Genomic DNA, 56,961 nt, shown 5'->3' with positions numbered 1-56,961 from the left:
CTTCTCATCCCTGGCGGCCGGGCGCATCAGATCGGGCAGGTCCGTACAGATGCCGAGTACCGGAAGCTTCATGATGTCGGACAAAATGGCCGGCCGTTCCTCGTGCCACAGCACGATTTCACGGCTTTCGCCGAAGGCTCGCCGCATCAGCTCTCCTGTGACCAGATCCTGCGGGCGCTCGCCGGCCCTTTCCCAGCAAAGGTGCAGGATATCGGCGCCGGCTTCATCGCCAGCTGCGTGCGGATCGTGGCCAACACGGACCAGTACCGAGAGCGGGTAATCGCAGCCCGCATCGCGAAGCTCACGCACTTGCGCGGTATCGAAAGAGCCGAGGCAGGCAAAGCGCTGGTTTTTCTCAATAAGATGCTTCCAGCACCGAAGCCCCGTGCCCGGCGCCTTGAGCTCGATATAGAGGCCTGTATTGGTCCGCCGTCCAAGGGCTGCGACCGCCTCGAAGGTCGGAACGTTGACGCCTTCGAGAGCAGCAAGCTCGGCCGCCGTCATCTCGGAAATTCGGCGGTCGATACCGAAGACGCGCTCGAGATGATCGTCGTGGGAAACGACAACCACACCATCTTTGGTGAGTTGCGTGTCGAGCTCCCACATTTCCGCGCCGAGTTCGGCAGCGCGCTGGAAGGCTTCGAGGGTATTCTCCCGCTCATGGCCACTTGCACCGCGATGGCCGATGCAGAAAGGCAGATATCCCTTGTTCGAGGGCCAATCATAACGTTCGAAAAAAGACGAGAAGTCACGCATCGCTCAGAGCCTCCGGCCTTCTTCATCGAAGACGAATACGCCTCGGCTGTCGATCGCCCACTTCACCTCGTCGCCGACGGTGATGTCATTGCGGACCGGCTGAATGGACCGCAGCAGCGAGCCGCCGGCAAGCTGCACGTCGTAAAGGTTCTCGCGGCCCTGCGTTTCGGCAAAGGTGACCTTGCCGGGAACGGCGATGTCGCCGGCCGGATTGAAATGTTCGGGGCGCACGCCGAGCGTCAGCTTGGTGCCCTCGGCGGCCTGGACCGATACCGGCACGCGGATCTCGCTTTCCGGCATGGCGAAAGCGCCATCCTTCATCACGCCACGCAGGAAGGTGATCGGCGGATTGCCAAGGAAGCCGGCGACGAAGGCAGTGCGCGGGTCGCTATACATCTCGGCCGGCGTCGCGATCTGCACGATCTCGCCTTCCTTCATGATGGCAATGCGGTCGCACATACTCATCGCTTCCACCTGATCATGGGTGACTAGGATGGCGGTGATGCCCGTCTCGCGCTGGATGCGGCGAATTTCCGAACGCATTTCGAGGCGAAGCTTGGCATCGAGATTGGCAAGCGGCTCGTCGAGCAGCAGGACGTCCGGCTTGCGGATCAGCGCACGGGCAAGGGCTACGCGCTGCTGCTGGCCGCCGGAAAGCTGGGCTGGCCGGCGCTCCATCAGATTGCCGATCTGCACGAGGCCGGAAATGCGCTCGACCTCCTTGCGGATATCGGCCGCATTGACGCCCTTCACCTTCAGCGGAAAGCCGATGTTCTCTGCAACCGTCATATGCGGATAGAGCGCATAGGACTGAAAGACGACGCCGACATTGCGCATCTGGCTCGGCAGGTCGGTGACGTCCCGGTCGCCAAAGAGAATACGGCCGCCGGTCGGGCGATGGATGCCGCAGATGGCAAACAGCGTTGTGGACTTGCCGCAGCCCGAGGGCCCGAGAAGCGCCAGCATCTCGCCGCTGCCGACTTCGAGATTCATGTTCTCGATGACCTTGGTGGAGCCGAAGCTCTTCGAAAAATTGTCGAGGAGGATACGCATCAGCCTTTGCTCCCGCCGCCATAGATGTTCATGAGATATTTGTGGAAGAGTGCGTAGGCGATCAGAACCGGGATGACGTAGAAGAGGCCTACCGCCTTGAACATGTTGAAATCATAATTGTTATCGTCGGCGAGGAAGCCGGCGAGATAGACCGAGAGCACTTGCACCTGATTGCCGGGCGCCAGCACCTGCGGCAGGATGAATTCGCCCCAGCCGGACAGGAACGAGAAGAGGCCGAGCGCCATGATGCCCGGACCGACCTGCGGCAGAACGAGGCTACGCCAGACCCGGAACCGCGAAGCGCCATCGACGACGCCAGCCATCTCTATTTCCCAGGGCACCGTGTCGTAGAAGCCCTTCATCAACCAGATGCCGAGCGGCAGATCAATCGCCGCCTTGACCAGGATGACGCCGATCAGGGAATTGTAGAGGCCGATCATCTGCAGCACGATGAAGATGGCGATGATCAGCGTTACCGACGGGAAGGCGTGGAGCACCATGACACCGGCAAGGAAGAAGCCGCGCGCAGGTACATTGAGCCGCGAGAGCACATAGCCTGCCATCGACGAGACGATGACGACCACGCTCGTCGTGGAGCTGGCGAAAAGCAGCGTATTGAGCGTCACGATCCAGATGTTCGGCTTGCCTTCGGTCGTCTGCCACAGGAAGCGCCAGTGCTGGAGGGTGAAGCTGGAGGGTATGAGCGAGCCGGCCTCTTTCACCGTTACCGTGTCGATGAAGAAATAGGCGTACATCAAAAGCAGCGGCAGGCTGACGACGGCGAGCATGGCGATGACCGGCCAACTGCTGAAATTCGCGGAGGGTTGCGCTTTTTCGGCCATGGATCAGTCCTCGATCAGCGGCTTGGAGACAAGTGTGCCGTAGTTGAAGATGCGCAGGTAGATCAGAGACAATGTCACCCCGATAACCACAAGCACGAGGGCCATGGCGGCGCCGAGACCGTATTCCAGGTTGCCGGCGTAGTTGTTGAGCGCCGTATGGTAGGCGGCGAGCGCCCAGATTTCGGTCGCCCTGCCGGGTCCGCCGTTCGTCGAAAGCAGGATTTCGTTGAAGGAGGCGAGCAGCGAGAGCGTCTGGTAGCAGGTGACGAAGAGGATCGGCCAGCGCATCTGCGGCAAGATGATGTAGCGGATCTGCTGCCAGCGCGACGCGCCGTCAACCTCGCTCGCATAGAACTGGCTCTTCGGAATAGCCTTCATTGCCGACGAGAAAACCAGCATGCCCATGGAGGCGCCGATGAAGCCATTGATCATGACAACGAAGACCCAGGCATTATAGGCATTGTCGAGTAGGTAATTCTTCGGCGGATAACCGAAATTGCCCATCAGCGTGGAAATGAAGCCGGTATCCCAGGCAAGCCATTTCCAGAGCATGACATAGATGACGACGGGCGTGATGCGCGGCAGTAGCCAGACACCCCGGAAAAAGGAAGCCGGTGCCGCCGGCATGTAATGCGTCCAGATGGCAAGCAGCAGCGCATAGCCGACATTAAAAATGACCAGCACCAGCGCGACGTAGAGCACTGTATTCAGCAGCACGCGGGCCATATCCGGCGAGGAGGCCATGCGCGAGAAATTGTCAGATGTCCACACCCAACCGGTATAGGCGGCCTTGGCGACCTGTTCCTTCTGGTCGGGCGTCAGCTTGAAGCCGAGCGTATCGAGGGCGGAGAAAAGCTCGTCCTTGCTGTCGAATCGGGCATTGACGACCGAGCGGTTGAACTGGTCGGAAATTTGTTTGACCTCGCGCGTCGAGGGGCGCTCGTTCAGGTCCTTGATCATGCGCTCGATTTCGCGGCGTGATGGGAAGACCTCGTTCATATGCTTATCGCGCAGTTCCGAGACGATGGCTGACGAGAGGCTCAGGTCTTCGACGGCCTTGAGGCCAGCTTCGTCGATCGTGTAGCGCGGCTCGCCCAGCTGATCGGCGATATCGGGCATGGTCGATTTGAGCGTGATCAGCGAATTCGGCGCGACCTGGTAGACGCCGCCGGAAATGCCGGTCGCCGTCGTCATGTTCGTCATCGAGAAGACGGCGGTCAGAACGACCGGTAGCAGGAAGAACAGAAGGATCATGATCGCCGCAGGTGCGATCATCACCAGCCCAAGCGTTCTGGACGATTTCATGGAAGTCCCCTCATGGACGACGCTCCGGAAGGCGGCGTTGCGGCCGCCTTCCGGCAGAGTGCGCCGATCTTAGCGGATGACGATCTTGTCGCCGAGCGTGCTCTTCAGCTCGCTCTCGGCATCATTGACGGCGGCGTCGACAGTCTTGGCGCCGGTCCAGGATGCTTCAAGGTTCTTCCACATGATGTTCCAGTAGGTGCCGAAATCGGAATTGTTCGGCATCGCGTTGGCGTGGGGCAGCAGTCGCTCCGTCGCCTCGCGGGCCCAGCGATTGGCGGCGTAGAAATCAACGGCTGATTCGGACTTGGAGACACCGAGATGCGCCGACTTGATAGCGTGCAGCGCATTGGTGCGCGGCTCCGAAGCGATCGTGATCAGCTGGGCTGCGATCTGCGTGTCCTCGTCGCTATGACCCGATGTCAGCAGGTAAACGAGAGGGTGCGTCAGCGTGTTGGCCTTGCCGCCTTCGCCAGCCGGAATCAGCGTGAAGGCGATGTTGCCGAAGAAGTCTTTCAGGCCTTCCTGGTTGACCATGCGGGCATAGTGCCAGGTGCCGGCGTCCCAGATGCCGGCCTTGCCGCTGGAGACTTCCTTCCACCACTGGTCGCCCGGCATGCCGATGTGGTTCTTCTTGGTGACGCCGGAAGCAACGGCATCAGCAAAGAACTGGTACGTGCGCTTCATCGCAGCCTTGTCGAAAACGAGCTTGCCGTTTTCTTCCATGACGCCGCCGAATGAGGTGTAAAACTGCCAGTAATCAGGACCGTTGCTGGTGCGCGGATAGAAGCCGTAGCCGGGCTGTACGAGGCCCTTGTCCTGCATCTTCTTGGCGTCTTCGAGCAAGTTCTTCATCGTGTACTTGCCGTCCTGGACGTTCTGCGGCAGCGCGTCGAGGTCAGCATCGCTGTAGCCGATCGCCTTCATGTGCGGCTTCCAGAACAGCATCGGGCGGGATTCTGCATCCTGTGGGATGCCGTAGACCGAGCCATTGTAGGAGGCGATCTGCATCAGGTTTTCGTAGATGTCGTTGAGCGGCCAGGAGTCGAGGTCGACATAATCCTCCACAGGAACGATGAGGCCGGCCTGCGACCAGGGAGCGATGTCTTCATGGCCGCTGACGACGATATTCGGAGCCTTCTTGGCTTCGGCGGCAAGCGTCAGCGCCTGCTTGAAATCATCCCAACCGGAGTAAGGGGTCTTTTCAACAATGATCTTCAGATCTTCGCCCTTCAAAGCAGCTTCGCGCTGAAGCTGCTGAGCGGCGATCTCAATGGCATCGAGGCGATAAACGTCGTTCGGGCCGGTACCACCAGCCCAGACGCTGATGTGAACATCCTTGGCAAGCGCAAATGCAGAGGTCGAGGCCAGGATTGCGGCCGCAATGGTAAGGGATTTCAGTGTCGGCAAAATGGTCATCTTCTTCGTCTCCCTAGAAGAGCAGTGTGAGGCCTCTTGACGGGTCATCACTGGTGTTGATGGCCGTTCCGATAGCCCCACGAAAACGTGGCGTATCCCGCTCTAGGGGGCGAACGTAACGGCCGAATGACAAAATTGAGCACGTGTGCAAAATTATTATGACGATGTTCTCGACGTGGTCAATCGCTGATGGAAACGCCAGTTCAGCTGCCGGTGGAAATTGATATCAAAGGACGCAACGACGCCGGTCATCGACCGCGACACGGACCCTGCGTCCATATTCAAGCTCTTGCCTACCTTTTCTCAATCGGCTAGTAATCTCGCCGGAGCTGTTCAACAACGGAGGCGTGCAATGACAGATATTTCTTCGTCCCACGCCTCTTTGGCATAGCCTTCGAAGCTCCCAACCCTTGCCCCTATTCGGGGTCTTTCAAGCTTCACCATCCAAAGATGGCACCCGTTTCGCACGCAGCGCCTGGCAGCGATAACGACTGCGCCTGATCTTGCTGCGCACATTCAGCTTGAAGGAAGGGCGGTCCAGAATTCTGGCCGCATTTGATCATGAACAATCAACACGCCGGCGAGAGCCTGGCGACATCCGTGAGCGAGCTCTGCTCGCGCTTCAGCTTTAGAGAAATTCTCGTCGCAACCATCATTGCCCGGTGGAGACGTCGTCGCGTCGTGAACAGCGTCGAAGCTTTCCCACCATGGCTGCGCCGTGATCTTGCTCTGTTCGATGAGTAAGTCCCACACTTTGCAAACCTTACCAGCGATCAGCTGGCGGGTGATCCTCTTTCAGATCATCCCGCCAGCTTGCGGCCGGCAATCCGGGTGGCCTTTCGAAGCACCCGAAATCGTCTCTGTAAACCAAGCGATTGAATTTTCTGAAATTGAGATATTAAGTTGAACGCATGAATCCCCATGCCGCTTCGCGGTCCCTTGTCGGCTGTTCATCCAGAAGTATCCATCCCATGAGCCTCGAATCCGTTCGCACCTTCTTCGCCGCCAACGCCCCCGACATTGCCATCATCGAAACCGCCGGCAGCTCTTCGACAGTCACCCTCGCCGCAGAAGCGCATGGCGTCGAGCCGGCGCAGATCGCCAAGACGATCTGCCTGCGCGTCGGTGATCGCATCATGCTGATCGTGGCGAGCGGCATGGCGCGTCTTGATAACAGGAAGTTCAAGGACACCTTCGGCGGCAAGGGGCGCATGCTCGACGCGGAGGAAGTGCTGGCGGTGACGAGCCACCCAGTCGGTGGCGTCTGCCCCTTCGGCCTGCCGGCACCCTTGCCGATCTATTGCGACATGTCGCTGAAGCAGTTCGATGAGGTCGTTCCGGCCGCCGGCTCGACCAATTCCGCGGTGCGCATCCCCACCGAAAGACTGGCGGAAATCACCCGGGCCGAATGGGTCGACGTCTGCCAGTAGCGGCGCATAACTTCACAGCGCAGAAAGAATACCTATATTAGGTACCGACATGCCATTCAGCGCATGATAGGAGATGAACGAATGCCCACTGCCGTTTCGCGTTTTGCCAGGATCGCGGCGATTGCCGTTCTTGCGAGCGCTACCGTCTTTGCTTCGATCGGTGATGCCGATGCGCGCCGCGCCGGTGGATTCGGCGGATTCGGAAGCCGCGGCACGCGTACCTTCAGCGCGCCTCCGGTCACGCAGACTGCTCCTGCCCCGGTTGCGCCCATTGAGCGCTCGATGACGCCGCGCCCGCAGACAACTACGCCCTATAACACACAACAACCCGGCTACGCCCAGCAGCGCCCCGGCTTCTTTGGCGGCTTCGGCCGTTCGATGATCGGCGGCCTGATTGCTGGCGGTCTGCTCGGTATGCTGCTCGGCCACGGTTTCGGCGGCGGCTTCGGTTTCCTCGGCATGCTCCTGCAGATCGCGCTGATCTTCGGAGCGATCACCCTTGCCATGCGCTTCTTCGCCAATCGCCGCCAGCCGTCCTACAGCGCAGGCGGCCAGAGCTATGGCGGACCGCAGTCCTATGGCATGTCGCCGGCCAATGGCGGTTCGTCCTTCCATATTCCGGCAATCGGTTCGGGCTCCAGCGGCCAACAGCAGCACAACGCACGGCCGAGCGATGAGATCGGCCTTGCCCAGGCCGACCTCGATCAGTTCGAGGAATTGCTGACCAAGATTCAGACCGCTTATGGCGCGGAGGATTACGGTGCGCTGCGCCGCCTGACGACGCCGGAAGCCATGTCCTACCTTGCTGAAGAACTCGGCGAGAACGCGACCAACGGCGTCCGCAACCAGGTTACCGACGTCAAGCTGCTACAGGGCGATATCGCCGAAGCCTGGCGCGACGACGGGCTGGAATATGCGACGCTTGCGATGCGCTACTCCTCGATCGACGCCATGGTCGAGCGTAACAGCGGTCGCCTCGTCTCGGGCGACGACCGCCGCCCGAGCGAAAGCACTGAGGTCTGGACCTTCGTGCGCAATTCCGGCGCCGACTGGAAGCTTGCCGCCATCCAGGGCACCGGCCAGCGCGCTGCTTAATTAACCGAAACGGGTTTGGAGCGCATGCGGGACACCGTTTCGCGCTCCGCCCGCTTGCAGCGCATCGGCGGCAGGCCGCGGTCCATCAGATCCATATCCTCAAGCACCATGTCGCCCATCCTCTTGAAGGCGATATCGAGTGCACCGGCCCGATGGGCCGAGCGGATGAAGCCCTTGAGGTTCCGCACCGGATGGTCTGACGGCAACGGCTCCTGCGGATAGACATCGCTTGCCGCAACGATGTGGCCTGACGCGACGGCGGCCATCAGCGCGTCGAAATCCACGACATCGGCGCGACTGAGCAGGATGAAGGCGGCACCCTTGCGCATGCTGGCAAACGCATCCGCACCAAGGAAGCCCCTGTTCTCGCTGGTGACCGATGCTACGACGAAAACGAAATCACTCTGTGTCAGCACTTCGTTCAGGCTCGCGGGCTGGACGCCATTTTCCTCCAGGATCGAGCGTGGCATCCAGGGATCGAAAACCCTGATCCTGGCGCGAAAGCCCGACAGAACCCGCCGCAGCGCATTGCCGAGATCGCCGAAACCGACAATGCCGATCTCGGAACCGGATATTAGCCGGGCGCTTGTATTGCCCTCACCGCCCCAGAGTTCATTGCCTTCCCGGAAAGCCACATCGGCATCGACGATGCCGCGGGCGAGGCTGAGCGCAAAGCCAAGACCGATCTCCGCCACCGGCTCGGCAAAGACCTGTCCTGTCGTCACCACATGAATGCCGCGCTGGAAGAGGATCTCGTAGGGCATGTTGTTGAGGAGATTACTCTCGACATTGAGGATCGAGCGGAGCTGCGGCATACGACCAAGCGTTTCCGCAGAAAGCGGTGGCTGGCCGATGATGTAGCGCGCCTTGCCGATGACATCATCGTCGAGGCCAGCGATGTTTTCGGGATCGGCCTCGACGATCTCATATTTGGCGTTGAGTTCGGCGCGCGCCTTATCGCTGAAGATCAGGTCGAGCGTACGCGGCTCCGGCGCGCTGATCGCCAGCGGCCTTTCGGTATTCGTCATGGGGTCCTCCTCGAGACGCGGCGGCACACCTCCGCAAGATGATTGATAATCCGGTTGAGCGCCCCTTGTGAAGCCGCCCTTCAAAAAGGCAATTGCCTATGATATAAGCAATTGAAATTCCTATTTATTTTCATGCTTTTCGTTGACGATAAAATCTCGCTGGACTAGCTTGGCGACGCGACTTGAAACCGTGCCTGAGGGGTCGGCGGCCGCAGGATCTAAAAGCTCGGAGGGAATTCCACAATGAAATCAATCTTCAAGAGCGGCGTCCTTACGCTCGCCACCGCAGCGCTCCCGGCAGTCGCCTATGCCCATACCGGCGTCGGTGAGACGGCCGGCCTTGTCCATGGTTTCAGCCATCCTATCTCCGGCTTCGATCACATCCTTGCCATGGTCATGGTCGGCGTTCTCGCCTTCCAGCTTGGCGGCCGCGCTCTCTGGGCCGTGCCCGCGACCTTCGTGCTCGTCATGGCCTTCGGTGGCGCGCTCGGCATTGCCGGTATCAATGTGCCTTTCGTCGAGACCGGCATTGCGCTTTCCGTCATCGTGCTCGGCGCTGTCGTCGCGCTGAACATCCGTGCCTCGACAGCAGTCGCGATGGCGATTGTCGGCCTGTTTGCAATCTTCCACGGCCACGCGCATGGCGTCGAGATGCCTGAAAATGCCGGCGGCGCTGCCTATGCCGTAGGTTTCATGATCGCAACCGCTCTGCTGCATGCAGTCGGGCTCGGCATCGGCTTCCTCATCGCCCGCTTCGGCGAGCGTCAGGGCGCCTTTGTCGTGCGTTCCGCAGGCGGCCTTGCGGCAGTTGCCGGCGTCGGCATCCTGACCGGCCTGATCTGAGGCTCACGCCTCTCCGATAAATTTATATGGCATTTGGCGCCCGGCAGACACTTGTCTGTCGGGCGTTTTATATTTGCGCGATTTGACTCAAGTCAATTTCAGGCGCGCGACGCCGGTCTATGAAGAAACAGACCACCGAAGCATGTATCCAAATTGACGCAGGTCAAGCTGGGCAATTGCGGCATAAACGCGAAAGTCTGTATAGTGATTTCAGAAATTTCTGAAATAACAGATATAACGGAAACGACAATGAACCTTCCGCCTCTCGTTCAGTCCTTTGTCCTGCACTTCGGTGAAATGGGTTCCCGCTGGGGCATCAATCGCACGGTCGGCCAGATCTATGCCCTGCTCTACGTCTCGCCTTCGCCGCTTTGCGCCGAGGAGATCGTCGATGCGCTCGGCATATCGCGCTCGAACGTCTCCATGAGCCTTCGCGAATTGCAGGCCTGGAACCTAGTGATTCTGCGCCACAAGCCGGATGACCGGCGCGACTTCTTCACCACACCCGACGATGTCTGGCTGATTCTCAGAACGCTTGCCGAAGAGCGCAAGAAGCGCGAGGTCGATCCCACATTATCTGTGCTGCGCGAGATCCTCATGCAGCGCCCGGCGAGCGAGGCCGAACGCCATGCGCAGGAGCGTATGAGCGAGATGCACACGCTGATCGAACAGCTGACGCATTGGTATGAAGACGTAAAACAACTTGAAACAGAAAGGCTTGCGACGTTACTCTCACTAGGTGCGAAAGTGACCAAATTGCTGGAGGCCAAGGACAGAGTCGTTTCGCTTGGCCGCCGTCGTCCCAATCCTGCGAACAAGAGTTAGCGCCATGGGTAGTGCTTTCTTCGACGCGAGAAACCAGCAAGTGTCCGGGATACCGGATCGTAAGGCCGCGGCACGCAAGCCGTCCAAGACCAAAAGCCGCCTACGCGGCGCAGCGATGCTGCAAGCGTTTGCGGCTGCCCTCTGGATTCCCCAGGCAGGCCTGCTCGCCTGGTCCGTCGGCCGGCTCGCCGATGGTGGAAGCCCTGCCGATATCCTCTGGCCGGCACTCTTCATCCTGTTGCTCGGCGTCGTCAAAAGCTGTCTCGATGCGGCCGGCGGCCGCCTTGCTTTTCGTGCGGCACGCGCTGAACTCAGCGAAAAACGCGCCACTGCCATCCGCCTGCTTGCCCGTCTTTCGCCTGTTGATGCCGGGCGCCCTGCGTCGGGTGAGGCCGCCAGCGTTCTCGGCGAACAAGCTGAGCTGATCGTGCCCTATCTCTCCCGTTTCCAGCCGGCGCGAATGAAGGCAAGCCTTGTGCCGCTCATCATCCTTAGCTGCATCTTTCCGATCTCCTGGATCGCCGCGCTCGTGCTGCTGTTTGCGGCGCCGCTCATTCCGATCTTCATGGCGCTGATTGGTTGGCGCGCGCAGACTGCGAGCGAAAAGCAACTCGTCGCAACGGGCGGCCTCAACGCTTTCCTGCTCGACCGGCTGCGCGGTCTTGCGACGATCCGCTCTCTGAACGCGGTCGATGCCACGGCGCGCAGGCTTCGCGCGGAAGCAGAATCGCTTCGCACGCGCACCATGACAGTGCTGAAGATCGCTTTCCTGTCTTCGGCTGTGCTCGAACTCTTTTCGGCACTCGGCGTCGCGATGACCGCCGTCTATGTCGGCTTCAGCCTGCTCGGCGAAATCCGCTTTGGCGCCTGGTCGGGCGGCCTTGACCTTTCGCAAGGCCTGTTCGTCCTGCTGCTGGCACCGGCCTTTTTCGAGCCGCTGCGTGAACTCTCCGCCGTCTGGCATGACCGTGCCTCGGGCGAGGCCGCGCTGAAGGCGCTGGATGGGCTCGCTGCCGAAGGCATGACGCTTCCCGATCGCGAAGAGGCGGGAGCCTTTGCCGCGAACGAGGCCCTCAATATCAACCTAGAAAATATCAGCTTTCGCTATCAGCCGGATCATGCGCCGGTCCTTGATGGCTTCAGTCTCGATATTGCCGCCGGCGAACACGTAGCGCTGCTTGGCGCCAGCGGTACCGGCAAATCAACATTGTTGTCGCTGATCGCCGGTCTGGCGCCCTGCTATGAGGGCCAGGTTCTGGTTGGCGGCACAGCGACAGATCGCGGCAAAATGGCCTGGATCGGCCAGAAGCCGCATATTTTCGCAGGCACCGTTGCCGGCAATATTGCGCTGGGACGGCCCGGCATCGCCAAGGCAGAAGTCTCCAAGGCGCTCGATCTCGCAAGGCTTGGCGGTATCGCGAATGCCTATGGACATCGCCCGCTCGGTGAAAGCGGCATCGGTCTTTCTGGCGGCGAGGCGCTGCGCCTTGCGATCGCGCGGGCTGCCTGCGACCCCGATATCCACATCATCCTCGCTGACGAGCCGACCGCGCATCTCGATGCCGAGACGGCTGCCGAGATCACCGAGAGCCTGCTTGCTCTTGCGGAGGGCCGCACGCTGATCGTGGCAACGCACGACCCGCTGCTGGCCGCACGCATGCACCACGCCATCCGCCTTGATACGGAGCGTCTTCAGGAGGCTGCCGAATGACCAACTTCCTTAGAGATATCAGGCCGGTCCTGCGCCTGTTCATGCAGACGCGTCGCAAGGAACTCCTGCTCGGCGCCGCACTGTCGGCGGCGACCGTTACGGCTGGTATCGCCCTGCTCGGCCTATCCGGCTGGTTCATTACCGCAACCGCGCTTGCAGGTCTCTCGGTAACCGTTGCCGCGACCTTTGACGTCTTTGCGCCATCGGCCAGCATCCGTTTCCTTGCCATCCTGCGCACGGCTGCACGCTATGGCGAAAGACTGACGACCCACAACGCGACGCTCGCCGTGCTCGCCGCCCTTCGCGAGCGCCTGTTTCGCGGCTGGGCCTCCGCCGGTGCGGCGCGCGCCCTTCTCAACCGTCCGGCCCGGCTGCTCTTCCGGCTGACCGCCGATATCGATGCGTTGGATTCGCTCTATCTTCGCATCCTGGTGCCGGCAGCCGTGGCAGTCGGCACGGCACTTGTTGCCAGCGTGACACTCGGCCTGATGCATCCGCTGTTCGGCCTGCTCTTCGGATCTTGCCTCGTTCTGGTGGGGCTTGGCCTGCCACTCGCCGCCGGCCGGCTGGCACTGAAGCACGCTCGCCGCCGCGCCTACGGCATCGAAACCATCCGGTCGCGGACCATCGATCTCGTCGCTGGGCAGACCGATCTTCTCATGGCAAACCGCCTTGCCGCACAGCAGCAGGCAATCGCCGCCGCGGACGCCTATACCGCAAAGGCCGACGACCGCCTGAACAGGATCGAGACCGGCGTGAGTTTCGGTTTCGGGCTCGTCTCAACCGCCCTGCTGGTCGGGGCATTGCTGACATCAGCGACGCTAATGCAGACGGGCAGGATCACCGCACCCGTTGCGGCACTCGGCGTGCTCGTCGCCTTTGCTGCAACAGAACCCTTTGCCGCATTGCGCCGCGGCGCGATGGAATTCGGCAGGACCATGCTAGCGGCGAAGCGGATCGCGCCACGCCTTTCGGCCATTCAAGCGGATTTCACGCCCAAGGCTCCGGCCCATGAGCTCGCCTTCGCGCTGCAGAATGTGACCGTCGCCAATGATGGGGCGGCACTGCCGGCCTTGCGGGAGGTGACGTTCGAACTTCGCCGCGGTGAGCACATGGCCGTGGTCGGCAGCAGCGGCGCCGGCAAATCGACCCTGCTGTCGCTACTATCAGGCGAACTGCCGCCAAGTGCCGGCATGGCCGCAGCGCTCGACGCAACGCTGCTCATCCAGCGCACCGAGCTTTTCCAGGACACGCTGCGCGGCAACCTGCTGCTCGCGGCGCCCGATGCTGAAGATGACCGACTGCGAGACGCGCTCAGAGCCGCAGGCCTGCTTGCCGATGTCGATGCGCTGCCATCAGGCCTCGATACCCCGCTCGGCGAAGGCGGCATGGGGCTTTCCGGCGGCCAGTCGCGCCGGCTGGCGCTCGCCCGCCTCTTCTTGCGCGACACGCCGCTCTGGCTGCTCGACGAGCCGACCGAGGGGCTCGACGGCCGCACCGCCCGCGATGTGCTGCATCGCCTCGCGCTGAGAGCGGAAGGCCGCGCGCTTGTCATTGCCACACATATTCGCCGCGAAGCGGCGCTTGCAGACTTGATCGCCGTCATCGAGGACGGCCGCATCTCAGAAGTTTCGCGCCGTGGAGAGGCGGCGTTCGAAAAGGCGCTCAACCGGCTTCGGCCGGATTGAGCGAACAGGCATGCTCCGCACGGCCAGCCGGCCATGCGGAAACTTCTTGATACCCCGTGGGACCGTGGGAGTAAGACAATGGAACTAGACATCGTAGCGCTATCGCGCTTCCAATTTGCGCTGACTGCGCTTTATCACTTTCTGTTCGTGCCCTTGACGCTCGGCCTTTCCGTGCTGCTTGCCATCATGGAGACGACCTATGTCATGACTGGCCGCCAGATCTGGCGGCAGATGACGAAATTCTGGGGCACGCTCTTCGGCATCAATTTCGTGCTGGGCGTCGCAACCGGTATCGTCATGGAATTCCAGTTCGGCATGAACTGGAGCTATTACAGCTATTATGTCGGCGACATCTTCGGTGCGCCACTTGCAATCGAGGGCCTGATGGCCTTCTTCCTCGAAGCGACCTTTGTGGGCCTTTTCTTCTTCGGCTGGGACAAGCTGTCCAAGGTCGGCCATCTGGTCGCTACCTGGGCAGTGGCGCTCGGCTCGAATTTCTCCGCGCTCTGGATCCTCATCGCCAATGGCTGGATGCAGAACCCGGTCGGTTCCGCGCTCAATCCCCAGACGATGCGCATGGAGATCGTCAGCTTCTTCGACGTGGTCTTCAACCCTGTCGCCCAGGCGAAATTCGTCCACACGGTTTCAGCCGGCTACGTCTGCGCCTCGATCTTCGTGCTCGGCGTTTCGGCCTGGTACATGCTGAAGGGCCGGCATATCGAGCTTGCCAAGCGCTCGATGACGGTCGCCGCCTCCTTCGGCCTCGCTTCGGCGCTGTCGGTGGTCGTTCTCGGTGACGAAAGCGGCTATCTCGCCACCGAAAACCAGAAGATGAAACTCGCTGCGATCGAAGCCATGTGGAAGACGGAGCCGGCTCCGGCCGCCTTCACCGCCTTCGGCTTCCCGGACCAGGAAGCACGCGAGACACATTTCGCCGTCCATATCCCCTGGGTCATGGGCCTGATCGGCACGCGCTCGCTGACGACGGAAATTCCCGGTATCGACAAGCTGGAACAGCAGGCCGAGATCCGTATCCGTGACGGCATCAAGGCCTACGATGCGCTGATGCAGATCCGTTCCGCCCCGGCCCAGGATCAGGTCGCCCAGGAAGTCCGGAGCTCCTTCGAAGATCTGGGCCACGACCTTGGCTATGGCTTGCTCCTGAAGCGCTATGTCGACGATCCGCGTCAGGCGACCGACGAACAGATTGCCCAGGCGGCACGCGATACCATCCCGCATGTGCCGACGCTCTTCTGGTCGTTCCGCATCATGGTCGGCCTCGGCATGTTCTTCATCGTTCTGACGGCAACCTTCTTCTGGCTGTCGGCCCGCCGACATCTGGACAAATATCCGCTGTTGCTGCGCATCGCGGTCTTTGCCATCCCTCTGCCCTGGATCGCTATCGAAGCCGGATGGGTGGTTGCCGAAATCGGCCGTCAGCCCTGGGTGATCGAAGGCGTGCTGCCGACGGCGGTTGCCGTCTCCAATCACGGCGCCTGGGCAGTGCTGCTCACCATCATCGGGTTTGCCGCACTCTACACGACCCTGATCATCATCGAGATGAGCCTGATGCTCAGGGCGATCCGCCAGGGCCCGGAACCGGACCACGAACCGGAAGCCAAGCTCATTTCCGAAACCCTCGTTCCCGCGGAGTGACCTGTCATGATCCTTCATGAACTCATCGATTATGGAACCCTGCGCCTCATCTGGTGGGTGCTGCTCGGCGTGCTGCTAATCGCCTTCGCCGTCACCGACGGCTTCGACCTCGGCGTCGGGACGCTCCTGCCCTTCGTCGCCAAGACCGATGCGGAACGCCGTGTCGCCATCAACACGATCGGCGCCACCTGGGAAGGCAATCAGGTCTGGCTCATCCTCGCAGGCGGCGCGATCTTCGCCGCCTGGCCGCCGCTCTACGCGGTCTCCTTCTCGGGCTTCTACCTGGCGATGTTTGCGATCCTCTTCGCGCTCATCCTGCGTCCGGTCGGCTTCAAGTATCGCTCCAAGCGCGACAGCGCGCGCTGGCGAAACGGCTGGGACTGGGCGCTCTTCATCGGCGGTTTCGTGCCGTCGCTGATCTTCGGCGTTGCCGTCGGCAACGTGTTGCAAGGCATTCCCTTCCGCTTCGCGGACGATATGCGGATCTTCTACGAGGGCTCGTTCTTCGCGCTTCTGAACCCCTATGCCCTTCTCTGCGGCCTGCTTTCCGTCGCCATGCTGGTAATGCATGGCAGCGCATGGCTGGTGCTGAAGGCAACAGGGCCGGTTGCCGATCGCGCCCGGCGCTTCGGCAGCATCGCAGCGCTTGTGGTCATCGTGCTCTTTGCGCTCGGCGGCCTATGGCTCTGGGCCGGTGTCAGCGGTTATCGCATCACCAGCGATATCAGTCCGGTCGGCCCGTCGAACCCGCTTCTGAAGACGGTGGCGCTGGAAAGCGGTGCATGGCTTGCCAATTACGTCACCCATCCCTGGATGATCGCCGCTCCGGTACTCGGCTTCCTGGGTGCGGCGGCCGCCTTCCTTGCCATGCGAGCACGGCTGGAAGTCATGACCCTGCTCTTCAGCGACCTCTCGATAACAGGCATCATCTCGACGGTCGGTCTGTCGATGTTCCCCTTCATCCTGCCCTCTTCGCTCGATCCGAGGTCGAGCCTGACGGTCTGGGATGCGTCGTCGAGCCACCAGACGCTCTTCATCATGCTGGTGGTTACGGTCATCTTCCTGCCGATAATCTTTGCCTACACCGCCTGGGTCTACAAGGTGCTGTGGGGCAAGGTCGACGAGAAGAGCATCACCGACAAAAACAGCCACGCTTACTGAGGAGACGAAACGATGTGGTATTTCGCATGGATACTCGGCCTGCCGCTGGCAGCCGCCTTCGCCGTCCTCAACGCCATATGGTACGAGCTGGTGGATGACGAAGCCAAGAAAAAGGCATCGGGCGAACGCCGATAAAGAATTGAAGGGCGCGGCCCAAACCGCGCCCTTTTTCTTTCAGCTCATCGCCGCACAGCTGTCAGCCAAGCCGGTTCTGCGACCGCTCCGCAAGCTCGACAATGATGCCATCGGGATCGCGGACAAAGGCGATCCTGTTCAGCATCTCCGAATGGACGGCAAAGCGCGGCCGTTCCTTGATTTCGACGCCTGCCGCTTCCAGCTGCGCGAAGGTTTCTTCGACATTCTCGAAATGGAAGGTGATGTGCTTGACGCCTGCCGTTCCTTCGGGAAGATCGACCGCGCGAGCGGCCCCGCCAGGCGGGGCGAAAACTTCCAGCATGCCGCCGCCAGCGTCGAGGAAGGCAACCTGCATGCCATCAGGCATCTGCTTGCGCAGCTGCAACTTTAGCCCGAGCAGACCGCAATAGAACTCGATGGCACGATCCATATTGCTGACGGTCATACCGATATGTTCGAATGATTTCAGCATCTTCACTACCTCAGACGCCAGCCGCAACGCGCCGATCTTCTTCCGGCAGCCAGGAACGATAGAGCGGATGATCGGCCGTGATCGGCATCGGCGTCGGCTGGCCGGTACGCTGCGAATAATAGGCGGCTGTTACGAGCTCCAGCGAATTGCGCGCGTCCTGCAGGGTGACTGGCGGATCGTTGCTCTCCATAAGGGCCTGATGGAACAGCTCGAACTGCCGTGTATAACCGTCTTCCTTGGCTTCGTAGCCGGCAAGCGCTGCGTCGATGCGGGCCTGATGTTCCTCGGTCCCAGCGATGAAGGTCCAGGGATCGCGACCCATCGTGTAGGGTTCCAGAATGCTTTCGGCGACGAGATCGCTGAAGCAGAAGCGCAGTCTGGAGATCTCCTTGCGTGAGCCGAGCGTCATGGAGAGCGTGGCGAGGGAGCCGTTCTGCATCTTCACCGATAGCGCGGCGGTATCTTCCACCTCGATCGGATTGACCAGCGTCGCGCCATAGGAAAACACCTCGGCGCATGGGCCGTGTACATAGTTCAGCATGTCATGGGCATGGATCGCATGGCCGAGCAGGCCGCCGCCGAGTTCCGTCGCCCACTTGCCGCGCCACGGCACGGCATAATAGTCCGGCCCGCGCCACCAATGCGTTTCGATGGTGGTGAGGAACGGCTTGCCGGCCAGGCCGCGCTCGATCAACAGCTTCAGCTTCTGCAGGCCGCTGCCGTAACGATACTGGAAGATCGGCATCAGCTTGCGGCCGTTCGAACGCGCCAGGATGCGCGCCATCTCGTCCACTTCGGCGATGGAACCGAAGAGCGGCTTTTCGCATATCACGTGCTTGCCGCTTTCGATTGCCTTTTTGCAAAGCTCGAAATGTGAGCTCGGCGGCGTGGCGATATCGATGATATCGAGATCGTCGCGTGTGAAGAGCGAATCCGTATCCTGGGTATATTCAGGAATTTTGTGCTCCTCACAGAGCGGCTGGCCGCGATCCGCGTCGAGAGAGCAGAGAACGGGAACCTCGAAAAGATCGCGGTTCCAGCCGAAGCCTGTCAGATGCCGTTCTGCAATGCCCGCGCCGATGACGCCCACGCGCAGTTTCCGTGTCATGATGTTTTCCTCAGCGGGTGCCGATGCGGGCGGCCTTGGTCTGTGCTTCGATTGAAAGGCGGCAGACCTCATAAACGTGGTTCTGCGTCATCGCCGTTTCGGTGCGGTCGCTTACATCGGCGGCAAAGGCATCAAAATAGTCGAGCTTCTCGCCGCTGCAATCGATATGCGTCATCTCCTTGCCGTTGACGAGGAAGAGATGATCCTTGCCGGGCCGGCCGGCGATATCGATATATTTGCGCAGCTCGATATAACCTTCGGTGCCGAGAATGGTCAGGCGTCCGTCGCCCCAGGTGGGCAGCGCCTCCGGCGTGAACCAGTCGACGCGGACATAACCGCTTGCCTTGTCGGAACGCAGCAGCACTTCGCCGAAATCCTGGAAATCAGGTTTTTCCGGCATGCCGAAATTACCAACGGAGCTTGCGACCACCTCACCCGTCGTCGAGCCGGTGTAGAACAGGAACTGATCAACCTGATGCGAAGCGATATCGACGATGATGCCGCCGAAGGCTTCCGGATCGAAGAACCAGTCCGGCCGTGTCGGCAGCTGCAAGCGGTGCGGCCCCATGCCGAGCGTCTGGATGACCTTGCCGATCGCCCCTTCCTTCACCAGCTTGCCGGCCTTGACGGCGGAGCGCACGCAATGGCGCTCGGAAAAGCAGATGGAGAAGATCTTGCCGGTCTCGGCAACAGTACGTTTGACCTCTTCCAGCTGGGCAAAGGTCGTGACACCCGGCTTGTCGGTCATCACATCCTTGCCAGCCTTCATGGCGCGGATGGCAAGGCCAGCGCGGTCGCGCGGAATGGCGGCAATGCAGATGACGTCGATCGAGGGATCGGCGAAGATCTTCTCGCGATCGATCTGAGGCGCATCCGGATAGGTCTTCTCGAACATTTCGCGGATTGCAGGCACAGTCGTTTGCGGGCAATAGCCGACGAATTCGGCACCCGCGGCCAGCAGTCCCTTCACATGATCGAACGTGTGCCCATGGTCGATCCCGACGACGGCAAATCTCAGCATCGCAGTATTTCCTCCCGCGAAATTTCCGGAATCGGCAGCCGCCGACCCTTCTCCATAGTGCAAAACAGACAGCGAAAGAGAGGCCCTGTCAAGGCAAGATCAGCGGCAAAACTCTTTTGCCGCATTGGTAAATATATGAAATAAAACGGTTATTTTGTATCTAAATAGTTATAAGTTATGATGAAATGCCGCTTGGGTGCTCCATTGCGTCGCGGGCGCAAGCCGCCGATGCGAACCGCTTTTCGCCCGCTGAGACTTGCTCTTGCCCGATGAATATGCTCGATTTTCGCAAGCCGTCGGGTAGGAGGACGGCAGCTATCCCTTTCTGCAGGAGCGCTCCCCGCTCCGCCCTGTGACGGAAGATCACCATGTCCCATTCTCCCCTCGATGCGACCGCTTCGGGCGGCCTGTTTGTCGGCCGCGCCTGGAATCCTAATGTTGTCGGACCGAGCGTCGTGACGCTTCGCGACGGCGCACTTGTCGATATCACCTCCCCCGAAGCGCCGACGCTGAGCGCGCTGCTGGAACGAGCCGATGCCGCAGAGTTCGTCCGGGCCGCCGCCGGTAAAACGCTCGGCACGCTGGAAGCGATCGCCGCCAACAGCACCGGCAAGCCGGATGCGAGCAAGGCTTATCTTCTGGCGCCGGCCGACCTGCAGGCGATCAAGGCCTGCGGCGTAACATTCGCACAGTCGATGATCGAACGCGTCATCGAGGAGAAGGCGGCCGGTAACCCGGATCGCGCCGCCTCGATCCGCGAGCGCGTCAGCACGCTGATCGGCGGCAGCCTGACCAACATCAAGGCCGGCTCGCCCGAAGCTGCCAAGGTGAAGCAGGCGCTGATCGAGGAAGGCATCTGGTCGCAATATCTCGAAGTCGGCATCGGCCCGGATGCCGAAGTCTTCACCAAGTCTCCGGTGCTCTCTTCCGTCGGCTGGGGTTCCGACGTCGGTCTTCATCCGATCTCGACCTGGAACAATCCGGAGCCGGAAATCGTGCTGGCGGTCAATAGCCGCGGCGAGATAAAGGGTGCGACACTCGGCAATGACGTGAACCTGCGTGACGTCGAAGGCCGCTCCGCGCTGCTGCTCGGCAAGGCGAAAGATAACAACGCCTCTTGCTCGATCGGACCTTTCATTCGACTGTTTGACGCGAGCTACAGTCTCGACGACGTGCGCAAGGCCGAGCTCGACCTAAAGGTCACCGGCCAAGACGGTTTCGTGCTGCACGGCAAGAGCTCCATGTCACAGATCAGCCGCGACCCGACCGATCTCGTCAAGCAGACGGTTGGCGCTCACCATCAGTACCCCGACGGATTCCTGCTGTTCCTCGGCACCCTCTTTGCGCCGACGCAGGACCGCGATGCGAAGAACCAGGGCTTCACCCACAAGATCGGCGACGTCGTGGAAATCTCGTCCGCCGGTCTCGGCGCGCTGGTCAATACCGTCAGGCTTTCGACGGAATGCCCGCCCTGGACCTTCGGCATCTCCACGCTGATGAGCAACCTCGCAAAGCGCGGATTGCTCTGAGCTACTGGTTTCGCCTGATCCCCTGCAGGAGGTCGAGAACGGAATTCGCGGCCTCAAGCACATTGGTACCCGGACCGAACACGGCGGCAACGCCGTGTTCGTGCAGGAATTCATAATCCTGCCGGGGAATGACGCCGCCGCAGACAACGATGATATCGCCGCCGCCCTGCTCCTTCAGCCGGTCGATAAGCTGCGGCAGCAGCGTCCGGTGACCGGCCGCCAGCGACGAGACACCGATGACATTGACCTTCTCGCCGAGCGCCATGCCGGCCGCCTCCTCCGGCGTCTGGAACAGCGGGCCGGCCAGAACATCGAAACCGACATCGCCGAAGGCCGAGGCAATGACCTTGGCGCCGCGGTCATGTCCGTCCTGGCCGAGCTTGGCGACCATGATCTTAGGCTTTCTACCCATCGCCTCGGTCACTTCCGCCATACGCACCTTGAGCACGTCAAGCTCGGGCTCGTCCCGGTAGGCTGCACCATAGATGCCGCGGATAACCTTGGGCGTGGCAAAATGATCGCCAAAAACGTCGCGCATCGCATCCGAGATATCGCCAACGGTGGCACGCGCCCGCGCTGCTTCGACGGCGGCTGCAAGCAGATTGCCATTGCCGCTGCGGGCAATCTCCAGAAGTGCTGTTAGCGCCTCCTTGACCTTCACGCTATCACGACGGCGCTTGGTCTCCTCGATGCGGCGGATTTGCGCGGCACGCACCGCGCTGTTGTCGATTTCGAGAATGTCGATCGGCTGTTCGGCCTCCAGCCGGTATTTGTTGACGCCGACAATGACCTCATCGCCCTTGTCGACGGCGGCCTGACGGCGGGCGGCGGCTTCCTCGATCAGCCGTTTCGGCAAGCCTTCATTGACGGCCTTCGTCATGCCGCCGAGCGCCTCGACCTCTTCGATCAGCGCCCAGGCCTTGTCAGCCAGTTCCTTCGTCAGGCTCTCGACATAATAGGAGCCGGCGAGCGGGTCGACGACGTTGGTAACGCCGGTCTCGTGCTGCAGAATGAGCTGCGTGTTGCGGGCAATGCGAGCGGAAAACTCCGTCGGCAGCGCGATCGCCTCATCGAAGGAATTGGTGTGCAGCGACTGCGTACCGCCGAGCACGGCCGACATGGCTTCGAAGGCGGTGCGGATGATGTTGTTATAAGGATCCTGCTCCTGCAGCGAGACCCCCGATGTCTGGCAGTGGGTGCGCAGCATCAGCGAAGACGCTTTCTTCGGCTGGAACTCCTCCATGATGCGGGTCCAGAGCAGGCGGGCGGCGCGAAGCTTGGCCGCCTCCATGAAAAAGTTCATGCCGATCGCGAAGAAGAAGGAGAGCCGGCCGGCGAAATCATCAACATTCAGCCCCTTGGCGATCGCCGCACGCACATATTCGCGCCCGTCGGCGAGGGTGAAGGCAAGCTCCTGCACCAACGTCGCGCCGGCCTCCTGCATGTGATAGCCGGAGATCGAGATGGAATTGAATTTCGGCATCTCCTTCGCCGTATATTCGATGATATCGGCGACGATGCGCATCGAGGGTTCCGGTGGGTAGATATAGGTGTTGCGGACCATGAACTCCTTGAGAATGTCGTTCTGAATGGTCCCGGAAAGCTCCGCCTTCGAAACACCCTGCTCCTCGCCGGCGACGATGAAATTCGCCAGAATCGGGATGACCGCGCCATTCATCGTCATGGAAACGGACATATCCTGCAGCGGAATGCCGTCGAACAGAATCTTCATGTCCTCGACGCTGTCGATCGCAACACCCGCCTTGCCGACATCGCCGACGACGCGGGGATGATCGCTGTCATAGCCGCGATGGGTGGCGAGATCGAAGGCAACGGAGAGGCCCTTCTGACCGGCGGCGAGATTGCGGCGATAGAAGGCGTTGGATTCCTCGGCGGTCGAAAAGCCGGCATATTGCCGGATCGTCCAGGGCCGGCCGGCATACATGGTGGCGCGCGGGCCGCGGGTGAAAGGCGCAAAGCCCGGCAGGCTGTCCGCATCCGTACCGTTAAGATCAGCGGCCGTATAGAGCGGTTTGACGTCGATGCCTTCGGGCGTGTGCCAGGTCAGCGTATCCGGTGCTGCGCGCAGCTCCTTTTCCGCCAGCGCCTCCCAGTCCGACAGCGTCTTCTTCGTCATATCATCCTCCGCATCGTCTGCGCGCCACGCTACCACTTTGCGGTGACGCGGCGCGATACAGCCTTAGGATAATTTCATCGGCAAGGCGATGATAGACGTTCAGCGATGCGCGGCCCAGGGCACAAACAACCGTTCGATCAACCGCGCCAGGATCTCCAGCAGGAAGGCAATCGCGGCAATGACGATGATCCCGCCGATGACGATATCGGTCACGAGGAACTGCGCCGCAGACTGGATCATAAAGCCGAGGCCTTGGCTTGCCGCAACGAGCTCGGCCGCGACCAGCGTCGACCAGCCGGCGCCGAGCGCAATGCGCGTCCCCGTCAGGATCGACGGAATGGCGCCTGGAAGAATGACATGCAGCAGCACCTGCAGCCGGCTCGCCCCGAAGGAGCGGGCAGCGTTGACGAAATCGCCCGGCGCGGATTTGACGCCTGACGCCGTCGACAGGATGACCGGTGGCAGCATCGCGAGCGAGATGACGGTGACCTTCGACGCCTCGCCGATGCCGACCCAGATGATGATCAGCGGTAGATAGGCCAGCGGCGGCAGGGGCCGCAGGAATTCGACGATCGGATCAAGGATGCCCTTGCCGATACGGCTCGTGGCGATCGCTAGGCCTGCCGGCACACCGATGATGAGCGAGACGGCGAGCGCTGCAAAGATGCGCAGCAGGCTTGCGAGCGTATGTTCGGCAAGCGTGGAATCGACGAAGCCGTTGACCGCGACATTGGCAAGCGATTTCGCTACGACGAGCGGCGACGGGAGGAAGACCGGCGAGACGGCACCATAGGCCGAAGCAAGGCTCCAGCCGGCAATAATGACCGCTATTGTTACAAGCGAGATCGGCAGCGTGCCGCGGCGTTTCGGCCGCGCCTCTACCGGTCGATCCGACACTGCTGTCGTAAGTGCTTCCGCCTCGACGCTCATGCGGCAATCTCCTCTTCATCCGCGTGGATGAGTGCGGTCAGTTCGTCATGCAGATGTTTGAACGCAGTAAGCGCCTTGATCTCCTTGACGCTTCTGCCTTCGAGCAACGCCTTGCCAAACTCGGTCTTGATGTCGGCGACGATACGGCCGGGATTGGGCGCCAGCACGATGATGCGTGTTGCAAGCAACAGAGCCTCGTCAATGCTGTGGGTGATCAGCAGGGCACCCGTTTTGCTTTCTGCCCAGACATCCAGCAGGAATTTCTGCATGCGGCTGCGTGTCAGCGCGTCGAGCGCACCGAGTGGTTCATCAAGCAACAGGAAGCGAGGGCCGGAGGCGAGCGCGCGAGCGATGCCGACGCGTTGGCGCATGCCGCCTGAGAGTTCCCAGATATTCTTGTGACCCGCGCCATCGAGCCCGACTTTCACCAGCAGTTCCTCCGCGCGGCGCTGTCTCTCGCCTTTCGGGATGCCCTGAAGCTTCAGCGGAAAGGCCACATTGCCGGCTGCGGTCAGCCAGGGATAGAGCGCGTCGTCCTGAAACACCACGGCCCGGTCTACGCCTGGCCCGTCGATCTCTTTGCCGTCGACCAGCACGCGCCCCTCGCTCGGCTCAGTGAAACCTGCAGCAATATTGAGAAGACTGGTCTTGCCGGAACCGGAACGGCCAATGACAACCACGAATTCGTCCGAAGTGATATGCAGGTTGACGCCATCGAGCACACGTCTCTTCCGACGACTGCCTGCCTCGGCATAATCGAGCGACAGGGACTGTAGTGAAAGTATGCTCATATGGGCATCACCTGTTTGAGAAAAAACCGGCGCAGCCGAAGCCACGCCGGGACCCTTGGGAGGATCAAAGACCTGCCTTGGCTGCTTCCTTGACCCAGCGGTCGGAAACATAGGGGCTGTAGTCCCTCAGAACGCCGGGGATCTTGCCCTGCTCCAGAAGGAAGGCCGAGGTTTCAGCGACGGCCTTCGTCGTACCGCCACCGAGGAGATCGGCGCTCGCCTGTTCCTTCAGGCTCGGGAAAATGTAGCCCTTGAGAAGAGCCGGCACTTCATCGGTCTTGGCACCGGTAAGCTTGGCAATCTTTTCGGCCTCCGGTGATTTCGCATTCCAGCTATCCGGATTGGCGAGGTAGGAGGCATAAGCCGCACCCGTGACCTTCACGAAGCCCGTGACCACTTCAGGATGGGCCTCGGCAAATTTCTTGCTGACGATCCAGGCGTCAAAGGTCGGGCCGCCCCACTTGGCAACATCGGCCGAAGTGGCGAGCACGCTGCCGCTCTTCTTCAGCTGCGCCAGCACCGGGTCCCAGACATAGGCGCCGTCGATATCACCGCGCTCCCAGGCAGCAGCGATTTCCGGCGGACGCAGGTTGAGGATCTGCACCGACTTCGGATCGACCTTCCAATGCTTCAGCGCCGTCAGCAGGCTGTAATGCGCGGTCGAAACGAAGGGCGTGGCGATCTTCTTACCCTTCAAATCTTCTGGCTTGGTGATGTTCTTGACGGCGAGCGCTTCGGCGTCGCTTATGAGACCGACGACATAGATCGTCTCGATCGGCAGTTCGCGACTGGCAGCAGCGGCAAGCGGCGATGAGCCGACATAACCGATATCGATGGAACCGGAAGCGATGGCGGTGATGACATCGGCGCCGCTATCGAATTTCTGCCAGTTGATCTTGGCCTTGGTCTCCTTTTCATAGGTACCGTCGGCCTGCGGCACGCGTGACGGCTCGACGATCCGCTGGTAGCCGATATTCAGCGTGACGTCGGCAGCGTGGGCCGCATAGGTGGTCAAGGTGAGGACAGCGGCAGCGGCCGTACCCAGAAGGTTGCGTCGGTTGATTTTCATATCCCTCTCCCGCAATGTTCAAAATCATTCCACCCCGGAATGTGGTTAGATCATTGTAAAATTCATAGATTTTATAGAGATAGAAAATTCCCGAAATCGGGCATGCGAGATAATTTGCTTCTAAATAACGAGAGAGATCCGGTGGTTTCCCGATCTGCCCGATAATTCCACCAAGTGACCGACTAACATCTCAGGACAGTATTGATGAAGAAAATGCAGATCTACGCCTTCGACATGAACTGCGTCGGACACATAAATCACGGCATGTGGACGCATCCGCGGGATCGTTCGGTCAACTATACCGATCTTGATTATTGGGCAGATTTTGCGCGCACGGCCGAACGCGGCAAGCTGGACGGCATATTTCTCGCCGATATTGTTGGCGTCTACGATATCTATAAGGACAGCCCGGGCCCGGTCATCGAGACGGGCGCGCAAATCCCGGTCAACGATCCGCTAATGCCGATTTCGGCAATGGCCTACGTCACGAAGCACCTCGGCTTCGGCGTCACCGTCAATACGACCTATGAGCCGCCCTTCCTGCTGGCGCGGCGCATGTCGACCCTCGATCACCTGACCAAGGGACGCATCGGCTGGAACATCGTGACAGGCTATCTCGATAGCGCTGCCCGCAGCATGGGTTTCGACAAGCTGCCGGAGCATGATGCGCGCTACGACGCCGCCGAGGAATATCTCGAAATCCTCTATAAGCTCTGGGAAGGCAGCTGGGATGACGGTGCGGTGCTGCGCGATAGGGAACGCAGCGTCTTTGCGGATGCCGCTAAAGTGCGGGCCGTCAGCCATCAGGGCCAGTATTATAAGATGGAGGGCATCCATCTCTCGGAGCCCTCGCCGCAGCGCACGCCCCTGCTCTTCCAGGCCGGCGCATCCGCACGCGGACAGGATTTCGCCGCCCGCCATGCCGAATGCGTCTTCATCGCCGGACCGACGCCGCAATCGGCGCGGCCGACCGTCGATGCGCTTCGCGCCAAGACGCTTGCCAATGGCCGCGGCGCGGATGCGATCAAGATCCTGAGCCTGATTACCGTCGTTGTCGGCAAGACCGAAGCCCAAGCGCAGGAGAAGCTCGAGGACTATCGCCGGCACGCAAGCATCGAAGCGTCGCTTGCGCATTATTCGGCCTCCGTCGGCGTCGATTTTTCGAAATACGGGCTCGATGACGTGATCGACCAGAACTCGACCAACGCCAATCAGTCGGCACTAGCGGCAATCACCAAGCAGGCGGCAAAGCCGGTGACGAAGCGGCAGATCATAGACCAGATGGTGCTCGGCAGCCGCATGAAGCCGATTGTCGGATCGCCGGAACAGATTGCCGATACCCTGCAGCGCTGGATCGAGGAAGGCGGCATCGACGGCTTCAATCTCGCACGCACTGTGGCACCTGAGAGCCTTCATGATTTCGTCGATCTCGTCGTGCCTGTGCTGCAGGAGCGCGGCCTGTTCAAGGCCGACTATGTGGAAGGGCCGCTGCGCCAGAAGCTGTTCGGCGGCAATGGCCGGCTGCCGGCCAGCCACCCCGCCGCACAGTTCAGGCGATAATTTCTAGCGATGATCCATGCGGGCGACCAGCCGGTCGCCCAGCCACTGGATGCCGCAGACGAGAACGATGAGCACGACCACGACCGCAATCATCACATTGGTCTCGAAGCGCTGGTAGCCATAACGAATGGCGAGGTCACCGAGACCGCCGGCACCGATGGCGCCGGCCATCGCCGAAGCACCGATCAGCGTCACCAGCGTGACGGTAAAGCCGGCGACGATTCCGGGCAGGGCTTCGGGCACCAGAACCTCGCGGATGATCGTCCAGCGATTGCCGCCCATGGCACGCACCGCATCGATCAGGCCACGATCGACCTCGCGCAACGAGACTTCTGCGATACGGGCATAGTATGGCGTCGCGGCAATGGCGAGTGGAACGATGGCCGCCCAGGTGCCGATCGCGGTGCCGACGATAAGGCGGGTCAGCGGGATCAGTGCCACCAGCAGGATGATGAAGGGCACGGAACGGAAGCCGTTGATGACGGCGCCGAGAATGCGGTTGATCCAGAGATTTTCGGCAATGCCGCCGCGGTTCGTCAGGACCAGCGCCAGGCCGAGCGGCAGGCCGGCAACCAGCGAAATCAGGCCGGATGCAGCTGTCATCAGCACCGTCTCCCAGAGGGAGCGCAGCAGCAGATTAATCATGATCGGTGACATAACCAAGCACCTCCACCCGAGCCGACCGGGCCTTCAGAAATTGTTCGACCGTTCCGGCAAGCGCGGGATCGCGCGCAGGAACGGCAATGAAGAACCGCGCCACGGGCTGGTTCTGGATGTGATCGATACCACCGTGCACGAGGCGGAAGGAATGCGGCAGCGCTGCAGAGAGATCGGCAAAAAGCGCGCCTTGCGCTTCCGGTCCAGCAAGATCGACACTGAGGATAGCTTCCGTGCCGCCGGTTTGCGACAGGCGTGCAGCAATGTGTTCCGGAAGCTGCGGGCGAATGCCGCTGAGCAGGCTTTTTGTGATCGCCGCCTGCGGATCGCCGAAGATCGACCAGACCTGGCCTTCCTCCACGATGCGCCCTGCATCGATGACGGCGACGCGATCGGCAATGCCGCGCACCACTTCCATCTCATGGGTAATCAGAAGAATGGTAAGACCAAGCTTACGGTTGATGTCCTTCAACAGCGCAAGGATCGAACGCGTCGTTTCCGGATCGAGGGCCGAGGTCGCTTCGTCGGACAGCAACAGGGCCGGCCGGGCGGCCAGTGCGCGGGCAATGCCGACACGCTGCTTCTGGCCACCTGAGAGCGACGACGGATAAGCCCTAGCCTTATCGGAAAGACCGACGAGGTCCAGAAGCTCCTGCGCCCGCTTCAGCCGTTCGGCCTTGGCGACACCCTCGATCTTCAGCGGCAGGGCGACATTCTCCTCGACCGTCTTGGCCGACAGCAGATTGAAATGCTGAAAGATCATGCCAATGCGGCGGCGCAAGGGCTGCAGCTCCTGCTCGGCAAGGCCTGCAATATTGCGGCCCTCGATAACGATCTCGCCACTATCGGCCCTTTCGAGACCGTTGAGGCAGCGGATCAGCGTCGATTTGCCGGCGCCGCTGCGGCCGATGATGCCGAGGATTTCGCCCTTCTTCACGCTGAGTGAAACGCCGTCGAGCGCTGCCGTCACACCGAACTTGCGCCTGACATCCTTCAGGCGCACGACCTCTTCGGCATCGACTGGCCGCGTCTCGATCCCTAAGGCGGAGACAATTGAATTCATGCTCGTTCCTTCACAAACGCTGAAGGCGGCCCTGGCAAAAGGCCAGGGCCGCCTCAGTTGCTGACGCCCTTTTAAGGGCGGCGAAATCAATAGGCGCTGAGGCCCGTACCCTTATAGACCTTATCGAATTCGGCCTTCACCGTCTCGTTCTGATAGGAGGAGACGAGCGTCTTTACCCAATCGGCATCCTTGTTCTCTTCCTTGACGGCAATGAAGTTGCGATAGGGATTGTCGGCGATCGGCTCCTGCGCGATGCGCTCCTTCGGGGACAGACCGCTCTTCAGCGCCCAGTCGGTATTGACGATACCGGCATCAAGGTCATCAATGGAACGGCCGACGATACCGGCGTCGAGTTCGCGGATCTCGATGTTCTTCGGGTTTTCCGAGACGTCGACGATCGTCGCCAGAATGCCGGTGCCGTCCTTGAGCTTGATCAGACCCTCATTCTGCAAAACGCGAAGCGCACGGCCTTCATTGGACGGATCGTTCGGGACACCGATTACGGCGCCCGCTGGCAGTTCGGCAACCGACTTGTGCTTCTTGCTATAGAGACCGATCGGCCAGACGCCCGTGTAGCCGACGGATACGATATGGTAGCCGTGCTGCTTGACCTGATTGTCCAGATAGGGCTGGTGCTGGAAGGCGTTCGCGTCGATTTCGCCGCGTTCCAGAGCCTCGTTCGGCTGGGTATAGTCGTTGAAGGTGATCGTCTCGATCTTGAGGCCCTTCTTGGCGGCTTCGCTGGTGACGACGCGCCAGACATCCTCGTCCTCGCCGCTCATGATACCGACCTTGATCGACTTGTCTTCGGCAAAGGAAGGAGCCGGCGCAGCAAAGGCGATGAGTGCGGCCGCAGAGGCGGCAACAGTAAGAGCCGCGCGGCGCGAAAGCGAAATGGCGCCGAAATTCTTGTTCTTGGTCATTTTTTTATCCCGTCTGACTGAATGAGGCCGAGCCCCGAGCAGGCGGATAATTGCAAATACGGGCATGGCGAGCGAAGCACGAACGTCTGATGTCTTCTCACCACCGGAAAAACTCTTGCCGCGTCTTCGAGAGCGGCAGGATAAAATTCCATCAAATTTATGGATTAAATGCCAGCTGCTGGCACGCTCCAAACAAAACGGCGCCCGAAGGCGCCGCTGAAATCCGTATTTGGATATTGTTTATTCCGCTGCGATCAGCCTTGAGCTTCTGCCCGGAAAGAAGGCGGCGAGTTCGCCGATGACCTCCCCGATGCGCTTGGAAAGCTGTTCGGAGGAAACGCGATAGTCGGTGAAATCGCGGTCCGAGGCGTAGACAGCAGTCGGCAGCGTGTGGGCCATGAAGAAGCCGAAGAGCGGGCGCAGTTGATGCTCGACCATCAGCGCATGGCGGTCGCCGCCGCCGGTCGCAGTGATGACGATCGGCTTGGCACGCAGCTCATGCGGGTCGATGAGATCGATCAGATGTTTGAAGAGACCCGGATAGCTGCCCTTGAAGGTCGGCGCACCGATGACGAGGACGTCGGCATTGGCGATGTCGGCGATGATTTCCCTGGCGCGATTGTCGAGATCGTCGCGGCGCAACGCCTGGCCGAGCGAGGGGCCGACATCCGTCAGGTCGTAAATCGTATTGTCGAAGCCATATTTTTCGGCGGCGAGGCCGGCGATATTCTCGACCAGCGCAAAAGTCTTCGAGGGACGATTGAAGCTGCCGGCAAGACCGACCAGTTTGGGTGCAGACATATCATTTCCTTCCACTATCGCGCCGTCGATGGCTGCATCATACGACGGATATTATCCATCAAAATAGTAGATTAAAGAAATGACGATCCGTCTTCGCCGAGGGCCGAGGAAAAAATGTTCGTTCGAACGCAACGCCGCGCCGTGCGCTTGCCCTGACGCAAAAGAGGCACCGAAACGCTTTCGGTGCCTCTTTCTGAGTGCGAAACCTAAACCGCTCGATACTTCGGGATGCGCGGCAGGAAGATAGTGAACAGGCCGAGCAGCGGCAGGTAGGAGCAGATGCGATATACGAAGGCGATACCGTGCGAGTCGGCAAAACCGCCGAGCAAGGCAGCACCGAGACCGCCCGCACCGAAGGCGAAGCCGAAGAAAACGCCGGCGATTAGGCCAACACGACCGGGCACCAGTTCCTGCGCGAAGACGACGATGGCCGAAAAGGCAGAGGCGAAGATCAGGCCGATAACGACGCTGAGCACGCCCGTCCAGAAGAGGTTCGCATAGGGCAGCAGCAGCGCGAAGGGGATCACCCCGAGGATCGAGAACCAGATGACGAAGCGGGCGCCGAAACGATCACCGATCGGACCGCCGAGAAAGGTGCCGGTGGCAACGGAACCCAAGAACAGGAAGAGCATGAGCTGCGCCTGCTGCACATCGAGCTGGAAACGGTCGATGACGTAGAAGGTGAAGTAGCTCGAGACGCTTGCCATGTAGACATTCTTCGTCGCCGTCAGCAACACGAGGATGAGTAGCGCCCAGACGACCTTGCTCTGAGGCAGCGGCAGCGTGCGGCTCGGGGCCGCCTTGCTGGCGTGCTGGCGGCGGTGACTCATGTACCAGTTCCCGACCCAGCTCAGGACCACCATGCCGACCATGGCGATGCCGGAAAGCCAGGACACGCTGTGCTGACCGTTCGGCAGAACGATGAAGGCGGCCAGCAGCGGACCGATTGCCTGGCCGGCATTGCCGCCCACCTGGAAGAAGGACTGCGCAAAGCCGTGGCGACCGCCGGAAGCAAGACGCGCGACGCGCGAAGATTCCGGATGGAAGACGGCCGAGCCGAAGCCGATCAGGCTCGCGGCAACGAGCAGCAGTTCGAAGCTGCCGGCATTGCCGAGGAGGATCAGGCCGCAGAAGGTGCTCGCCATGCCGACAGGCAGCGAATAGGGCATCGGCCAACGGTCGGTGACGATGCCGACAAGCGGCTGGAGCAGCGAGGCCGTGACCTGGAAGGTCATGGTCAGGAGACCGATCTGCACGAAATCGAGGTTATAATTGGCCTTGAAGAGCGGATAGAGCGAGGCAAGCAGCGACTGCATGATGTCGTTGAGCATGTGGCAGAAGCTGACTGCCACCAGGATAGACATTGCGGTCTTTTCAAAGCGGGGGGCGCTCTCGGCAACGGATGCCATGGGTCTTCCTCCTGCGCGGCCGGAATCATGCCGGTCCGTCGTCGGTTTTCGTGCGTGCTGTTCTTAAGGCGATCGGGGCTTGGGAAGTGAATTTCAGCGGCGGTCGCTGAGAAAGCATTTATCGTATGAAGTGGAACGATTACAGCCCAGTTTTACGCGGATCGGTACGCAGTTTTTAAGATTTCTGCTCTCGATCCTGCAATTCGGCCACCTCACGCGCCAATCCCGCGCTGGCGACTGTTCCGTGGGTTAGAGCCGATATGGCTTATCGGCGGGCTCTCCAACGCAATAGGCCGCGCAATCAAGACCGGCGCTTGAATGTATGTTTCTCCGTGGGGAATGCGCGGGAGCGCACCTCCTCTGCATAGGCGGCAGCGGCCACCCCGACCCTCTTTCCAAGTTCGTCGTATCGTTTAACGAAGCGCGGCGTGAAGTCATTGAACAGTCCGAGTATGTCGTCCGAAACCAGGATTTGACCGTCACAGGCAGCCGAAGCGCCGATCCCGATCGTCGGAACAGGAATTGCCGTCGTCACCTCGCGGGCAAATGTCTCGACGGTGCCCTCGATGACCACCGCAAAGGCTCCCGAGCTGCCGACCGCGTCGGCATCACGCCGGATCTTGGCAACCTCCTCCTCGGAATGTCCAACAGATCGGTAGCCGCCTGCGGTATGAACCTGCTGAGGCATGAGCCCGATATGCCCGAGGACCGGAATACCGCGCGCTGTGAGGAAGGAAATTGTCTCGGCCATCTCCTCGCCACCTTCGAGCTTGACCGCGTCGCACCCTGTTTCCTGCAGAATGCGCACGGCATTGCGATAGGCCAGCTCCTTCGACTCCTGGTAGCTGCCGAAGGGCATGTCGACGACCACGCAGGATTTAGCGACGCCACGCATCACCGCCTTGCCATGGGCGATCATCATGTCGAGCGTCACCGACACGGTGCTCTCCATGCCGTAAAGAACCATGCCGAGCGAATCCCCAACAAGCAGGAGATCGCAGTGTTCGTCCAGGAGCCGCGCCATCGGTGTAGTGTAGGCCGTCAAACACACAATCGGCGTTCCGCCCTTCATCGCCCGTATTCGCGTTGGCGTCAGGCGTTTTGCGGAGCTGACAGCGCTCATTGTGCTTCTCCCGTTCCAGACGAACCTTTTCTCGCGATCACCCGATTATCGAGGAGCTTGGTCGTGCCAATCCGCACGAACAGTGCGACAACCACCGGGTCCTCGATTTTCACCACATGCTTCAAGGTCGAGGCGTCCCTCACAGCGACAACTTCCGGCTTTGCCAGGGGCTCACGGCCGATGAAGCCGACTAGCTTCGCTTCAAGGACCTGCGGGTCGGAGAGGCCTTGAGCCACAAGGCGCTCCGCCTCATCCAATGCGCGCGGGATGATGACCGCTGCGCGTCGTTCCTCCTCGCTGAGATAGACGTTACGAGAAGATAGAGCGAGACCATCCGCATCCCGGACCGTCGGCACCGAAACGATACGCACCGCCAGAGCCAAATCGTCTGCCATTCGTTTGATGATGACGACCTGCTGGTAATCCTTCTCGCCGAAATAGGCGTTGCTTGGCTGGACGATATTGAAAAGCTTGCTGACAACGGTGGCGACACCCGCAAAATGCCCCGGTCGAACGGCGCCTTCGAGCTCGCAGCCAAGCTCCGGCACATCAACCACAGTTTTCATCGGGTGCGGGTACATATCTTCGACAGCGGGCGCAAAGAGAATATCGACGCCACCCTTTTCCAGCATCGTTCTGTCGCGTTCCAGATCGCGCGGGTATCGGGTCAGGTCCTCCGTCGGCCCAAACTGGAGCGGATTGACGAAGATCGAAGCAACAACGATTTCGTTTTCAGCGCGGGCTCGCGCAACAAGTTCCATGTGCCCCGCGTGAAGATAACCCATCGTTGGCACGAAACCGATGTCTCCGCCATTTGTTCTCACCGCTGCAAGCGCTGCGCGCACCGCCTCAATGCTCGATAGGACCTGCATGTGCCCTCCCTGGCCGCCTTCCTGACGTTGGGGGCGGATAGAAGATGTAAGCAGGGTCGCAGGTCAATGGATTCTTTTCGATAAGACCGATTAGATGAAGAAGCTTCCATCAGGGCGTGTTCAAATATTGCGGACCGCAACCGAGGCGGCGGATTTCTCACTGGGCAACAAGGGGCGGCGGCTGAGTTGATGGTGTTTCCACGCGCGTGACTTCCGCGCATCTGGTTACCGATAGCGGCACAAAAGATCTCCACGCCCCACATCCGCCCGAACTCGTATCATGCCCGTGCATCTAAAGTTCGTACCATATCCGCGGATTGTCGCCCGACTGGATCATCAGCCAGCGAAGATCCGTATCCTTCCAGCCCTTGATCGCATTCGTGCGGTTGTCGAGCACCAGATCGCCTTGATCGGTTCTGACGACCAGAACCGCGTGGCCCTTGCCGGAGGGCGTCTTGGTCACGGCGATCCGCAATGCCTTCGTCGACCAGCCCATGGCAATGAGGTGGTCGCGCTTCGTCAACGCAAAATCCTCGCAATCGCCCGCCGTGACGTTCACCTGCCAGACATCACCTTGATCGGGCCGGTCGTCGAGCGAGCGGATCGAGCGGTTGACCGAGGTGTTGACAGTGCGAAGCTGCTCGTCCGCTAAGGGGCCCAAGGAGACTTCCGAAGCATCGCCGCGAGCAGTGCACTCATCGGGATTTCGAGCGCAGAACATCACATGCGCGAAAGGTGCTGTAGTCCGGCGCTTTTCAGAAATATAGCTGAATACAGGCGCCGTCTTCAGGCCACGGGCTGCACCGGCAGGCCCGTCCGCGTGAGCAGTCTGAACCGAGAAAAGAGATGCAAGCGTCATCACGATAACCAGTTCATGCTTGCGCATCTTATACCTCCGTGTGGTGGTTGATCGAACGATGATGAGGTTCGCCCAGCGGTGATGAAGCTCTTTCAGGCGCGTCATTCGGACGGCTGGGCGCTTAGTCGCGATCCTTTATTTCCGGGATGTTTCCGGAGACGATCACCTTTCAAATGCAAACGCTGTACGTGTGTCTCACTTTGCGAACCAGACACATCCAAGTTGTGGGCATGTCCGATCCTTCAGTCACAGCGCAACTGGCGGTATGCGCATCGCAACCAGACGCATTCATCCAATGACTTGACAATTTAAAATAGTGCGGCGGACGGCCATGTCAATTGCCGTGATAAGTGCTGATTTGGAAAGACAAGCACTGGGCAACAGGAGATATCGCACCATGTGCGAGCGACGGCGCACCGAGATCCAATACCCGTCGCGGACCGGATTCTGGTCGTCCTTCAATTCGTCGCGGCATCGACGACAGAGTGTTACCACCAAGGACGCCAAGCCTCGGTTCCGTCAGGCAGGGCGGTGTCGCTCTGACGAAGAAGCCGCCGGTATTGTCGTTGCTGTCGGTATGCCCCTTTCGCCGTGGCAGCTCCAGTGGAGAGCAAGGCCGCCGGCATCGGCATTTGCGACGCACCGGAGTTTGCTTTGCAGCCCGCCACCGGCTTTTGGCAGAACGCGCTGCGTCAGCCCTTTACGGCTTGTCGCCATGAAGATGGCGCTCGAGGAAGGGGAGATTGTCCTGCCCCCAGTAGAGCTCATCCTCATAGGCAAAAGTCGGGAAACCGAAGACGCCTCTTTCGCGTGCGTGAACGCGATCGGCTGCCCATTTCTGCTGGACATCGTCATCGGCCTGCCGTCGCAGCAAGGCCGCGCCATCGAGACCGACAGCGTTGACGATCGCTTCGCGGATATCAGGCCTGCCGATATCTTTCGCCTCACTCCAGAAGGCATGCTGTAGGGCGCGCGTCACCCCGATCCAATCCTGGCCATCGAGATAGGCGGCAATGACGAAGAAGGAGGCAGGCGTCGGATCGCTGAGCTCGGGGCGATTTTCAAGGATGAGGGGCTTGCCGCGCACCCTTGCCCAGCGCTTGAGATCGCGGATCCAGTAGGCACGGCGAATTTCCGGGCGATTGCGCGAAAAAATCCCGCCGTTCTCTTCAACGACCGTCGTCAGATATGGCTTGATGGCAATGTCGTTGTTTACGGCAAGCGCGGCAAAGGCATCAAGACCGATATAGGACCAGGGCGAACTGATGGAGAAAAAGTATTCAACTGATTTCGTCACGGAGAGATTTCCTACAATTTCGGCGTTTGTCGCGCCGCTTACGACGCCGCCCGGAGGGCGGTCTTCGTGTTCCAGCCCAGCTCGGGAGCAATGTGGGTGACGAAGTCGTGTAGAATCTGGCGATATTCGTCATGCTCGAACTCGTAGGGCAATTCCAGCCTCAGCTCGCGCACATGCGGCAAAATGGGATCGGCAAGAAGGCGCTCGAGGATCTGCTCTGACGGACCAACGAGATCACGGGCAAACAGCGTGCGTCGTTCACCCTGGGGAGACAGCGTGCGCTCATATCGTCCGGCGGCATAGTCTGAGTATCGCTGGCGGGTGGCTGCATCCGCACTGTCAAAGGGCACGATGACCCGGCCGAGCGCCACGCGCCGTTCCGCTCCGCCGGAAGCCCGATAGGCTTCGAGCTGACGGGACTGGGCGACGAAAAAATCATCGGTCTCTTCGCCGGACGTGACATTGCCGATCAGCAGGTTGAAGCCGTTCCGGCCGGCCCATGAGGCCGACCGCAATGAGCCACCGCCATACCAGATGCGATCGATCAGGCCTTTAGCGTAGGGCTGCAGTCTCGGGCGCTGGGGTCCAAAGGGCGTTTTGATGAAGGTGTTCTCGTCACCGAGATAGGTCCCCTTCAGATTGTCGGCAAAGCGCAGCACGCGCGCATGCGAGAAATCATGGTTCTGCCAGTTGCCGTCGAAGGCAAGCGGACCGATGAGATCGGCATGCAGCGGACGGCCGGCGCTCAGGCCCACATTCAGCCTTCCCTTCGATAGAACATCCACGGTAGAGAGATCTTCGGCGAGCCGATAGGGACTTTCGTAACCGATCGGAATGACCGCGGTGCCGAGTTCGATACGGCTGGTGCGCTGGGTGGCGGCCGCCAGGAAGGCGGTCGCCGAGGAAATCCCGGGCTCCAGATGCCGCTGGCGGGCCCAAGCACTGTTGAAGCCCAGCTCTTCGCCGAAGCTAAGAAGCTGCAATGTCTTTTCGAGGCCGGAGAGCGGGTCGTCATCCGGGTAGTTGCCGGGTGTCAGGAAGCCGATATGGCTGATCGAAAGCGCGTTGCCGCTCATCTTGTCCTCACTCAGAATTTCGGCAGGCCGGGCGGGTTCGTCTCGGAAGCGGGCAGCGCCTCTTCTGAAAGCTGCCAGTGCGCAAGGATTTTTGCGTAGGTTCCATCCCTGATCAGACCATTGGTGGCGAGCGTCAGCGTATCGGCAATGCCGCTTCCTTTGCGGGTGGTGATCGCAACGTCGGAGCGATCGGGCCAACCGGCGCTCAGCGTTCCGACCCGTTTGAGGTTCTTGTCGCGGGCGGCGATATAGACGAGTTGGGCATGCGGCTGGACGATGACATCGGCACGGCCTGAGCGTAGCGCCAGCAGACTTGCTGCCTCGTCATCATAATATTGCAGCTCGAGCGGCTTGAGGCCGGCAGCGACATCCTCATCGCTCCATTTCAGCAGGATGCGTTCCTGATTGGTGCCGGCGCCGACGATGAAGCGCAGTCCTGCCGCATCCTTCGGCTCCTTGATCGAGGCGATCGTGCTGTCGGCCCTGACGAAAAAGCCGTGCAGACCTTTCCGGTAGGTGGAGAAATCGAACTTCTCCTTGCGCTGCTCGGTGACACCGACATTGGAAATAACAGCATCATATTTGCCCGACGTCAGGCCAAGTGGCCAGTCGATCCAGGCAACCGGGACGAGCTCAAGCTGCAGCCCGAGGCTTTCGGCAATGGCGTTCGCGTACTCGGGATCGGCTCCGACGACGGTCTTGGCATCCGTCGCATAAGTGGCAAGCGGCGGTCCGCCCGGGCTTACGGCAACCGTGAATTTGCCTGATGTGACGAACTTGAAACCCTTCGGAATGGACGCGATCGCCGCCTCGTTGCGCTGAGCGTGCACGCGGTTGGGCTGCTCGGGGCTCAGGTCGAATTCATCAGCCGCAGCCACGCCTGTATAGCAGCTTGTCAGCGAGGCAATGGCGGCAATCGATGCGATGCGCAGTCTGGAAAATATCGTCACGAGAGAACTCTCCAAAATATATGAAAACGAGGACGGACCGGCGCGACCTCCAACGCCCGTCCGTCAGACCATCCTTTACGAACCGCTCTTCGGCAGCCCCGGCGGGTTGGTCTTGGCGTCGTCGATGGCTTCGGCGTTCAGGCTCCAGTGCTTCAGCACTTCGCCGTATTTGCCGTTCTTGATAAGGTCGTTGAGGGCGACGGTGACGGCATCGGCAAGGCCGGCGCCCTTATTCGTGGTGACGGCGATTTCAGCCGTCAGCGGCCAGCCGCCGGAGACGATACCGACGAGCTTGGTGTGCCCCTTGATTGAGGAGCTGTAGGCCTGCGTCGCATTCGGATTGAACTCGACATCGGCACGGCCGGACTGCAGCGCCAGATCAGCTGCGGCACGGTCGTCATAATATTGAACTTCAATCGGCTTCAGGCCGGCGGCGACATTCTGGCGATCCCATTCCAGGATGATCTTTTCCTGATTGGTGCCGGCACCGGTGATGACTTTGAGGCCGGCGACATCCTTCGGCTCCTTGATCTCGCTGATCTTGCTGTCGGACTTCACGTAGAAGCCAAGCACGTCCTTGCGATAGGTGGAGAAATCGAACTTCTCCTTGCGCTCCTCGGTTACCGTGACGTTGGAGATGACGGCATCATATTTGCCGGAGGAGACGCCGAGCGGCCAGTCCGCCCAGGCGACGGAAACAAGGTTCAGCTCGAGGCCGAAGGAATCGGCAAGCAGTTGCGCCAGATCCGGATCGGCGCCGACCACGGTCGCAGCATCCGATGCATAGGTTGCGATCGGCGGATCCCAGGCGTTGACGGCCACGGTGAACTTGCCCGGTTCGACGAACTTGAAGTTGGGTGCGATGGCCTTGATCGCGGTCTCATCTTTTTCGGCCCGCACGCGGTTCGACGTGTCGGGGCTGAGATTGAATTTCTCGGCTGCCTGCGCCGTGCCGAGGCCGATTGCCGCCAGGGCGACGACTCCGGCAAGCAGGTAGTTGGCTCTATTTCTGAATGCCATTTCCCTTCTCCATTTCATCTTAGGGTTGTTTTTCTTTTCATGCCCTCCGGACGCCCGTCGCGGCCGGGATCTGCTGATGCCTTGCTATTTTCAGAGAACTTTGGCGAGGAATTCACGTGTGCGGGGATGTTCCGCGCCGTTGAAGATGCGGGCCGGCGAGTCGGCTTCGAGAATATGGCCGCCATCCATGAAGACGACAGTGTCGGCAACTTCACGGGCAAAGCCGATTTCGTGCGTGACGATGACAAGCGTCGTGCCCGTGCGCGCCAGTTCCTTGATCACATCAAGGACTTCACCGACCAGTTCCGGGTCGAGCGCCGATGTCGGCTCATCGAACAAAAGCACCTTCGGGCGCAGTGCTAGGGCACGGGCAATGGCGACGCGCTGCTGCTGGCCGCCGGAGAGCTGGCGCGGATAGGCATTGATCTTGTCGCTGAGGCCGACGCGGGCAAGCAGCTCCTGCGCAAGTTGCACGGCCTCTTCACGGCTCACGCCACGCACCTGGATCGGCGCTTCGATCAGGTTTTCAAGCACTGTCAGGTGCGGAAAGAGATTGAAGCTTTGGAAGACCATACCGATATCGGCACGCCGCTTGAGGATTTCCTTTTCCTTGAGCTCGTAGAGCACATCACCTTTCTGCTCATATCCGACGAGATCGCCGTCGACCGAGATGAAGCCGGCATCGACGCGCTCCAAGTGGTTGATGGCGCGCAGCAGGGTGGACTTTCCGGAGCCCGAGGGACCGAGAATGGCGGTGACGCTGCCGGCAGGCAGATTGAGGTCGATACCATCGAGCACTTTCAGAGAGCCGAAGCTCTTGGAAATGCCGTGGATGCGCACCGTCCCGCCGGTGCGAAGAACCGCTGCGTCACGGAAGCCGGAGGTACGGGTAAAGTCGCCAGAGATCGCTGCCGTAGGCAAAGGGCGGGCAAAACGCTTGAGGAAAGACTGGAAGGGCAAGGGCTTCGGGTTGCGCAATGCGCCCTTGGCAAAATAGCGCTCGATATAATGCTGGGCGATCGACAGCACCGTCATGATGACGAGGTACCAGACGGTCGCTACCATCAGCAGCGGAATGACTTCGAGGTTACGGCGATAGATAACCTGGACCGTGTAGAACAGTTCCGGCAAGGCAAGCACGTAGACCATGGAGGTCGCCTTGGCGAGACCGATGATCTCATTGAACCCGGTCGGCAGGATCGAACGCATCGCCTGCGGCAGCACGATACGGAATGCCTGACGACGGCGCGAGAGACCGAGCGCCGAAGCGGCTTCAAGTTGCCCCTGATCGACGGACAGAATGCCGCCGCGGACGATCTCGGCGAAGAAGGCCGACTGATTGAGCGTGAGACCGAGGAACGCGGCAGCAAAGGGCGTCAGCAATTGTGTCGTCGGATATTCGAAGAGGACAGTGCCAGTGAACGGCACCCCGAGCTTCACCGTCTCATAGAGATAGCCGAGATTGTTCAGCACCAGCAGCAGAACGATCACGGGGATCGATCGCAGCAGCCAGATGTAGCCCCAGGATAGGCCCGAAAGCAGCGGCGATCTCGAGACACGGGCAAGCGCCAGTGCCGTGCCGAGGATCGAACCGGAGATCGTTGCCAACAGTGTCAGGAGCAGCGTGCGCCCGAGGCCGGCGAGAACAGGCGCCGCAAAGAACCATTCGGCAAAAACATCCCAGCCCCAGCGCGGATTGGTGAAGGTCGAATAGAGGACGGCGGCAATGACGAGAGCAGCGAATATGGTGCCGGCAACCCGGCCGGGATGCCGCGCCGGGACGATCCTCAGTCGGGAATAATCCTGAAGCGTTCGGTCCCCTGCCCTGCTGCCGGTATCGATGCCGGCATAGTCACTCGTCAGTGCCATCGTATATCCCCCTTTTTATGGAGCGTTATTTGCCTGGATTCAGCGACGTGCTGCTGCCTGTAATGGCGGGCGATCGGCGTTGGCCGACAGCTGCGGTGCGAGGTGGCGGATATCCTTCTCGAAGGGCAGCGTCTTATAGATTTCCGGGTCGACCTTGGGGTCGAAGAGCGCCGTATAGCCGTAGTTGAGATAGAGGCCGACCGCCTCCGGCTGGCGAAAGCCGGTCGTCAGGTAGACCCGCGAATAGCCTTGGCGGGCGGCCTGCGCTTCCAGTTCCACGAGAACCTTGCGGGCAAGGCCCTGCCGACGTAGGTCAGAGCGTGTCCAGATGCGTTTGAACTCGGCGGTCTGCTCATCATAATATTTGAAAGCGCCGCCGCCGATCGTCTCGCCGCCGCGTACCAGCAGCACGAAATTGCCGACGGGCGGCGCGAAAGCCTCGGGCGGATAGCGGTTGAGCTCTGCCGCGGCACCCTCATCGCTGAAATAGTTCCCGTAGCGGCTGTCATATTCGTGGATAAGTTCGTCGATCAGCGGCTTGGCGCGGGGGTCGAGCGGGGAAGTGTAGAGAAACGTGTCGCTCATGTCGTTCGTCACCCGTTGTCGTCAGTGAGGAAGGTCTCGGCAAGCCGCACCCAGTAGCGGGCGGCGGGCGCAATGATCGCGTCGTTGAAATCATAGTGAGCGCTGTGAAGAGGCGCGCTGTCGCCATTGCCGACGAAGAGATAGCTGCCCGGCTTCTCCTGCAGCATGAAGGCGAAATCCTCGCTTGCCGTGCGCGGGCGGAACCCAGCCTCGATCCTTTCCGGTTCGAAAGAGGAGAGCGCGACATCGCGGGCAAAGGCCGTCTCGGCCCGATGGTTGATGAGCGCCGGAAAGCCAAGCCGGTAATCGACCTCGGCCGTTGCCCCGAAGCTCTCAGCTTGGGCTAGGGCAAGCGCCGGCACGCGTTCCTGGAGTTTGTCGCGCACCGCCTGGTTGAAGGCACGCATGGTGAGCTTTAGCTCGACGCTCTCCGGAATGACATTCGACGCTGACCCGGCATGGATGGAGCCGACGGTGACGACGGCCATATCCTGCGGATCGACATTGCGTGAGACGATGCTCTGCAACGCCGTGATGAAGGAAGCCGATGCCAGCACCGGATCGATGGCGCGATGCGGCTCGGCGCCATGACCACCCTTGCCGACGATGCGGATGACCGCCTGATCGACGGACGCCATGGCGGCATCGGCAACGAAACCGAACTTACCGGCCGGCACGGCCGGCCAATTGTGCAGCCCAAAGACCGCATCGACCGGAAACCGTTCGAACAGGCCTTCCGAGATCATCTTGCGAGCACCGGCACCGATCTCTTCGGCCGGCTGGAAGATCAGCCGAAACGTACCGCTGAAATTGCCGGCCTCGGCCAGATAGCGCGCAGCGGCAAGCAGGATCGTCGTATGGCCATCGTGGCCACAGGCATGCATGACGCCGGGATTGCTGCTTGCATAGGAAAGGCCTGTCGCCTCCTCGATCGGCAGGGCGTCCATATCGGCTCGGATGGCGATGGAGCGCTTGCCGTTTCCGCGGACCAGGGTGGCGACGATGCCGGTGCCGGCAATGCCCGTCGCCACCTCATAGCCCCAGGAGGAAAGGTGTGATGCCACGAGCTTGCTCGTGCGGCGCTCCTGAAAAGCAAGCTCCGGATATTGGTGAAGGTCGTGGCGCAGCGCGATGAATTCATCGAGATAGACGGCAATTCCCGTCTCGACCGGATCGTGGCTGCGCGAAGGTTTTGTAATGACGTTCATGGAATTGTCCGCCGCGCCTCAGGCGCTGGCAGCCTTTCCCTGTTCGACCTCACCGGCATCTGTCGCATAGCGGCTCTCGCGGAAAGGCAGCCCCAGATGATCGCGGAGCGTCTCACCCTTCAGGACGGGATCGAAGTAGCCGCGCCTTTCGAGGAGCGGCAGCACATGGCGGGAAAAATCATCGAAGCCTTCGGCGATGACGGGGAACCCAAGGATGAAACCATCGGCAGCCTCGCCGTCGATCCAGCGGATGATCTCGTTGGCGATATGATCTGCAGTACCGATGAACGCCGTGCGCGGCGTTGCCGCGTCGAGCGCGACATCCCGGAGGGTGAGCCCCTTTTCGCGCGCCGTCTTCTTGATCCGATCCGTCGTGGCACGGAAATTGTTGCGGCCGATGTCGCCGATATCAGGGAAAGGTTCGTCGAGCGGATAGGCGCTGAAATCGTGATGGTCGAAGAAGCGGCCGAGATAGAGCAGCGCCTCTTCAATGGTGACGAGATTGCGGATCGCCTGATACTTGGCCTCCGCTTCCTCTGCCGTCGCGCCGACGATCGGGCCGATACCGGGATAGACGCCGATCTCTGCGGTCCGTCGCCCTTGCGCGATCGCGCTCTGCTTGAGTTGCTTGTAGAAAGCCTGCGCTTCCTCGATCGGTCCGCCGTTGGTGAAGACCGCGTCGGCATGTTTGCCGGCGAGCCGGATACCGGAATCGGAGGCGCCCGCCTGGAAAACCACCGGCTGGCCCTGTTTCGAGCGGCCGATATTGAGCGGCCCTTCGATGCGGAAGAAGCGCCCCTTGTGGTTCAGCCGGTGCAGTTTGGTCTTGTCGGCGTAGACGCCGCTCTGACGGTCGCGCACGAAGGCATCGTCATCCCAAGAGTCCCAGAGACCCCTGATGGCGTCGATATATTCCTCAGCGATCTCGTAACGCAGCTCGTGCTCGGGATGCTCGCGCCCATAGTTGCGGCCCGAGCCTTCGAGTGGCGAGGTCACGGCATTCCAGCCGGCACGGCCGCCGCTGACGAGGTCGATGGAGGCGAACTGCCGGGCAATCGTGAAGGGATCGCTGTAGGAAGTGGAGACCGTGCCGACTAGGCCGATCTTCGAGGTCGAGGCCGCGAGCGCAGCAAGGATCGTCAGCGGCTCGAACCGGTTGAGGAAGTGCGGGATCGATTGTTCGTTGATATAGAGGCCGTCGGCAACGAAGGCGAAGGCGATGCCTGCTTCTTCGGCCTTGCGCGCCGTCTTGACGAAAAAGTCGAAATTGGTGCTGGCATCGGCCGGGCCGCTTGGATGTTTCCAGGCGTTCATATGGCCGCCCGGGCCCTGCAGCATGATACCGAAAGTGATTTTCTTCTTGGCCATGGGTTCAATCCTCCTGGGGATGGTCAGGCTGCGAGGGAAAGCCGTTCCTTGGCGAGCAACTCGATTGAGGAAAGCCGCTCGGAAGCGGCGAGTGCCGGTGTATCGAGAATGAATTCCTTGACCCCGTAGCGGCGATGCAGCTCGTCCAGTTCCTTGCGGATCTGGGCTGCGGTACCGTGCAGCACGCTCGGCACTTTTTCCTCGATGCGATACTCGGTGACACCGGCCTGCCTTGCGAATTCGGCCGCCTGTTCCTCGCTGCCGACATTCACGGTCTGGCCGTTCGGCAGGAAGACCTTGACGATGCGCAGATTGCAGACGCGCTCGCGCGCCTGCTCCTCATTGTCCGCCGCGAAGGCAGCCAGCGCGAGGATCGGCCTCTTGCCATCAGAGGCGCGTTCATAGGCTTCAAAAGTCTTGCGCAGGTTCTCCGGATCGCCGTTGAGATGACCGGCAAAAACCAGCTCCCAGCCTTTCTCTGCGGCAAGTACTGCGCTCTCGACGCTTGCGCCGAGAAGGAAGCGCTCCGGCGCATGAGGCGGAAAGGGCGTCGCCTGCACACCTTCATAGTTGGGATCAGCCGCAAGATAGGTGTTGATGTCGGAAAGCTGGACGGCGAAATCCGGCTTCCTTTCTGGATCGAAAGCCGCCTGAAGAGCCCGCGTTGACAGCGGAAAGCCGCCTGGCGCCTTGCCGACGCCGAGGTCGACGCGGCCGGGCGCAAGCGAGGCGAGAAGATTGAAGGTCTCGGCCACTTTGTAGGCGCTGTAATGTTGGAGCATCACCCCGCCCGACCCGATGCGAATTTTCGAAGTCCGCGCCAGGAGATAGGCAATCAGTGTTTCCGGCGCAGAACTCGCCAGGTTAGACATATTGTGATGCTCGGCGACCCAGAACCGATGATAGCCGAGTTCCTCGGCCCGGATCGCCAGCCGCACGCTTGCCTGCAAGGCTTCGCTAGCGCTTTTTCCCTGTTCGATCGGGCTCTTGTCGAGAAGGCTGAGAAAATAGGTCATGCGAAAACGCCTCATCCGGATCCATATTGTCTATAAAAACAGTAGATAATATGGATTATAAGAAATCGCTTTCTCATTTCAGGGCAGCAGCAGGAAAAAGCGTTTGGGAGACGGAATGGAAAGCGAACTTCAAAACGCATCTCACCGATAGGCGGATCACGCGCCCTGAGAGCCACGACCGCGACAAGCCGAAAGGGCGAGCAGATGGCCGACCGCGCCGACGACGCGGCACAGGATGTTATGAATGCTATTCAGAGATCACACGGTGAAAATTGCCTCTCGATCGCTGATCGGCGTCGCAAACTTTGGTTTGAGGTTCGGAGTTCGTACACGAGCATGGATAGTCGGGCGGCAACAGCACCACGGGTGCGTTTTCAGGCCCTACTCGCGGGAAGAGATATCGATGCCGTTGACGGTCACATATCTATGGAGCTCGAGCGTCCGAGGCACTGCAGTCAACGCCGACCGGCTTCTGCCCGAGAAGTCGATCTTTCAGGTGTGTGAGTGCAGTCATAGTCGTGGTGGCCTCGGACGTTCCGGCGGGTCCTGACACCGCATAGATGCGTGCAGAGGCGTCAGCCGTTTCCAACTGACGCCTCTGCAGGCATATGGTTTCTCTGCCCGAGCCCGAGCATCAGACAAATCTGTCAGAATACCCCGGCCGACAATCCTTAAGCGGGCAATTGGAAGATCCAGTTGGCGATCAATACGATGGCGAGACCGCCGGCAAGCGCGAGGTATGGCAATATCCCGGCCTTTTTGACACCGAGGTCCTGGCCCACGAGCCCGAGGTCGTCCATGGCGCCGGCCGGGAATTTGCCGCCGTCGCGGACGTAGTGGCGATAGGCGAAAACCGGCAGGATAAGCGCGGCGAAGATGAAGCCGACCCAGAGCGCGTTGGCGTAGCCCCAGACCTTCGCGCCGGCGCCGAGGAAGAGCGCGTTGACGAAGGCAAGCACGGTATTGACGCCGATCAGCCAGGTGGGGGCCTTCCAGGGACGCTCGACATGACCGGAATCCATGCGATGGATCCAGCCGGAATTAAGGTTCAGGAAGTTGAAGATGATGTAACCGACATTGGAGACGGCGAGCACGAAGAAATAGCCGCCAGCATCGGACGCGATCGCCAACAGGAAAAGATTGAAGGCAAAGTCCGTCCACATCGCCCGGGTCGGGGCACCGTGTTCGTTGACATGGTCGAGATATTTCGGCAGCCAGCCATCCTTCGAGCCCTGGTAGAGCGTGCGCGAGGAGCCTGCCATCGCGGTCATGATGGCGAGGAAAAGCGCCATGATCATCAGCACGACGAGAAGCTGGGTGACGACACGGCCGGCGCCGATCAGTCCGCTGAGTGCTTCGGCGACACCCGTCCCGTCAATGATGCCCGGCGCCAGCATGCCCGCATGACCGAGCACGCCCTGGAAGGCGAAAGGTACGAGGAAGAAGAACAAGCAGCAGGCAAGGCCGGAATAGAAGATCGCCTTGAAGGTATCCGTCTTGGGGTTCTTCAGTTCGCGCGTATAGCAGACCGCAGTCTCGAAACCGTAGGTCGACCAGGCGGCGATATAGAGACCGCCGAGGAACAGCGTCCAGCCGCCATTGCTCCAGGTACCGTCGGTGCCGGCATAGGCCGCCGTTGGCGGAACCAGCCCGGTGACGTTGGCGCTAACGATCTGGCCGCTGATGATCGGATAAAGACCGATGATGAGCAGCGGTACGAGCACGATGATCGCCAGCCATTTCTGGACGCTCGCCGTCTCGGAGATGCCGCGATGCTGGATCGCAAAGATGATCAGCATCAGGATGCCGCCGATGAAGAAGGTGGCGTTGATATTGGCGGTGGCCAGGAAGGGAATGCTGAAGCTGACGAGCGACCAGCTGCGGATCGCCGGCGTCAGCGCGGATACGCCGTCCGCGCTCAGCAGCGCCTTGACCGCATCCTCAGGCGAAGTGCCGGCATGGGCAGCAATATATTCGGCGACGCGGGGGCTATCGGCCGTGATCGAAGCGGCATGCGCGCTGATCCAGGCGAGGACCGCCTGCGAATCCGCTGCCGGGATCGGGAAGAAGGCATTGAGAATATATCCGGCCGCAATGGCGCAGCCGAGCGAAAGCACCGGAGACCAGGCAAACCAGTTACACCAGACGGACAGCGGCGCGATGAATTTCGAATAGCGCAGCCAGGCCGTGGCGCCATAGACCGATGCGCCGCCCGACTTGTTGCCGAACATGCCGGCGATTTCGGCATAGGTGAAGGATTGCAGGAAGCCCATGATCATCGAGATGATCCAGACCACAAAGGCGAGCTTGCCGGTCGTACCTGCAATACCGCCGATGGAGAAGAGAACAAGCGGTGGCACGCCGGCTGCCACCCAAAACGCACCCTTCCAGTCAAGCGCGCGTATAAGTTTACCTTCGGTGCCGGCGGCAACGCCGGCGTCCACGATATCCGTCATCGGTGAAATTCCCCATTCTATTTGTTCGGGACGTAGCTTTGCGTACGTCTCCCTGAACGCGCCTCCCGTGGCATTGCATGGGCTGCCCGGCATTTTCTCGATCCGCGTTCCCGAGCGGATTTCCGAGTCTCGACCCTTTATGCATAGTGAAGATATTTTCTTTTTAGTCAACATCCCTTTACTTTCGGGCGGCATTTTGTCAGCATGATTTGCGTGCCGGAGAGCACATCAATCCCATGAGGACCACATGCGAGATCTCCATCCCGGGATGTCAGGGGTGCGACCGGTATCGGCAAGCATCATCCGCTATCCCGGTATCCCCGCGCTGCCCGAGGGTGTCGAGCGTTACCGCTGCAAGGGCGGTGGATCCCTTGTTGTTCGCGTCGAGGCAGGCGACCACGTCACCCTAATCGACAGCGAAGGTGGACAAGCCTGCGAGCTTTCCTTCCTCGACGAAAATGGCCGGTTTCAATCGACCGGCCTCGGCGCAGCCTTCACCGGCTCGGCCGAAGGACTAAAGGCCATTCTCTCTTCAGGTGATGAGGGCGCCGACCGGACCCGCACGGCGCTTGAGCGACGCGGTGCCGATCTCGCCACGGCAGGTGCAATCCGCATGTTCAGCGAAGCCTCCATTCCGGGCAGCAAGGCGGAGTTTGCGATCACGATGAAGGGTCTGCTGATTGCCGCCGCACCTGCAACGGCGATGTCGCCTGACGCGCAGGACACGGCAACGCCGATCGAGATCCGCATCAGGCGCAGCAGGCTGATCCGCGACTATGCCGCGGCCCTCCCCGAGCCGATGGCCGATCCGATCGAGGACATCCGCATCAAGGCGGCGACCGCCTCGGCCTATTTCGTCCGTGCCGGAGAGTTCATCCAGATCATCGATGTCTACGGCCGGCAATGCACCGATTTCCAGGCCTTCGCCGCCCGCAAGGTCGACAAGGGTCTTGATCTTGCGCTCGATTCCACCGTCACACGCACCCTGCTCGGCCGCAGCTATCCCGCCCCCGGCCTGCCGTCCAAGGCTTTCGACCGCGATTTCGAGCCGTTGGTGGAGGTCGTCCAGGACACGGTCGGCCGCCATGACGCATTCGCGACCGCCTGCAATTCGCGCTACTACGACGACATGGGCTATCCCGGCCATGTCAATTGCACCGACAATTTCAACGCGGCGCTAGCGCCCTACGGCATAGCTGGCCGGAAGGGCTGGGAGGCGCTCAATTATTTCTACAATACGAATATCGACCACAACAACCAGCTCTATCTCGACGAGCCATGGTCGCGGCCGGGCGATTATGTGCTGATGCGGGCGCTGACCGACCTCGTCTGCGTCTCCTCCTCCTGCCCCGACGATATCGATGCGGCCAACGGCTGGGATCCGACCGATATCCAGGTGCGCACCTTCTCCGGAAAAGAAAAATTCTCAAGAGCGGTAGCCTATCGCATGACCCCTGACGCCGACGCAGACCTGACGCGGGAAACCGCCTTCCACCCCCGCCTCTCGGCACTGACGCGGGATTACACTGAATATCGCGGCTACTGGCTGCCAAACCGGTTTTCCTCCGCAGGTCCGGTCGAGGAATATTGGGCCTGCCGCGAGAAGGCCGCCGTCATAGACCTGTCGCCGTTGCGCAAATTCGAAGTCACGGGTCCGGATGCCGAGGAACTCTTACAATATTGCCTGACGCGCGACGTGCGCAAGCTGTCGACCGGGCAGGTTGTTTATTCCGCCATGTGCTACGAGCACGGCGGCATGATCGACGACGGCACGCTCTTTCGCCTCGCCGATAAAAATTTCCGCTGGATCGGCGGCGACGACTACAGCGGCATATGGCTGCGCGAACAGGCCGAGAAGAAGGGCTTCAAGGCCTGGGTACGCTCTTCGACAGACCAGATGCACAATATCGCCCTGCAGGGACCAAAGAGCAGGGACATCCTCAAGGAGATCATCTGGACGGCGCCACGCCAGCCTGAGATCGGCGAGCTCGAATGGTTCCGTTTCACAGTCGGCCGCATCGGTGGCTTTGAAGGCGCTCCGGTCGTCGTCTCGCGTACCGGCTATACCGGCGAACTCGGCTACGAGATCTTCTGTCATCCGAAGGATGCGCTGACCGTCTTCGATGCCGTCTGGAAGGCCGGCGAACCCTATGGGCTGAAGCCGATGGGACTAGAAGCGCTCGACATGGTCCGCATCGAGGCAGGCCTCGTCTTCGCCCATCACGAATTCGACGACCAGACCGACCCCTTCGAGGCTGGCATTGGTTTTACCGTGCCGCTCAAGTCCAAGCAGGACGATTTCATCGGCCGCGAGGCGCTCCTGCGCCGCAAGGAGCATCCGCGCCACCTGATGGTCGGTCTAGACATACAGGCGAACGACGCGGTCGGCCACGGCGATTGCGTCCATGTTGGCCGCGCCCAGGTCGGCGTTATCACCAGTGCCACGCGCTCTCCGATCCTCGGCAAGACGATTGCGCTCGCCCGCGTCAACGTCACCCGTGCCGCCGTCGGCACAGAGGTTGAGATCGGCAAGCTCGACGGCCAGCAGAAGCGCTTGCCGGCGATCGTGGTGCCGCTGTCGCACTACGATCCGCAGAAGACCCGGCCGCGTTCGTAAAAACCACTATTCCGCCCTGCGCTGGGCACTGGTGATTGCCCTTGCGGCCTCTTCGGAGGAATTGGCGAGCTGACGCATCTCAGCGGCGAGCACGGCGAAGCCGGAACCCGCCGTCCCCGCCCTTGCCGCCTCGATGCCGGCATTGACGGCGAGCAGCTTCAGGTAGCGCAGCGATTGCAGGATCTCGTTAGTCTTCGAGGCGGTGATGCGCATGCCGGCGGTCTGCTCGTCGATGCGCCGGTAGAGTGACTCGATGTTGATAATGCTGCCCTCAAGATAAAGCAGCTCGCCGTTTTCGTCCCAGATGCCCCCACCCGTTTCCGTCACCCAGACATAATATCCGTCACGGTGGCGGATACGATATTCCATCGTCCAGTCGGTGCGGCTTTCCAGCGCGATGCCGACGACCTCATCCATCAGCGGCACGTCCTCTTCACACATGATCGAGGTGAAGGTGCGTGTGCTGTTGCCGATAATCTCCTCTGCCGGATAGCCGAAGATGCGTTCGATGCCATCGGTCATCTCCAGCATCGTGTAATTTTCATCCGCACGGCAACGATAGAGAAAACCGCTCATGCGGCCGAGAACACTGCTCTGAAAATCCATGAAGACCACGCCTTGAGAAAATGAGTTGCAGATCGGGTTTGCTTCGTCTCATTTCAAACACGCCGGAAAGGGTCGCGACGGACGACCCTTTCTCGGTTACGCGGGAGCCTGGGAAAGATCAGTTGCGCAGATATTCCTCCATGGAATCGTCGAGCGCCTCGACCCAGGGCGTGTGGTGCGTCGGCGACATGTTGCCGGTCATCAGCGAACGATAGGCGTGATCGCGGAAGCCCATGATGTTTTCCGCCTTGTGGTGCTCCCACTCCATGAAGGTCTTGTTGGTCCCCTCAATGTCGAAGCTCGGATAGTCGGTTTCGGCGAGCAGTTCCTTCACGTAGTCACCCTGGTACCAGATCATCTGCTCGGCATCCTCGAGCGTCTCCTCGCGGGCCCGCCACATGTCGAAATTCGCCTTCAGTTCCTCTTCCGGCGGCAGGGTGATGCGACCCATCATCACGTCGCGCGCCCACCATGCCTGCACGTCGAACATGTTGAAGGTGTAGAACTGGTCCTGCATGCCGATATAGAAAAGCTGCGGGTTCCTGTCGAAGATCACACCCTTGTAGAGATGGTCCGCCCAGAGGCGGTTGGCAGTCTTGAGCCTCAACTCGTCGGGCAGGAAGGGGAAGTGATGCTGGTATCCCGTGCACAGGATCAGCGCATCAACTTCCTTCGTTGAACCGTCGAGGAAATGGGCGGTGCGGTTTTCGAGCCTGGTGAGCAGCGGCCGTTCTTCGAAATTATCCGGCCAGTTGAACCCCATAGGCTTCGACCGATAGCTCGTGGTGACCGACTTGGCGCCGTATTTCCAGCATTGCGAGCCGATATCCTCGGCCGAGTAGCTGCGGCCGACGATGAGGATATCCTTGCCCTTGAATTCCAGCGCATCGCGGAAGTCGTGGGCATGCAGGACGCGGCCATTGAAGGTTTTCACGCCCTCGAAATAAGGCACGTTCGGTGTCGAGAAGTGGCCGCTCGCCACCACGACATAGTCGAATTCCTCGTCGTACATCTGATCTTCGACGCGGTTATGCGCCGTCACCGTGAATTTCTTCGTGGCATCATCGAAACGCACCATGCGCACCGGTGTATTGAAGCGCACCCAATGGCGGACATTCGCCTTTTCGACGCGGCCCTTGATATAGTCCCACAGCACGGCGCGCGGCGGATAGGAGGCGATCGGCTTGCCGAAATGCTCCTCGAAGGAATAGTCGGCGAATTCGAGGCATTCCTTCGGGCCGTTCGACCAAAGGTAACGATACATACTGCCGTGGACCGGCTCGCCATATTCGTCGAGGCCGGTGCGCCAGGTATAGTTCCAGAGCCCGCCCCAGTCGGACTGCTTTTCGAAGCAGACGATCTCCGGGATCTCCGCACCCTTCTGTGCGGCCGACTGGAAGGCCCGCAACTGGGCAAGCCCGGAAGGACCGGCGCCGATGACGGCAACTCTTGTCATGAAGCATTCCCCTCTTGATTATATGTCATTGCTTAGTTTACGCGTCTGAGAAGACGCACGGCGCTGGTGCGCATCGCTGCGCCTCAGTCCGGATAAATGCCGGGGCTGGTCGGCGCCCCATCGTCGTATTTGGAAAGCCAGTCGATCGTGGTCTCGCGGAAGCGGGTGAGGCCCTTGTAGTCGATGAGCTCTGGCGGCAGCGTCTTCAGCACGCGCGGGAAGCGCCGCGCCCATTTCGGCACGGTGACGAGTTCTTCCATGTTCATCAAATAGCAGCGGATGACGAAGAGGATGGCATTCGAGCGCGGCAGACGCCAGAGGCTTTGCAGCTCGACGCGCAGATGCACCTTCTCGCCGACATTGTCAGGCGTCACCGTCGTGCGGTCGGGACCCCATTTGTGATAATTCTCAGGACTGGTGTCGAGCCGCGGATTGATCGTCATCGTCCAGTTGAAGCGCCGGGTCGGCTTGCCCTGCTGCAGGTTCAGCAGGAATTTCAAAGCCCGGTCAAAGACGCCGATCTGGTGGGCGAGCGGCACCGGTCCATGCCATTCCATGAAGTTCATGCCGAGGTCGAAATCGAGCGACCAGTCGGCCTGCGTCGTCACCATACCGGCATCCATCCAGAGATTGCCGTCGCGCTGATCGACGATGCAGAAATCGCCCTGGGCCTGGCGGGTGATATATTCGAAGGGCTCGCAGGGCAGCGTCGAGGCATCGCCGAAGGTGAAGCTGTCGTCGATGCCGAGCGGGCGGTTGATCCAGCGCCAATGGTCGCCGTTGCGGATCAGCGTGAAGTGGTCAGGAAAACCCGCCGCCTGCTCTTCCATCAGCAGTTCGAGCGTGTCCCACTGCGCGCTCATCATGTGCGGCAGAGCCTGATAGCGCAGCGGGTCTTCCTTCAACACCAGCGCGCGATCGCACATCTCGGCGACATAGTGCTCGTCGACGTCGATCAGGTTTTCGTAAACGGTGTCCGCCCGGCCGCGCACATGCGGCTCCATATTGACGGAATACATGTATTCGTCGCGGTCGAAGGGAAACGGGAAGCGACGGATGTTCCCGGGGCTGTTCCGATAGCTGAAATCGTCCCGGAACGTTTCCTGCTTGAAGGCGATTGCCATGTCCGGTCTCCTTTTTACCGTCAAAGATCGAGATGCAGCGTGTTTCCCTCGAAGCGGGAAACACAGATCATCACCTTGCGGCCGGATGCTTTTTCTTCGCTCGTGAGATAGACGTCATTGTGCAGCAGCTTGCCGTCGCAGGTGACGACCCCGGTCTCGCATTGACCGCAGGCCCCGCCGCGACAGAGGAAGGGCGCGTCGACGCCCGCCGCCTCGATCGCCTCCAGCATGCTTTCGTGATGGCCGACCTTCACGGTCTTGCCGGATCGCAGTAGCTCGATCGCGAAGGGTTTACCGGGCAGCGACGACAGGAACCGTTCCGAATGCAGGTTCTGTTCCGGCCAGCCGGCATTCAGCCCCGTCTTCAGCACGCCGTCGATCATGCCTGTGGGGCCGCAGACATAAAGATGCGTGCCGAGCGGCTGGCTGTCGAGCAGCCGTGTCAGAGGAATGGCGCCGCCTTCGGAGTCGCAATAGATCTTGATGCGATGCGGACCGTAGCGCTCCAGCAGTTCCCGCCAGTAGGCGCCGCGGTCCCGCGTGCGGATGGCGTAATGCAGTTCGAAATTGGCGCTTTCGCGGGAAAACTGCTCCATCATCGCAATGAAGGGCGTAATGCCGATGCCGCCGGCAATCAGAAGATGCTTGCGCCCGCGCCAATCCGGTTGGAACAGGTTGACGGGATAGCTGACCTTCAGCTCGTCGCCTTCGCTGACCTTCTCATGCATGAAGGTGGAGCCGCCGCGCGAATCCTCGACGTGCAGCACGCTGATCTCATAGGCGGCGCAATCATGCGGCGGCGACATCAGCGAATAGGCGTTGCGGCGCATATGGCCGCCATCGTTCATCGAGACGATGACATGGGCGCCGCCGGAGAAATAAGGCATCGGCTTGCCGTCCAGCCGCTCGAAGCGGAAGCGCTTGACGCGCTCGGCGATCGGGGTGATCCGCACCACGCGGACGGGAATTTCTGTACCACCGCTCAAAGGAACAACTCCTCCGGATTGGGCGCGCTGCCGGGCTCTTCCGCATCGATATTGACGCCCTGGAAGGCGGCGAGCCGACGCGAATAATGGTCACGCACGAGAAGCGTCAGCCCGCAATGGCTGCAGGAAAAGGGGCTGACGGTGACGTCGTCGGTGATGCCTTTGCAATGGACACATTGCACGCGCCTAGCCAGCGAGCCGCGATGCTCGGTGATGATGGAGGCATGGTCCATGCCGTATTCGAGCGCCACCAGCATCGCCTGGCCGATGAAGCCTTCCGTCCCCGAAATATAAAGCCGCGTGCCCATATGGGCGGTGGCGAGCGAACCCTTCAACCGAAAGAGCAGCGTCGCGATCGTCGGGGCCGTGAAGAACATGTCGGCGCCGAGATGGCGCAGCGCCTCGTCCAGGCCGGACCATTGGGAGCCGCGGGCGACATAGAGGATCTCGCTGCGGGAAAGGGCTGCCTCGTCAAGCACCGGCTGCTGGTCGAGGAGAGCCTTGGCGCCCTCCCCTTCGAGCGCGAAAATGTGCCGCCGGGCGTGCGGCTGGATGGTCAGGCCCTTGTAGACTGGTCGGCTCTTGATGCCTGCAACGAGCATTCGCGTGCTCCTTAACCTACGGCAGTCCTCTTCTTCTTCTCCGGATCGTCGAAGGGGAGCGTATGGGCGGTGGCGCTCGCCTTGACGGTCTTGCCGCGTACTTCGAGTTTCGCCCCGTGCACCGCCTTGTCAACATCGAGACGGGCAATCGCCATGGATTTCTTCGTCAGCGACGAATAGCTCGGGCAGGTGATGACGCCGACTTTCTTGCCGTCGGCAAAGACCTCGTCGCCGAGATCGGCCGGACCGTCCGCGTCGATCAGCATGCCGAAGATCTTGAAGCGTTCCTTGCCCTTTAGCCGCGCATGTTCTTCGGCGCCACGGAAGCCGGTCTTGCCGGGGCTGACCGTGAAATCGAGGCCGAGTTCCCACAGGCTGTCGCCGGGCGGCTGGTCGGCAAAGGGATACATCTGCGAATTGTCGTAGGGATAGAACAGCAGGTAGCTCTCGACGCGCAGCATGTCGAGCACAGAGAAGCAGCAGGGAATGATGCCCATATCGGCGCCTTCTGCGACGATACGATCCCAGACCATGACGGCGTCCTGGCCGCGCACGAAGATTTCGTAGCCGCGCTCGCCGGTATAGCCGGTGCGCGAGATCATGACCGGCGCGCCGAACAGCGTCGTCTGCATGTGATGGAAATATTTGAGGTCGCGGATGCCGGGCACATATTTGGCGAGGTAATCGACCGCGATCGGGCCCTGCAGCGACAGGTCATGCAGGTCGTCGTCGAAGAGCACGGCGCAGTTTCGGCCGGCCGCCTGCTTGACGAGTTCCTCGTGGCCGGAACCTGAGCCGTGTACCAGCATCCAGGAATTCGGGCCGGTGCGGTAGACGATGCAATCGTCGGTGAAGTGGCCGCGGTCGTTCAGCATGGTCGCGTAGACCGAGCGGCCGGGATAGATCTTCGTCATGTCGCGGGTGGTGATATAGTCGAGCACGGCGATCGCATGCGGGCCGACAAGATGCACCTTCTTCAGGCCCGAGACATCCATGATGCCGGCCTTGGTGCGGACCGCGACATGCTCGTCTGACATGTTCTTGTCGTAGGTCCAGGCGGTTCCCATTCCGCTCCAGTCCTCGAGCTTCGATCCCAGAGCGCGATGCCGATCCGCCAAGGCGGAGAAACGCCAAGATAATGCCATTTCCGTTCCCTCTTATTTCCTCTACGGAATATTTATTTCCTGACTATATTCGTCTTTCACGCTGTGGCAAGCCGATCCCGGTGATTTTTGTCGGCTGTCCCAATGGCACTTTCCTTAGAATATCGGCGGTGTCAGCCCTGCCGAGCGATGGGCGGCAATCACCGTATTGGCCATCAGCATGGCGATCGTCATCGGGCCGACGCCACCCGGCACCGGGGTGATGACGGCGGCAACCGGAGAAACCTCCGCAAAGGCGACATCGCCGACGAGGCGGGTCTTGCCCTCGCCGCGCTCGGGTGCCGCGATGCGGTT

At 60.6% G+C, this 56,961-nt stretch carries 50 protein-coding genes and 1 pseudogene (1 of these 51 only partly in view); 13 read left to right on the top strand and 38 right to left on the bottom strand.

What is annotated here, in order from left to right:
• From AB4Z13_RS28090 to AB4Z13_RS28070, 5 genes are all read right to left on the bottom strand, one after another.
• A protein-coding gene (locus tag AB4Z13_RS28090) for a glycerophosphodiester phosphodiesterase (protein ID WP_439018178.1) crosses the window boundary here: on the bottom strand, nt 1-756 show its 5' portion. 18 nt of this gene lie to the left of the window's left edge; the window shows 756 of its 774 coding nt (coding positions 1-756); the start codon lies at nt 754-756; the stop codon falls past the left edge of the window.
• 3 nt (nt 757-759) lie between these two features.
• Complete coding sequence (locus AB4Z13_RS28085) at nt 760-1,809, bottom strand: ABC transporter ATP-binding protein (protein ID WP_439018179.1); 1,050 nt, start codon at nt 1,807-1,809, stop codon at nt 760-762.
• Entirely contained in the window at nt 1,809-2,651 is an 843-nt protein-coding gene (locus tag AB4Z13_RS28080; RefSeq protein WP_439018180.1) for a carbohydrate ABC transporter permease, read from the bottom strand. The genes AB4Z13_RS28085 and AB4Z13_RS28080 overlap by 1 nt, the downstream gene beginning before the upstream one ends.
• A gap of 3 nt (nt 2,652-2,654) precedes the next feature.
• A complete protein-coding gene (locus AB4Z13_RS28075) occupies nt 2,655-3,956 on the bottom strand; it encodes an ABC transporter permease subunit (RefSeq protein ID WP_439018181.1) in 1,302 nt (433 codons plus the stop codon).
• A 69-nt stretch (nt 3,957-4,025) separates the two neighbouring features.
• Nucleotides 4,026-5,372 (bottom strand): extracellular solute-binding protein, encoded by a 1,347-nt coding sequence (locus AB4Z13_RS28070; RefSeq protein ID WP_439018182.1) that lies wholly within the window; start codon nt 5,370-5,372, stop codon nt 4,026-4,028.
• A gap of 561 nt (nt 5,373-5,933) precedes the next feature.
• On the opposite strand from AB4Z13_RS28070, the gene AB4Z13_RS28065 reads away from it, so the two are divergent.
• The 3 genes from AB4Z13_RS28065 (at nt 5,934) to AB4Z13_RS28055 (ending at nt 7,897) form a co-directional block, all read left to right on the top strand.
• A complete protein-coding gene (locus tag AB4Z13_RS28065) occupies nt 5,934-6,116 on the top strand; it encodes a hypothetical protein (protein WP_113319595.1) in 183 nt (60 codons plus the stop codon).
• Between the two features lie 227 nt (nt 6,117-6,343).
• Entirely contained in the window at nt 6,344-6,802 is a 459-nt protein-coding gene (locus AB4Z13_RS28060; protein WP_439018183.1) for a YbaK/EbsC family protein, read from the top strand.
• An 81-nt stretch (nt 6,803-6,883) separates the two neighbouring features.
• A complete protein-coding gene (locus AB4Z13_RS28055; RefSeq protein WP_439018184.1) occupies nt 6,884-7,897 on the top strand; it encodes a Tim44 domain-containing protein in 1,014 nt (337 codons plus the stop codon).
• Here AB4Z13_RS28055 and AB4Z13_RS28050 read toward each other — a convergent pair.
• Nucleotides 7,894-8,925, bottom strand: coding sequence for a hydroxyacid dehydrogenase (locus AB4Z13_RS28050; protein WP_442207346.1), 1,032 nt, complete (start codon nt 8,923-8,925; stop codon nt 7,894-7,896). The genes AB4Z13_RS28055 and AB4Z13_RS28050 overlap by 4 nt on opposite strands.
• 243 nt (nt 8,926-9,168) lie before the next feature.
• Here AB4Z13_RS28050 and AB4Z13_RS28045 point away from each other — a divergent pair, with 243 nt between their 5' ends.
• The 7 genes from AB4Z13_RS28045 to cydX all read left to right on the top strand — a co-directional run bounded on the left by AB4Z13_RS28045 (nt 9,169) and on the right by cydX (nt 16,944).
• A complete protein-coding gene (locus AB4Z13_RS28045) occupies nt 9,169-9,768 on the top strand; it encodes a HupE/UreJ family protein (RefSeq protein WP_442207345.1) in 600 nt (199 codons plus the stop codon).
• Between the two features lie 249 nt (nt 9,769-10,017).
• Entirely contained in the window at nt 10,018-10,593 is a 576-nt protein-coding gene (locus AB4Z13_RS28040) for a GbsR/MarR family transcriptional regulator (RefSeq protein ID WP_037098473.1), read from the top strand.
• Between the two features lie 4 nt (nt 10,594-10,597).
• Complete coding sequence (cydD, locus tag AB4Z13_RS28035) at nt 10,598-12,304, top strand: thiol reductant ABC exporter subunit CydD (protein ID WP_113319600.1); 1,707 nt, start codon at nt 10,598-10,600, stop codon at nt 12,302-12,304.
• Complete coding sequence (locus AB4Z13_RS28030; RefSeq protein WP_439018187.1) at nt 12,301-13,992, top strand: amino acid ABC transporter ATP-binding/permease protein; 1,692 nt, start codon at nt 12,301-12,303, stop codon at nt 13,990-13,992. Before cydD ends, AB4Z13_RS28030 begins: the two co-directional genes overlap by 4 nt.
• 78 nt (nt 13,993-14,070) lie before the next feature.
• Nucleotides 14,071-15,648, top strand: a complete 1,578-nt coding sequence (locus AB4Z13_RS28025; protein WP_113181683.1) for a cytochrome ubiquinol oxidase subunit I — start codon at nt 14,071-14,073, stop codon at nt 15,646-15,648.
• 6 nt (nt 15,649-15,654) lie between these two features.
• Entirely contained in the window at nt 15,655-16,809 is a 1,155-nt protein-coding gene (gene cydB, locus AB4Z13_RS28020) for a cytochrome d ubiquinol oxidase subunit II (protein WP_113319603.1), read from the top strand.
• Between the two features lie 12 nt (nt 16,810-16,821).
• Complete coding sequence (gene cydX / locus AB4Z13_RS28015; protein ID WP_007815879.1) at nt 16,822-16,944, top strand: cytochrome bd-I oxidase subunit CydX; 123 nt, start codon at nt 16,822-16,824, stop codon at nt 16,942-16,944.
• Between the two features lie 61 nt (nt 16,945-17,005).
• Here the strand turns inward: cydX and AB4Z13_RS28010 are convergent, their stop codons facing one another.
• Genes AB4Z13_RS28010 through AB4Z13_RS28000 form a run of 3 tightly spaced genes read right to left on the bottom strand, consistent with a single transcriptional unit; the run spans nt 17,006 to nt 19,545 of the window.
• Complete coding sequence (locus AB4Z13_RS28010; RefSeq protein WP_113319651.1) at nt 17,006-17,416, bottom strand: VOC family protein; 411 nt, start codon at nt 17,414-17,416, stop codon at nt 17,006-17,008.
• A gap of 10 nt (nt 17,417-17,426) precedes the next feature.
• Nucleotides 17,427-18,524, bottom strand: a complete 1,098-nt coding sequence (locus AB4Z13_RS28005; protein WP_113319604.1) for a Gfo/Idh/MocA family protein — start codon at nt 18,522-18,524, stop codon at nt 17,427-17,429.
• Nucleotides 18,525-18,534: 10 nt separating this feature from the next.
• Entirely contained in the window at nt 18,535-19,545 is a 1,011-nt protein-coding gene (locus AB4Z13_RS28000; protein WP_113319605.1) for a Gfo/Idh/MocA family protein, read from the bottom strand.
• A 368-nt stretch (nt 19,546-19,913) separates the two neighbouring features.
• On the opposite strand from AB4Z13_RS28000, the gene AB4Z13_RS27995 reads away from it, so the two are divergent.
• A complete protein-coding gene (locus tag AB4Z13_RS27995; protein WP_439018188.1) occupies nt 19,914-21,074 on the top strand; it encodes a fumarylacetoacetate hydrolase family protein in 1,161 nt (386 codons plus the stop codon).
• A gap of 1 nt (nt 21,075) precedes the next feature.
• On the opposite strand, the gene scpA is transcribed toward AB4Z13_RS27995, so the two are convergent.
• The 4 genes from scpA to tauA all read right to left on the bottom strand — a co-directional run bounded on the left by scpA (nt 21,076) and on the right by tauA (nt 26,001).
• The gene (scpA, locus tag AB4Z13_RS27990; protein WP_439018189.1) at nt 21,076-23,211 is read right to left on the bottom strand and encodes a methylmalonyl-CoA mutase; all 2,136 of its coding nucleotides are present in this window, start codon (nt 23,209-23,211) and stop codon (nt 21,076-21,078) included.
• Between the two features lie 99 nt (nt 23,212-23,310).
• A complete protein-coding gene (locus AB4Z13_RS27985; RefSeq protein WP_439018190.1) occupies nt 23,311-24,141 on the bottom strand; it encodes an ABC transporter permease subunit in 831 nt (276 codons plus the stop codon).
• The gene (locus tag AB4Z13_RS27980; protein ID WP_439018191.1) at nt 24,138-24,932 is read right to left on the bottom strand and encodes a taurine ABC transporter ATP-binding protein; all 795 of its coding nucleotides are present in this window, start codon (nt 24,930-24,932) and stop codon (nt 24,138-24,140) included. Before AB4Z13_RS27980 ends, AB4Z13_RS27985 begins: the two co-directional genes overlap by 4 nt.
• Before the next feature lie 64 nt (nt 24,933-24,996).
• A complete protein-coding gene (gene tauA, locus AB4Z13_RS27975) occupies nt 24,997-26,001 on the bottom strand; it encodes a taurine ABC transporter substrate-binding protein (RefSeq protein WP_442207344.1) in 1,005 nt (334 codons plus the stop codon).
• A 204-nt stretch (nt 26,002-26,205) separates the two neighbouring features.
• Between tauA and AB4Z13_RS27970 the strand changes: the two genes are divergently transcribed.
• Complete coding sequence (locus AB4Z13_RS27970) at nt 26,206-27,561, top strand: LLM class flavin-dependent oxidoreductase (protein ID WP_439018194.1); 1,356 nt, start codon at nt 26,206-26,208, stop codon at nt 27,559-27,561.
• A gap of 3 nt (nt 27,562-27,564) precedes the next feature.
• Here AB4Z13_RS27970 and AB4Z13_RS27965 read toward each other — a convergent pair whose 3' ends face one another.
• The 18 genes from AB4Z13_RS27965 to AB4Z13_RS27880 all read right to left on the bottom strand — a co-directional run bounded on the left by AB4Z13_RS27965 (nt 27,565) and on the right by AB4Z13_RS27880 (nt 48,113).
• Complete coding sequence (locus AB4Z13_RS27965) at nt 27,565-28,218, bottom strand: methionine ABC transporter permease (protein ID WP_037098446.1); 654 nt, start codon at nt 28,216-28,218, stop codon at nt 27,565-27,567.
• Nucleotides 28,199-29,281, bottom strand: coding sequence for a methionine ABC transporter ATP-binding protein (locus AB4Z13_RS27960; RefSeq protein WP_439018195.1), 1,083 nt, complete (start codon nt 29,279-29,281; stop codon nt 28,199-28,201). Before AB4Z13_RS27960 ends, AB4Z13_RS27965 begins: the two co-directional genes overlap by 20 nt.
• An 86-nt stretch (nt 29,282-29,367) precedes the next feature.
• The gene (locus AB4Z13_RS27955) at nt 29,368-30,204 is read right to left on the bottom strand and encodes a MetQ/NlpA family lipoprotein (RefSeq protein WP_310381882.1); all 837 of its coding nucleotides are present in this window, start codon (nt 30,202-30,204) and stop codon (nt 29,368-29,370) included.
• Nucleotides 30,205-30,444: 240 nt separating this feature from the next.
• Nucleotides 30,445-31,005 carry an FMN reductase gene (gene msuE, locus AB4Z13_RS27950; RefSeq protein WP_113319616.1) on the bottom strand — a complete coding sequence of 187 codons (561 nt, stop codon included), beginning with the start codon at nt 31,003-31,005 and terminating at the stop codon, nt 30,445-30,447.
• A gap of 206 nt (nt 31,006-31,211) precedes the next feature.
• A complete protein-coding gene (locus tag AB4Z13_RS27945) occupies nt 31,212-32,414 on the bottom strand; it encodes an MFS transporter (RefSeq protein ID WP_439018196.1) in 1,203 nt (400 codons plus the stop codon).
• A gap of 301 nt (nt 32,415-32,715) precedes the next feature.
• On the bottom strand, nt 32,716-33,537 hold the full coding sequence (gene panB / locus AB4Z13_RS27940; RefSeq protein ID WP_439018197.1) for a 3-methyl-2-oxobutanoate hydroxymethyltransferase: 822 nt from the start codon (nt 33,535-33,537) through the stop codon (nt 32,716-32,718).
• A complete protein-coding gene (gene panC / locus AB4Z13_RS27935) occupies nt 33,534-34,409 on the bottom strand; it encodes a pantoate--beta-alanine ligase (RefSeq protein WP_439018198.1) in 876 nt (291 codons plus the stop codon). Before panC ends, panB begins: the two co-directional genes overlap by 4 nt.
• A 292-nt stretch (nt 34,410-34,701) precedes the next feature.
• Nucleotides 34,702-35,295, bottom strand: coding sequence for a transglutaminase-like cysteine peptidase (locus AB4Z13_RS27930; protein ID WP_113319620.1), 594 nt, complete (start codon nt 35,293-35,295; stop codon nt 34,702-34,704).
• Between the two features lie 673 nt (nt 35,296-35,968).
• Nucleotides 35,969-36,565, bottom strand: coding sequence for a 2-hydroxychromene-2-carboxylate isomerase (locus tag AB4Z13_RS27925; protein ID WP_439018199.1), 597 nt, complete (start codon nt 36,563-36,565; stop codon nt 35,969-35,971).
• 38 nt (nt 36,566-36,603) lie between these two features.
• Nucleotides 36,604-37,641 carry an LLM class flavin-dependent oxidoreductase gene (locus AB4Z13_RS27920; RefSeq protein ID WP_439018200.1) on the bottom strand — a complete coding sequence of 346 codons (1,038 nt, stop codon included), beginning with the start codon at nt 37,639-37,641 and terminating at the stop codon, nt 36,604-36,606.
• Nucleotides 37,642-37,652: 11 nt separating this feature from the next.
• On the bottom strand, nt 37,653-38,591 hold the full coding sequence (locus AB4Z13_RS27915) for an ABC transporter substrate-binding protein (RefSeq protein ID WP_439018201.1): 939 nt from the start codon (nt 38,589-38,591) through the stop codon (nt 37,653-37,655).
• A 75-nt stretch (nt 38,592-38,666) separates the two neighbouring features.
• A complete protein-coding gene (locus AB4Z13_RS27910; RefSeq protein WP_439018202.1) occupies nt 38,667-39,611 on the bottom strand; it encodes an ABC transporter substrate-binding protein in 945 nt (314 codons plus the stop codon).
• Nucleotides 39,612-39,701: 90 nt separating this feature from the next.
• Nucleotides 39,702-41,480 carry an amino acid ABC transporter permease/ATP-binding protein gene (locus tag AB4Z13_RS27905; RefSeq protein WP_439018203.1) on the bottom strand — a complete coding sequence of 593 codons (1,779 nt, stop codon included), beginning with the start codon at nt 41,478-41,480 and terminating at the stop codon, nt 39,702-39,704.
• A 39-nt stretch (nt 41,481-41,519) separates the two neighbouring features.
• Nucleotides 41,520-42,077, bottom strand: a complete 558-nt coding sequence (locus tag AB4Z13_RS27900) for a GNAT family N-acetyltransferase (protein WP_442207343.1) — start codon at nt 42,075-42,077, stop codon at nt 41,520-41,522.
• Nucleotides 42,074-43,273, bottom strand: a complete 1,200-nt coding sequence (locus AB4Z13_RS27895) for a M20 aminoacylase family protein (RefSeq protein WP_442207342.1) — start codon at nt 43,271-43,273, stop codon at nt 42,074-42,076. Before AB4Z13_RS27895 ends, AB4Z13_RS27900 begins: the two co-directional genes overlap by 4 nt.
• 18 nt (nt 43,274-43,291) lie before the next feature.
• Entirely contained in the window at nt 43,292-44,641 is a 1,350-nt protein-coding gene (locus AB4Z13_RS27890; RefSeq protein ID WP_439018206.1) for an LLM class flavin-dependent oxidoreductase, read from the bottom strand.
• Between the two features lie 23 nt (nt 44,642-44,664).
• A complete protein-coding gene (locus AB4Z13_RS27885; RefSeq protein WP_442207341.1) occupies nt 44,665-45,657 on the bottom strand; it encodes an LLM class flavin-dependent oxidoreductase in 993 nt (330 codons plus the stop codon).
• 671 nt (nt 45,658-46,328) lie between these two features.
• On the bottom strand, nt 46,329-48,113 hold the full coding sequence (locus tag AB4Z13_RS27880) for an APC family permease (RefSeq protein ID WP_439018208.1): 1,785 nt from the start codon (nt 48,111-48,113) through the stop codon (nt 46,329-46,331).
• A gap of 247 nt (nt 48,114-48,360) precedes the next feature.
• On the opposite strand from AB4Z13_RS27880, the gene AB4Z13_RS27875 reads away from it, so the two are divergent.
• A complete protein-coding gene (locus AB4Z13_RS27875) occupies nt 48,361-50,730 on the top strand; it encodes a DUF1989 domain-containing protein (protein ID WP_439018209.1) in 2,370 nt (789 codons plus the stop codon).
• 6 nt (nt 50,731-50,736) lie between these two features.
• Here AB4Z13_RS27875 and AB4Z13_RS27870 read toward each other — a convergent pair whose 3' ends face one another.
• The 7 genes and pseudogenes from AB4Z13_RS27870 to AB4Z13_RS27840 all read right to left on the bottom strand — a co-directional run.
• Nucleotides 50,737-51,336, bottom strand: a complete 600-nt coding sequence (locus AB4Z13_RS27870; protein WP_439018210.1) for a methyl-accepting chemotaxis protein — start codon at nt 51,334-51,336, stop codon at nt 50,737-50,739.
• A gap of 118 nt (nt 51,337-51,454) precedes the next feature.
• A complete protein-coding gene (locus AB4Z13_RS27865) occupies nt 51,455-52,792 on the bottom strand; it encodes an NAD(P)-binding domain-containing protein (protein ID WP_439018211.1) in 1,338 nt (445 codons plus the stop codon).
• Between the two features lie 83 nt (nt 52,793-52,875).
• A complete protein-coding gene (locus AB4Z13_RS27860; RefSeq protein WP_113319633.1) occupies nt 52,876-53,916 on the bottom strand; it encodes a heme-dependent oxidative N-demethylase family protein in 1,041 nt (346 codons plus the stop codon).
• A 20-nt stretch (nt 53,917-53,936) separates the two neighbouring features.
• On the bottom strand, nt 53,937-54,902 hold the full coding sequence (locus tag AB4Z13_RS27855; protein ID WP_439018212.1) for a PDR/VanB family oxidoreductase: 966 nt from the start codon (nt 54,900-54,902) through the stop codon (nt 53,937-53,939).
• On the bottom strand, nt 54,899-55,504 hold the full coding sequence (locus tag AB4Z13_RS27850) for a dimethylamine monooxygenase subunit DmmA family protein (RefSeq protein WP_439018213.1): 606 nt from the start codon (nt 55,502-55,504) through the stop codon (nt 54,899-54,901). Before AB4Z13_RS27850 ends, AB4Z13_RS27855 begins: the two co-directional genes overlap by 4 nt.
• A gap of 11 nt (nt 55,505-55,515) precedes the next feature.
• A complete protein-coding gene (locus tag AB4Z13_RS27845) occupies nt 55,516-56,649 on the bottom strand; it encodes an aminomethyltransferase family protein (RefSeq protein ID WP_439018214.1) in 1,134 nt (377 codons plus the stop codon).
• 114 nt (nt 56,650-56,763) lie between these two features.
• Nucleotides 56,764-56,961: pseudogene (locus tag AB4Z13_RS27840) on the bottom strand (bifunctional methylenetetrahydrofolate dehydrogenase/methenyltetrahydrofolate cyclohydrolase); the annotation flags it as partial.

The organism is Rhizobium sp. YAF28, from assembly GCF_052113285.1.
Classification (GTDB): domain Bacteria; phylum Pseudomonadota; class Alphaproteobacteria; order Rhizobiales; family Rhizobiaceae; genus Rhizobium.
Note: the sequence above shows the minus strand (reverse complement) of the source record. Positions and strands in the feature narration are given on the sequence as shown.

Excerpts from the sequence above, each read along its gene's own strand:
- AB4Z13_RS28085 (WP_439018179.1), bottom strand. The coding sequence starts at position 1,809 with ATGCGTATCCTCCTCGACAATTTTTCGAAGAGCTTCGGCTCCACCAAG.
- AB4Z13_RS28080 (WP_439018180.1), bottom strand. The coding sequence starts at position 2,651 with ATGGCCGAAAAAGCGCAACCCTCCGCGAATTTCAGCAGTTGGCCGGTC.
- AB4Z13_RS28075 (WP_439018181.1), bottom strand. The coding sequence starts at position 3,956 with ATGAAATCGTCCAGAACGCTTGGGCTGGTGATGATCGCACCTGCGGCG.
- AB4Z13_RS28070 (WP_439018182.1), bottom strand. The coding sequence starts at position 5,372 with ATGACCATTTTGCCGACACTGAAATCCCTTACCATTGCGGCCGCAATC.
- AB4Z13_RS28065 (WP_113319595.1), top strand. The coding sequence starts at position 5,934 with ATGAACAATCAACACGCCGGCGAGAGCCTGGCGACATCCGTGAGCGAG.
- AB4Z13_RS28060 (WP_439018183.1), top strand. The coding sequence starts at position 6,344 with ATGAGCCTCGAATCCGTTCGCACCTTCTTCGCCGCCAACGCCCCCGAC.
- AB4Z13_RS28055 (WP_439018184.1), top strand. The coding sequence starts at position 6,884 with ATGCCCACTGCCGTTTCGCGTTTTGCCAGGATCGCGGCGATTGCCGTT.
- AB4Z13_RS28050 (WP_442207346.1), bottom strand. The coding sequence starts at position 8,925 with ATGACGAATACCGAAAGGCCGCTGGCGATCAGCGCGCCGGAGCCGCGT.
- AB4Z13_RS28045 (WP_442207345.1), top strand. The coding sequence starts at position 9,169 with ATGAAATCAATCTTCAAGAGCGGCGTCCTTACGCTCGCCACCGCAGCG.
- AB4Z13_RS28040 (WP_037098473.1), top strand. The coding sequence starts at position 10,018 with ATGAACCTTCCGCCTCTCGTTCAGTCCTTTGTCCTGCACTTCGGTGAA.
- cydD (WP_113319600.1), top strand. The coding sequence starts at position 10,598 with ATGGGTAGTGCTTTCTTCGACGCGAGAAACCAGCAAGTGTCCGGGATA.
- AB4Z13_RS28030 (WP_439018187.1), top strand. The coding sequence starts at position 12,301 with ATGACCAACTTCCTTAGAGATATCAGGCCGGTCCTGCGCCTGTTCATG.
- AB4Z13_RS28025 (WP_113181683.1), top strand. The coding sequence starts at position 14,071 with ATGGAACTAGACATCGTAGCGCTATCGCGCTTCCAATTTGCGCTGACT.
- cydB (WP_113319603.1), top strand. The coding sequence starts at position 15,655 with ATGATCCTTCATGAACTCATCGATTATGGAACCCTGCGCCTCATCTGG.
- cydX (WP_007815879.1), top strand. The coding sequence starts at position 16,822 with ATGTGGTATTTCGCATGGATACTCGGCCTGCCGCTGGCAGCCGCCTTC.
- AB4Z13_RS28010 (WP_113319651.1), bottom strand. The coding sequence starts at position 17,416 with ATGCTGAAATCATTCGAACATATCGGTATGACCGTCAGCAATATGGAT.
- AB4Z13_RS28005 (WP_113319604.1), bottom strand. The coding sequence starts at position 18,524 with ATGACACGGAAACTGCGCGTGGGCGTCATCGGCGCGGGCATTGCAGAA.
- AB4Z13_RS28000 (WP_113319605.1), bottom strand. The coding sequence starts at position 19,545 with ATGCTGAGATTTGCCGTCGTCGGGATCGACCATGGGCACACGTTCGAT.
- AB4Z13_RS27995 (WP_439018188.1), top strand. The coding sequence starts at position 19,914 with ATGTCCCATTCTCCCCTCGATGCGACCGCTTCGGGCGGCCTGTTTGTC.
- scpA (WP_439018189.1), bottom strand. The coding sequence starts at position 23,211 with ATGACGAAGAAGACGCTGTCGGACTGGGAGGCGCTGGCGGAAAAGGAG.
- AB4Z13_RS27985 (WP_439018190.1), bottom strand. The coding sequence starts at position 24,141 with ATGAGCGTCGAGGCGGAAGCACTTACGACAGCAGTGTCGGATCGACCG.
- AB4Z13_RS27980 (WP_439018191.1), bottom strand. The coding sequence starts at position 24,932 with ATGAGCATACTTTCACTACAGTCCCTGTCGCTCGATTATGCCGAGGCA.
- tauA (WP_442207344.1), bottom strand. The coding sequence starts at position 26,001 with ATGAAAATCAACCGACGCAACCTTCTGGGTACGGCCGCTGCCGCTGTC.
- AB4Z13_RS27970 (WP_439018194.1), top strand. The coding sequence starts at position 26,206 with ATGAAGAAAATGCAGATCTACGCCTTCGACATGAACTGCGTCGGACAC.
- AB4Z13_RS27965 (WP_037098446.1), bottom strand. The coding sequence starts at position 28,218 with ATGTCACCGATCATGATTAATCTGCTGCTGCGCTCCCTCTGGGAGACG.
- AB4Z13_RS27960 (WP_439018195.1), bottom strand. The coding sequence starts at position 29,281 with ATGAATTCAATTGTCTCCGCCTTAGGGATCGAGACGCGGCCAGTCGAT.
- AB4Z13_RS27955 (WP_310381882.1), bottom strand. The coding sequence starts at position 30,204 with ATGACCAAGAACAAGAATTTCGGCGCCATTTCGCTTTCGCGCCGCGCG.
- msuE (WP_113319616.1), bottom strand. The coding sequence starts at position 31,005 with ATGTCTGCACCCAAACTGGTCGGTCTTGCCGGCAGCTTCAATCGTCCC.
- AB4Z13_RS27945 (WP_439018196.1), bottom strand. The coding sequence starts at position 32,414 with ATGGCATCCGTTGCCGAGAGCGCCCCCCGCTTTGAAAAGACCGCAATG.
- panB (WP_439018197.1), bottom strand. The coding sequence starts at position 33,537 with ATGAGCGCTGTCAGCTCCGCAAAACGCCTGACGCCAACGCGAATACGG.
- panC (WP_439018198.1), bottom strand. The coding sequence starts at position 34,409 with ATGCAGGTCCTATCGAGCATTGAGGCGGTGCGCGCAGCGCTTGCAGCG.
- AB4Z13_RS27930 (WP_113319620.1), bottom strand. The coding sequence starts at position 35,295 with ATGCGCAAGCATGAACTGGTTATCGTGATGACGCTTGCATCTCTTTTC.
- AB4Z13_RS27920 (WP_439018200.1), bottom strand. The coding sequence starts at position 37,641 with ATGAGCGGCAACGCGCTTTCGATCAGCCATATCGGCTTCCTGACACCC.
- AB4Z13_RS27910 (WP_439018202.1), bottom strand. The coding sequence starts at position 39,611 with ATGGCATTCAGAAATAGAGCCAACTACCTGCTTGCCGGAGTCGTCGCC.
- AB4Z13_RS27905 (WP_439018203.1), bottom strand. The coding sequence starts at position 41,480 with ATGGCACTGACGAGTGACTATGCCGGCATCGATACCGGCAGCAGGGCA.
- AB4Z13_RS27895 (WP_442207342.1), bottom strand. The coding sequence starts at position 43,273 with ATGAACGTCATTACAAAACCTTCGCGCAGCCACGATCCGGTCGAGACG.
- AB4Z13_RS27890 (WP_439018206.1), bottom strand. The coding sequence starts at position 44,641 with ATGGCCAAGAAGAAAATCACTTTCGGTATCATGCTGCAGGGCCCGGGC.
- AB4Z13_RS27885 (WP_442207341.1), bottom strand. The coding sequence starts at position 45,657 with ATGACCTATTTTCTCAGCCTTCTCGACAAGAGCCCGATCGAACAGGGA.
- AB4Z13_RS27880 (WP_439018208.1), bottom strand. The coding sequence starts at position 48,113 with ATGACGGATATCGTGGACGCCGGCGTTGCCGCCGGCACCGAAGGTAAA.
- AB4Z13_RS27875 (WP_439018209.1), top strand. The coding sequence starts at position 48,361 with ATGCGAGATCTCCATCCCGGGATGTCAGGGGTGCGACCGGTATCGGCA.
- AB4Z13_RS27870 (WP_439018210.1), bottom strand. The coding sequence starts at position 51,336 with ATGGATTTTCAGAGCAGTGTTCTCGGCCGCATGAGCGGTTTTCTCTAT.
- AB4Z13_RS27865 (WP_439018211.1), bottom strand. The coding sequence starts at position 52,792 with ATGACAAGAGTTGCCGTCATCGGCGCCGGTCCTTCCGGGCTTGCCCAG.
- AB4Z13_RS27860 (WP_113319633.1), bottom strand. The coding sequence starts at position 53,916 with ATGGCAATCGCCTTCAAGCAGGAAACGTTCCGGGACGATTTCAGCTAT.
- AB4Z13_RS27850 (WP_439018213.1), bottom strand. The coding sequence starts at position 55,504 with ATGCTCGTTGCAGGCATCAAGAGCCGACCAGTCTACAAGGGCCTGACC.
- AB4Z13_RS27845 (WP_439018214.1), bottom strand. The coding sequence starts at position 56,649 with ATGGCATTATCTTGGCGTTTCTCCGCCTTGGCGGATCGGCATCGCGCT.